The sequence below is a fragment of the Pseudomonas sp. KBW05 genome, from assembly GCF_003852405.1.
Taxonomy (GTDB): Bacteria; Pseudomonadota; Gammaproteobacteria; order Pseudomonadales; family Pseudomonadaceae; genus Aquipseudomonas.
Genome location: NZ_QAJM01000006.1, coordinates 1 through 56243 on the forward strand (window position 1 = coordinate 1; position 56243 = coordinate 56243).

The window sequence follows — 56243 nt, forward strand, 5'->3', positions numbered from 1 at the left end:
ATCTGCCGTCAACCGTTAATTTGGTTTTTCTATCAAACAAGCCAAAAAAGCCGAGCTCCCTCTATATAGAAGGACCAAACCAAGATAATTGAGCAATATATTGCTCAACCACAAACAGTTAAGCATCATAGCGCCCACTGCCTCTCTAAATATGACCTCGGACGAACACCCCAATGACCACCTCCCCCCGCAGCCTGGCCTCGGCATTGTTTCCGGTCGGCCTGCTGTTGATCGCCATGGCGTCTATTCAATCCGGCGCCTCACTGGCCAAAAGCATGTTTCCTATAGTCGGAGCACAGGGCACCACAACCCTGCGTCTGGTTTTCGCCAGCGTGATCATGCTGCTTCTATTGCGGCCATGGCGCGCCAAGCTGACGGCAAAGTCGCTGCGTACCGTGGTCATCTACGGCATCGCGTTGGGCGGCATGAACTTTCTCTTCTATATGTCGCTGCGCACAGTCCCGCTGGGCATCGCCGTAGCGCTAGAATTCACCGGGCCGCTCGCCGTAGCCATCTACGCATCGCGACGAGCCGTCGACTTCCTGTGGATTGGCCTGGCAATCATCGGCCTGCTGCTGTTGATCCCCATGGGAGAGGCCAGCCACGGCATCGACTTGATCGGCGCCGCCTACGCACTGGGCGCCGGCGTCTGCTGGGCACTCTATATCCTGTTCGGGCAAAAAGCCGGCAACGACAACGGCGTCCAGACCGCCGCATTGGGTGTGATGATCGCCGCCTTGTTTATCGCGCCAATCGGTATCGTCCATGCCGGCGCCGCACTGCTCACTCCCGCCCTGATCCCCGTCGCCATCGGCGTTGCCATTCTGTCCACGGCCTTGCCCTACACCCTCGAGATGGTTGCACTGACGCGCCTCCCCGCCCGCACCTTCGGCACCCTCATGAGTATTGAACCCGCATTCGGCGCACTCTCTGGCCTGTTATTCCTGCAAGAACACCTGTCCCTGGCACAATGGCTGGCCATCACCTGCATCATTCTGGCCTCCGTCGGTGCCACGCTAACAATGCGTAACGAATCAAAGCCACTGGTTGCGGCAGATTGAGGCATCTTTGCAGGTAGCTCTGGTATTTGCCGCTCATTTAGGCCATGTTTAAGCCGTAAACGAATGTCATTCATGGAGATTTTCGACAGGGACAGCGCGAACGCTACACTCGAGAGCGAGTAGAGCCAGCTTCAAGCATCGCGAAGCGGCTATTAAGGATAGGAATGAAGCGAATTTTGATACTGTTGATGGTCGTGGCCATTGCTGGCTGTGCCGCGACCACTAAAACAGAAGTAAAACGGGGCAAAAAAGGGCTGCACATCAACTGTTCCGGCCTATCGTCTTCTTGGGACCAGTGCTACACCAGCGCTACCAACTCCTGCGGTGCCAAAGGCTACCGGGTTATCGCCAAGTCCGGTGACAACTCCGAGGAACCAGGGGACTATCCCTTCGGCCTCAACCCTGCCGGCTACACCAGTCGCAGCATGATTGTCATCTGCAAATAATCGCCCGAGCAGTCACCCTCCGACTGCTCAGATTTAATTCCTGCGACAAACCCAGCCCTTCGCGGCGCTGCGTCTAGACTCCTGCTCGACTATCGAGCCAACGGAGTTCCCATGACGCACAACAAGAAAATCGTATTGGTAGTGGGCGCCGGTGACGCCACCGGCGGCGCCATTGCCAAGCGCTTCGCCCGCGAAGGCTATGTCGCCTGTGTCACCCGCCGCAGCGCGGACAAATTGCAGCCTCTGGTGGACAGCATCCGATCCGCAGGCGGCGAAGCCCATGGCTTTGCCTGCGATGCGCGTAAGGAAGATGACGTGATCGCATTGGTCGAACAGATCGAAAGCGCGCTGGGCCCCATTGAAGCGTTCGTCTTCAACATCGGCGCCAACGTCCCCTGCAGCATCCTCGAAGAAACCGCACGCAAGTACTTCAAGATCTGGGAGATGGCTTGCTTCTCCGGGTTCCTCAATGCGCGCGAAGTCGCCAAGCGCATGGTCACCCGCAACCGAGGCACCATCCTGTTCACCGGCGCTACCGCAGGATTACGGGGCGGCGCTGGCTTTGCCGCATTCGCCGGGGCCAAGCACGGCATTCGCGCGCTTGCACAGAGCATGGCGAGGGAACTGGGCCCGAGGAATATCCACGTCGCCCATGTGGTGGTCGATGGTGCCATCGACACCGACTTCATTCGCGACAATTTCCCGCAGAAATACGCCCTCAAGGACCAGGACGGCATTCTCAACCCCGAGCACATTGCCGACAACTATTGGTACCTGCACAGCCAGCCACGTGACGCCTGGACGTTCGAACTGGATCTGCGCCCCTGGAATGAACCCTGGTAAGCCCCCATAACAATAAGCAGAGAGCATCAGCCATGCGTAAAACCCTGGAGTTCTTCTTCGACCTCGGCAGCCCCGCCACCTATCTGGCGTATACCCAACTGCCGGCACTGTGCGCCGAAACCGCAGCCCAACTGGTGTACCAGCCAATGTTGTTGGGCGGAGTCTTCAAGGCCACCGGCAATGCGTCCCCCATCAGCGTCCCTGCAAAGGGCCGCTACATGTTTGACGATCTGGCGCGTTACGCCCAGCGCTATCAGGTCACGCTCAAGTTCAACCCGCACTTCCCGATCAACACCCTGATGTTGATGCGTGCTGTCACCGGTATCCAAATGCGTCAGCCTGAACGTTTCGACGATTTTGTCGATTGCCTGTTCCGCGCCCTCTGGGTAGACGGCCTTGACCTGGGCGATCCCGCCGTCATAACCAAAGTACTCACCGAGCACGGCTTTGATCCGGGCGAAGTCCTGGCCCTCGCCAATGATGAAAGCGTAAAAACCGCCCTCAAGGACAAGACCGAACAAGCCGTGCAACGCGGCGTGTTCGGCGCACCCAGCCTGTTTGTAGGCAATCAGCTGTTCTTCGGTCAGGACCGTCTGGAGTTTGTGCGCGAAGCCTTGCTCAAATAGCCGCCGTACGCACCTGCAACCACTCAAGCGCAGCGCCACTGAGCAACGGGCTCAGGCGCTCGCGCACTTCGGCGTGGTAAGCGTTGAACCACTCGCGCTCGTCCGCCGTCAGCAGCGACGGCTCCAGGCAGCGTGTGTCGATCGGGCACAAGGTCAGGGTTTCAAACTTGAGGAACTCACCAAACTCGGTCTTGCCCGCTTCGCGGTTCAAGACCAGGTTCTCGATACGCACGCCCCAACGTCCCGGGCGATAAGTACCCGGCTCGATCGACGTGATCATGCCCGGCTGCATCGCCGTTTGCGGCGCGGCCACGGCCTGGTAGGCGATTACCTGTGGGCCTTCATGGACATTGAGGAAATAACCTACACCGTGGCCTGTACCGTGGCCGTAGTCCACACCCTCGGCCCAGATCGGCGCGCGGGCGATGGCGTCCAGCAATGGTGACAGGATGCCCTTGGGGAAATGCGCACGGGACAGGGCAATCACCCCCTTGAGCACCCGCGTGCAATCGCGCTTCTGCTCGTCACTCGGCGTACCGATCGGCACCATCCGCGTGATGTCCGTGGTACCGCCCAGGTACTGGCCACCCGAGTCGATCAGCAACAACCCATCACCTTCGATCAGCGCATGCTCTTCTTCGGTGGCGTGGTAGTGCGGCATCGCCCCGTTGGCGTTGTACGCAGCGATGGTATTGAAACTCAGCGACACATAACCCGGACGACGGGTACGCGCGGCGGTCAGGTGCTCATCGATGGTCAGCTCGGTGATGCGTTCGCGGCCCAACGCACTGTCCAGCCAGGTAAAAAACTCACACAACGCCGCGCCGTCCTGCTCCATGGCCTGACGGATATGTTCCGCGTCCGCCAGGCTTTTGCGCGATTTGGCCAGAGTGGTCGGGTTCAGCCCTTCCAGGAGCTTGACGCCGGTATCAAGGTTCTCCAGCAAGCCCGCCGTGACGCGCGCCGGATCGATCTGCACACTGGCTCCCGCTGGCACCGCGCGCAATGCATCGGCCACTTCGTTGTAATCACGCAGGGTGACGCCGTCCTGCTCCAGCACCGCGCGCAACGCTGCATCGACTTTGCTCAGTGCCACAAACAACGTGGCCTGCTCTTGATTGATCAACGCAAAGGACACAAACACCGGGTTGAACGACACATCGGCGCCACGCAGGTTGAACAGCCACGCGATGTCATCCAGGGTGGCGATAAAGTGCCAGTCGGCGCCCTTCTCTTTCAAGCTGGCGCGCAGTGCGGCGAGCTTCTCGCCACGGCTGACAGTGGCCTGCGGCGGCAGGTGTTGATAGATCGGCTGGTTCGGTAACGTCGGGCGGTCTTGCCAGACCTCGTTCAGCAGGTCGATATCGGTACGCAGGCGTGCGCCACGTTCCCCGAGTTTGCCACCGAGCGTACGCGCTGAAGCCACGGCCATTACCGCGCCATCCACTGCCACCACACCACCTTCCGGTGTTTGCTCGGCCAGCCATTCCAGCGGCCCAGGTTGGCCCGGCTGCAGCTTCACCAACTCGATACCGCTGCCCTTGAGTTCCTTGGTTGCCTGTTCCCAATAGCGGCTATCTGCCCATACCCCGGCGAAATCTGCAGTGACAATCAGCGTACCCACCGAACCATGAAACCCCGACAACCATTGCCGCCCCTGCCAGTAGCCCGGCAAATACTCGGACAAGTGCGGGTCGGCTGACGGTACCAGCAAGGCATGAATGCCCTCGCGGCGCATCAGTTCGCGGGTCTGCGCCAGGCGCTGGGGAACCGTTCCATGGGTCAAGGGCTGCGTACTCATTGTGTCTCCTGCTAACCACGAATAATTATTATGTGTTGCGAAAAATGGATCAGACCGCCCAGAACGCCGGTGCGCTGGCCAGTGCCGCCTTGATCAACTGCGCGGCCTGGTCGATATCCTGCTCGGTGGTAAACCGGCCCAGGCTCAAGCGAATGGTACGGCCGGCGCTACGCGCGTCATGCCCCAACGCCAGCAGCACGTGGGACGGTGCATTGCTTGCCGAATTACACGCCGAGGTCGCCGAAAACGCCAGACCTGCGCTCAACGCCGCGGCATTGAATTCGCCCTCACCGAAAGTGAGGCTCAGAGTATGGGGAATCCGCTGTGTCGCGCTGCCATTGAGGCGCACACCCGCAACGCCTTCCAATTGATCCAGCAGGCGCTGGCGCAAGGCCACGATGACAGCCTTCTCTTCAGCGAATGACGCCGCCGCCAAGGCGAACGCCGTACCCATGCCGGCAATCTGATGGGTCGCCAGGGTACCGGAGCGCAAACCGCCTTCGTGACCGCCGCCGTGGATCTGCGCCAACACCTTCTGCTGCGCCCGCGGCCCGACGTACAACGCGCCAATGCCCTTGGGGCCGTACAGTTTGTGCGCGGAAAACGACATCAAATCCACCGGCCATTGCGCCAGGTCGATTGCCACCTTGCCGGCCCCTTGCGCTGCATCCACATGCAACAACGCGCCATGCTCACGCACCCGCGCGCCAATGCCCGGAATGTCGTTGAGGGTGCCCAACTCGTTGTTCACCAGCATCAACGACACCAGGAAGGTGTCTTCACGCAACGCTTCGCTCACCGCGTCGGCAGTGATCAGCCCATCGGCGTCCGGCACCAGGTAAGTCACGGCTACGCCGGCTTCCTGCAGTTGCCGCGCGGTGTCCAGCGTGGCCTTGTGCTCGATCTGGCTGGTGATGATATGCCCACCCGCCACGCCACGCGCCTGGGCCACGCCCTTGATGGCAAGGTTGTTGGATTCGGTGGCGCCGGACGTCCAGACGATCTGCTCAGCCTGGGCGCCCACCAGCTCGGCCACCTGGCGGCGCGCCTGTTCAACCGTTTGCCGGGCCGCTTGGCCGAACGCGTGGGAACTGGACGCAGGGTTGCCGAAATTGGCGTTGAAACCCAGACACTCAACCATGACGTGGATGACCCGCTCATCCACCGGCGTGGTGGCGGCGTAGTCGAAATACAACGGACGTTTATTCATGACGTTAAAGACTCGCAGAGCAGGTTCCCGAGAGCAGCGTCTCAGGGGCATCGACCGGGACAGAGGTCGTCAGGTTTAACCGATCGAATGCCATTAAAAAAGGACCACTTTAGGTAAATGTGCGTAGGAACGCTCCTGAAATTCAGCTTAACAGGCTGAAGTCGCGCCATGGAAAACAAAAAGCCCGAGGTTTCTTAAAGAAATCCTCGGGCTCTTCACTGCCACCACCGCACTCAACTAGGCCGACCATGCAGGGTCACGCTGCGTTCGGCGTTCATCTCGCCCCTGCGATCAAAGCCGAACGGCTTCTGTGGCTGGCCAGTCAGCGCGGCGCGCTGCTGTTGGTATTCATCAAATGACAAACCACGACGGCTCAACGCTTCCAGCGCCAACTGTTTGCTTTCCTCTGCCGAGTACGGGCGCAACTCGGGGGACGGATGGGTCGCACATCCAGTGAGGACGGCAGTGACAAGCAACAAGCAAACAGCAAGGAATCGGTTCATGGCGGCGGCTCTGCGAAGTGGGTTTCAGTCAATGAACACAGGCTACTCCCGCGCCTTCGCAGTGAAAAATCACCTCCCGTGATAGTCGCTATCAGCCATCGAGGCACCTTCAATCGTCGGCCCTTTATATTTCTTTATGATCTATAAATATGGAAATACGTTCATTTACGGAATAAACCTAACCCTCTATAAATGGCCACACACCAAACCGGAACTGTTCGCCACGCAACTGTTGCCCAGGCAACAGCCATTCAACAATTCATCAGGCAGGCAACACCCGCTGGTTTCAGCTACGAGCCCACAGCCCACGCCAATCAAGGCCCGCAGCCATTGGTACAGCTCTTGCTCAACACGTTGCACCTACTTGCTACGAACCCCTGTTGAAAAAGGAACTGTTCATGACCCGTCCCCTGAATGTCGTTGCCCTCTCCGGCGGAACCTGGCGCCCGTCCCGGACCCTCGTATTGACCCAAGCGGTGCTGGCTGAACTGGCCACCTTGCTACCGATCCAGACCACCTTGATCGAACTGGGCGACATTGCCCGGCCATTAGGCGGCGCCCTTTCCCGCGAGGAATTACCCGCCGACGTCGAAACGCAACTGTTGGCCATCGAACAGGCCGACCTGCTGATCGTCGCCGCGCCGGTCTATCGCGGTTCCTATCCTGGGCTGCTCAAGCATCTGTTCGACCTGGTCGGCCTCAACGCACTGATCAACACCCCGGTGCTGTTGGCTGCGACCGGCGGTAGCGAACGCCACGCTTTGGTCCTCGATCACCAACTGCGCCCACTGTTCAGCTTCTTCCAGGCACTGACCTTGCCGATCGGCGTGTATGCCACCGAAGCCGATTTCACCGATTACCACATAACCAGTGAGCCTTTGAAGGGCCGTATCCGCCTTGCGGCAGAACGCGCTGCACCGTTGTTTACAGCGCACTCCCCCTCTCTGCTGAAAATCGCCTAAGGATTTGTCATGGATGTTTTCTGGTTTCTGCCGACCCACGGCGACGGTCATTACCTGGGCACCACACAGGGTGCACGGCCGGTCACCCTCAACTACCTGAAGCAAGTCGCGCAAGCCGCTGACAGCCTCGGTTACTACGGCGTGCTGATTCCTACCGGACGCTCGTGCGAAGACTCCTGGGTCATCGCCTCGGCGCTGGTGCCGCTCACCGAACGCCTGCGCTACCTGGTGGCGATCCGTCCGGGCATCATTTCGCCGACCGTCTCGGCACGCATGGCCGCGACCCTGGACCGCCTGTCCAACGGTCGCCTGCTGATCAACGTGGTCACCGGCGGCGACCCCGACGAAAACCGTGGCGACGGCAGTTTCCTCGACCACAGCGAACGCTACGAAGTCTCCGACGAATTCCTCAAGATCTGGCGCCGCGTGTTGCAGGGCGAATCGGTAGATTTCGAAGGCAAACACCTGCGGGTGCAGAACGCCAAGGCCCTTTACCCACCGGTGCAGAAGCCGTATCCGCCGCTGTACTTCGGCGGTTCCTCAGACGCCGCCCACGACCTCGCCGCCGAACAGGTGGATGTGTACCTGACCTGGGGCGAGCCGCCCGCCGCCGTCGCAGAAAAACTCGCCGATGTGCGTGAGCGCGCCGCCCGCCATGGCCGCACCGTTAAGTTCGGCATTCGCCTGCACGTGATCGTGCGCGAGACCGAGGAAGACGCCTGGAAAGCCGCCGACAAACTGATCGAACACATCAGCGATGAAACCATCGCCGCCGCGCAAAAGTCCTTCTCGCGTTTTGACTCCGAAGGCCAGCGCCGCATGGCCGCGCTGCATGACGGGCGCCGCGACAACCTGGAGATCGCCCCCAACCTGTGGGCCGGTGTCGGCCTGGTGCGCGGCGGCGCCGGCACCGCGCTGGTGGGCAACCCGCAGCAAGTGGCCGCGCGCATCAAGGAATACGCGGACCTGGGGATCGAGAGCTTCATTTTCTCCGGCTACCCGCACCTGGAAGAGGCCTATCGCTTTGCCGAGTTGGTGTTCCCACTGTTGCCGGAGCCGTACGCCAGCCTGGCCGGGCGCGGTATCACCAACCTCACCGGGCCGTTTGGCGAAATGATTGCCAACGATGTGTTGCCCACGACAAAGGCCTGAGTGCAATGAGATCGGCTTTATGTGGGAGCGGGCTTGCTCGCGAAGGCGTTGTGTCAGTCAAAGATATATTCACTGATCCACCGCATTCGCGAGCAAGCCCGCTCCCACATTTGCCCTTCATTGCCAGATAAAAAATGAGGAACACCGCGTGACAGCCAAACCCCACAGCGTCCTGCCCTCCCCGTTGCAGACCGCCAAACTGCTGGCCGCAGAATTCGCCCTCAGCGCCGTCGAACGCGACGAGCGCGGCGGCACGCCCAAAGCCGAACGTGATGCCTTGCGTCACAGCGGCCTGCTGGCGCTGAGCATTCCCACCCAATACGGCGGCCTCGGCGCACGCTGGAGCGACACCCTCGGCATCGTGCGCGAATTCGCCAAGGTCGACAGTTCCATCGCCCACGTCTTCGGCTTTCACCACCTGATGCTGGCCACCGTGCGCCTGTTTTCGCGCCCGGACCAATGGCAACCCTGGTTCGAACAGACCGCGCGCAAGAACTGGTTCTGGGGCAACGCCCTCAACCCACTGGACACGCGCACGGTGGTCAAGGACTTCGGTGGCTGGCGCGAATTCTCCGGCAAAAAGAGCTTCTGCTCCGGCGCCAGCGACTCGGAAATGCTCATCGCCTCGGCGGTGGATGAAAGCGCCGGCGGCAAGCTGCTGATCGCCGCCATCCCCAGTGGGCGCAGCGGCATCACCTTGCACAATGACTGGAACAACATCGGCCAGCGCCAGACCGACAGTGGCAGCGCCAGCTTCGAGCGGGTGCGCGTCGAAGAATCCGAGCTGCTGCTCGACCCGGGCCCGCTGAGCACGCCGTTTGCCTGCCTGCGCCCGTTGATCGCCCAGTTGACCTTCACGCACATGTTTCTCGGCATTGCCGAAGGCGCCTTTGAAGAAGCACGCAACTACACCCTCACCGAAACTCGCGCCTGGCATAAATCCTCCGCCATCGACGTACGCAACGACCCGTACGTGTTGCATCACTACGGCGAGTTCTGGGTGGCGCTGGAAGGCGTGCGTCTGTTGGTGGAGCGCGCCGCCGAGTTGCTCGACCAGGCGTGGGCCAAGGGCCCCAACCTCAGCGAACACGAGCGCGGCCAACTGGCGATTGCCATCGCCACCGCCAAAGTCGCCGCCACCCGCCAGGGCCTGGAGTTGTGCAGCCGGCTGTTCGAAGTCACCGGCGCGCGCTCCACCCACGCGTCGCTACGCCTGGACCGGCACTGGCGCAACCTGCGCACCCAGAGCCTGCACGACCCGCTGGACTACAAGCTCCACGAACTGGGGGACTGGGCGTTGAACCACTCCCTGCCCATTCCGACGTTCTACTCCTGAGAAGAGGTGCCCATGCAGCTATTAACCCTACCGCCCTCGCCCGCCCTTGCGACCTCGATCCGCGCCACCGCCCAGGTCTTCGAAGACCCCAAATCCCAGGCGCTGCTCGACCACATCCAGCAAGTGGCGCCCAGCGAAGCCAGCGTGTTGATCATCGGCGAGACCGGCACCGGTAAAGAGTTGGTGGCGCGGCACATCCACAACCTCAGCGCGCGACGCAACCGGCCATTCGTGGCGGTGAACTGCGGGGCGTTCTCCGAATCCCTGGTGGAAGCCGAACTGTTCGGGCATGAAAAAGGCGCCTTCACCGGCGCCCTCAGCGCCAAGGCCGGCTGGTTCGAAGAGGCGGACGGCGGCACCTTGTTCCTCGATGAAATCGGCGACTTGCCGATGGCGATCCAGGTCAAACTGCTGCGTGTCCTACAGGAGCGCGAAGTCGTACGCCTGGGTTCACGCAAGAGCATTCCGATTGATGTGCGCGTACTCGCCGCAACCAACGTGCAATTGGAGAAAGCGATCAATGCCGGGCATTTCCGCGAAGACCTGTACTACCGCCTCGACGTCGTCAGCCTGGAGCTCAGCCCGCTGCGCGAGCGCCCCGGCGATATCCTGCCGCTGACCCGGCATTTTATCGAAGCCTACAGCCAGCGCCTCGGCTACGGCCCGATCACCATCAGCCGCGAGGCCGAACACAAGCTGAAAAGCTACAGCTGGCCGGGCAATATCCGCGAGCTGGAAAACGTGATTCACCACACCCTGCTGATCTGCCGTAACGGCGTGATAGAGAGGGACGACCTGCGCCTGTCGAACATGCGCATCGAGCGCCAGGACGACAGCGGGCACGGCACCGACAACAGCGCCGCAGCGTTACTGGAGCGCGCCTTCCAGAAGCTCTTCGAAGAACAGGCCGGCGCCCTGCATGAAAAAGTCGAAGACGCGCTGCTGCGTGCCGCCTACCGCTTCAGCCATTACAACCAGGTGCACACCGCCAACCTGCTGGGCCTGAGCCGCAATGTCACCCGTACGCGGCTGATCAAGATTGGCGAGTTGGCCGTGAACAAGCGTCGCCCCGGCGAAAACCTGCAAGGCGAACGCATGTTGCACTTATCCATCTAGGCGGCAGTGCAAGGCGTTGTCATGGCTGCGCTCGAAACTGCGCAGCACCTGAAACGAACCGAAGGTCACGGCCGTGGCCTGGTGGGCGCGGATCAGCGTCCAGAAATCTTCCTCGCCATGCTCAAAGCATTTGAACGCCGCCTCGCCGTCCTCACGGGAGCGCCATTGCAGATAATTGAGCACCCGCCGCCCATCGTCGCTGACCTGCACACTGGCATTGATAAAACCGCCATGGCCTTGCGCCAGGCGCTCGCTTTGGGTGCTCAACGCGGCCACCAGGGCGAATTGCTGGCGGGGCTCGATCTGAAATTCGATCAATTGAGTGAAGCTGCGATTCTTCTCTGATACCTGCATGAACACTCCCCTTTCTCTGTAGGCAGAATCTTGCGATCCGATGCCACGCAGGGTAAAACCTCTAGTTAAGTCAAGGTCAAGCACTGTCAGGGGTTTTTGCATGATCCACAAGGAACTCACTGTCGGCCAACTGGCGGCGCGCAGCGGTGTAGCGGTGACGGCACTGCATTTCTACGAGAACAAGGGGCTAATCAAAAGCAACCGCAACGCGGGTAATCAGCGACGTTACCCGCGAGATGTGTTGCGCCGCGTGGTGGTAATCAAGATCGCCCAGCGCCTGGGAATTCCCTTGGCGACGATTGGCGAGGCGCTGCAAACACTGCCGGATGGCCGCACGCCGACGGCCAAGGATTGGGAACGCCTGTCGGCGCTGTGGCGCGAGGACCTGGATGAGCGCATCAACAAGTTGTTGCTGCTGCGCGACAAGCTCAATGGCTGTATTGGCTGTGGCTGTCTGTCGTTGGAGGCGTGCCCGTTGCGCAATCAGGGTGATCAGTTGGGTGAGCGTGGGCCAGGGGCACAGTTGCTGGAGCCCGCCACACATCCCTGAAGGGTGGCTGCCTTGGAGGCGTGACCTATAGTGAAAAAGCCGTCCCTCCAAAACCACCACCTAAGGAGAACGAAATGAGCGTCAAATCAATCCCCGAGGGCTTTCATAGCATTACGCCATATCTCGGCGTTAAAAAAGCCGCCGAAGCTATCGAGTTCTACAAGAATGCCTTCGGCGCCACGCAAGTCATGCGCCTGGACATGCCCGACGGCAGCGTCGGCCACGCCGAACTGCGCATCGGTGATTCGCCGATCATGCTCGGCTCACCCTGCGATGAAAGTGCCTTCGGTAGCCCGCGCGACGGGCATACCAGTGTCGGCATCCATCTCTATGTGGATGATGTAGACGCGCAGTACAAACGAGCCATCGCCGCGGGTGGCACCGTGATCTCGGAACCCAAGGATCAGTTCTACGGTGACCGCTCCGGCACGCTGAAAGACCCGTTTGGCCATGTGTGGTTCCTGGCCACCCACCAAGAGGACCTGACCGAAGCGCAGATTCGCCAGCGGGCCATGGAAATGTTCCAGCAAGGCTGAGGACTAGCACAAAACCAATGTGGGAGCGGGCTTGCTCGCGAAAGCGGTGGATCAGTTAAATGACCTGTGACTGACACACCGCCTTCGCGAGCAAGCCCGCTCCCACACAAGCTCGTTCCCATGTTGGATCTTCATTGATTGAAAGACCTTTCCTACACACTTCATGAACACCCCCTCCACGCTTTGCCCCTTGCCTCCTACACCGGGTAATTCCACGATGCAGACCATTCTCACAAGGGGTCATTCCATGTTCGCCGGTTTCCAGAAAGACCGCTGCCACGTCAATGGCGTCGATATCAGCTACCGCAAAGGCGGCACGGGCCCCGGCCTGCTTCTGCTGCACGGGCACCCGCAAACCCACGTGATCTGGCACAAAGTTGCCGAGCAGTTGGCCCGACACTTCACCGTGGTCGCCGCCGACCTGCGGGGTTATGGCGACAGCAGCAAGCCGCCTGCCGATGACCAACACGCCAACTACTCGAAACGGGAAATGGCCCGGGACAGCGTCGAACTGATGCGCGCCCTAGGCTTTGACACCTTTTCGGTATTGGCCCACGACCGTGGCGCCCGCGTCGCCCATCGCCTGGCCCTGGACCACCCAGGCACCGTGCAACGCCTGGTGCTGCTGGATATCGCACCCACGCTGGCGATGTACGCGCAAACCAACGAAGCCTTCGCCCGCGCCTACTGGCACTGGTTCTTCCTGATCCGCCCAGCGCCGTTGCCGGAAGCCTTGATCGAGAGCAACCCCGAACTGTATTTGCGCAGTGTGATGGGCAGTCGCAGCGCCGGGCTCAAGCCATTCACCGAGGAGGCCTTCGCCGAGTACCTGCGCTGCATCAAACTGCCGGGCGCCGCCAACGGCATCTGCGAAGACTATCGCGCATCGGCGGGCATTGACCTTGAACACGACCAAGCGGATATCGACGCGGGCAATCACCTCAACCTGCCGTTGCTGGTGCTGTGGGGCGCCGAAGGCACAGTCGGGCGCTGTTTCGAGCCGCTCAAGGAGTGGCAGCAAGTCGCCACTAATGTGCGCGGCAAAGCCCTGCCCGCCGGTCACTACCTCGCCGAGGAAGCCCCCGAGTTGTTACTGGACGAAGTCCTGGCCTTCCTGCACTGAGTGCTATTCTGGCGGCTCATGCCGCCACGTCTGCTTGTGATGATCAATAAGAAAGATACCGTGCCCCTGCCCGAAGACCTGCGGGTGTTCCTCACTGTGATCCGCAAGGCCGGCTTCGCGGCCGCCGCCGATGAGCTGGGGCTGTCGCCGGCGTATGTGAGCAAGCGCATCCAGATCCTCGAAACCACCCTGGCTACCCGCCTGTTACACCGCACCAGCCGGCGCATTGCCGTGACCGAAGACGGCGAACGGGTACAGCGCTGGGCGGTACGCATCCTCGAAGACTTCCAGCAACTGTCCGATGAGCTGTCCGACGCCCACGACAGCCCGCGCGGGCGCCTGCACCTGTGCAGCAGTTTCGGCTTTGGCCGCAACCATGTGGCCCCCGCTGTGTCCTTGCTGGCGCAACAGTACCCGGACCTGGAAATCCGCCTGGACCTGTTCGACCGCGTGGTGGATATCGTCAACGAAGGTTTCGACCTGGAGATCCGCGTCGGCGACGACATTCCCGGCCAGCATATCGGCCGGCATCTGGTAAGCAATCGACGGGTGCTGTGTGCCGCACCCGCTTATTTAGAGCATCGAGGCACGCCTCAGCAGTTGAGTGATTTGGAGCAGCATGACTGCCTGGTGATCAAGGAACGCGACAACGCGTTTGGCATCTGGAATCTGGCGTGCGGCGGCGCACCGGCCAGCGTGCGTGTGCGTGGGCCGTTGTCGTCGAACAATGGCGAGATCGTGTTGCAGTGGGCCCTGGATGGACGCGGCGTGTTGCTGCGCTCGCTGTGGGATGTGCAGCCGTTGCTGGAGCAAGGCAGGCTGGTGCAGGTGCTGCACGACTATTCCCAGAGTGCCAACGTGTGGGCGGTGTACCCGACACGGTTGGCGCACTCCGGGAAGTTGCGAGCGTGTGTGGAGTTTTTGCAGGAGCACTTCAAACAGCTCTCTAAATGACCAGGCTCCCGACTTGGAATGAGTACTCATGTGGGAGCTGGCTTGCCTGCGATAGCGGTGTGTCAGTGACAGATGAGCAAGCTGACCCACCGCTATCGCAGGCAAGCCAGCTCCCACAGTTTGAACTGAGGTGGGTCAGTTGAGCCAAGGGTTGGCTTTCAAATGCTGGTGCTCGAAGGCCTTGATCTGTTCACTGCGCTGCAAAGTGCTGCCAATCGCATCCAGCCCCAGCAACAAAGCAGTCTTGCGCAACGCATCAATCTGGAACGGGATCACCTGGCCATCGACCAAGCGAATCTCCTGGGCTTCAAGATCTACACTGATCTGCGCCCGATCCGCCCGGCTGACCGTCTGCCCCAGCCCCTGTAACACCGCCTCCTCCAACGTAATCAACAACACCCCATTACGCTGACAGTTGTCATAAAAAATCCCGGCAAAACTGCTGCCGATCAGCGCCCGAATCCCCATCTGTTGCAAGCCCCACACCGCATGCTCGCGGCTGGAGCCACAGCCGAAGTTCGGCCCCACCACCATAAAGCTCGCCCCTTGCCAGCCCGGTTGGTTCAGCACGAACCCCGGGTTCAGCTCGCCGCTGGCCAAAAAGCGTAAATCGAAGAACAACCCGCGATCCAACCCGCTACGGTCAATACCCTTGAGAAACTGCTTGGGCATGATGACGTCGGTGTCGATATTCGCCGCCAGCATCGGCGCGGCCTTGCCGGTAACGCGGGTAAAGGGTTGCAGGCTCATGAACGGTCTCCAAAATGGCGGATGTCGGTAAGGCGGCCGGTGATGGCGGCAGCGGCGACCATCGCCGGGCTCATCAAGTGGGTACGGGCGCCCGCGCCCTGGCGGCCTTCGAAGTTGCGGTTGGTGCTGGAGGCGCAGCGGTCGCCAGGGGCCAGCACGTCGTCGTTCATCGCCAGGCACATCGAGCAGCCCGACTGGCGCCATTCAAAACCGGCGTCGATAAAGATCGCCGCCAGCCCTTCGGCCTCGGCCTGGTCGCGCACTTCGGTGGAGCCGGGCACGATCATCGCCCGCACATGCGCGGCCACGTGTTTGCCGCGCACTACACGAGCGGCGTCGCGCAGGTCTTCGATGCGCGCGTTGGTGCAGGAGCCGATAAACGCATGGCTGATAACGATGTCACTCAGCGGCATACCAGCCTCCAGCCCCATATAGTTGAGGGCGCGGCGCATGTCCTGGCGCAGGATCAGGTCACTGACCGCCTGCGGGTCCGGCACGCGGGCGCCGATGGGCGCGGCCTGGTCGGGGCTGGTGCCCCAGGTGACCATGGGTTGCAGAGTGGTGGCGTCAAGGTGCACTTCGCGGTCGAACACCGCGTCGGCGTCCGAATGCAGTTGGCGCCAGCCCACCAGCGCCTGCTCCCACAATTCGCCCTGCGGCGCACGCGGCTTGCCCTTGAGGTAGGCGAAGACCTTTTCATCCGGCGCCATGAACGCGCCCCGCGCACCGGCCTCCACCGCCATATTGCAGATGGTCATGCGCGCTTCGACGCTCAGCGCATCAATGGTCGAGCCACGGAACTCGATGGCGTAACCCGTGGCACCGGACGCGCCGATCTGGCCGATCAGTGCCATGATCACATCCTTGGACGTCAGGCCCGGCGCCAGCGCGCCATCCACCGTCACGCGCATCGCCCTCAACCGCTTGTAGACCAGCGTCTGCGAGGCCAGCAGGTGCTCGATTTCGGAGGTGCCGATGCCAAAACCGAAGGCCCCGAGGGCGCCATAGGTGGTGGTGTGGCTGTCACCGGCAGCGATCACCATGCCCGGCAGGATAAAGCCCTGTTCCGGGGCGATCACATGTTCGATGCCTTGGCGCTTGTCGAGGATGTCCAGCAGTTCGATGCCAAAGTCCCGACAATTCTCCGCCAGGTATGACACCTGCCGCGCACCGCCCGCGTCGGGCATCGCCGCAATGCGTGTAGGCGTGGTGGGGTTTACATGGTCAACCACCGCCAGCGCCGTGCCAGGGCGCCACACCTTGCGCCCGGCCTCACGCAAACCACTGAACGCCTGGGGGCTGGTGTATTCGTTGATCACCTGGCGGTCTATATAAAGCAGCACATGGCCCTGGTCATCTAGGGCGCACACCGTGTGGGCGTCGATATGTTTGTCGTAGAGGGTTCTGGCGGTCATTTTTCTTCGGGCTCACGCAACGGTATGCGCCCATCCTACGTAGCCCGGCGCCCCTATCAACGGCACCTGGGTGAAGGCTGGGAACATGTTTCGTGTTCGATCGGGCGCCACAGAAACATTTACTTTCATTTCCGGGTTAGGGATTTCCGATTCTCATCCGTCTTAACTTAGATACAGCCCGTCGCGTCAGCAAAAGCTACGACCGGCCTTTTCCGGGCCTCCATCGCCCCCTCCGCTCAAGACCCCCATCCCCATGTCGAAGAAGTCACGTTCAAAACTCTGGTTTCTCGTACATAGCTGGCTGGCATTGCCCATCTGGTTTTTTGTACTGATCGTCTGCGTCACCGGCACCTTGGCGGTGGTCAGCCAGGAGATCGTCTGGCTGGCCAACCCGGACATCCGCGCAAGCAAGCCGTCGGATGATGCCGAGCCGCTGAGCTATGACCAGGTGATCGCCGCCATCAAGCGCGATGAGCCTGCGGTGTTCGTGCAGTCGATCAGCCGCCCTGACGAATCCCATTTCGCCCTCAGCGTCGACCTCAGCTACCCCGACGGGCGCTCGGTCGAGGTGTACGTCAACCCGTACACCGGGGCCATCCAGGGCATCAGCCCGTCGTTCAACTTCCAGGCCTTTACCCGCGCCCTGCATGGTTGGTGGCTGGTGCCGTTCACCAATGGCTATAGCTGGGGCTGGTACCTGGTGTCGGCGCTGGGCATTCCGCTGCTGGCATCACTGGTGACCGGGCTGGTGGTGTACAAGAAATTCTGGAAAGGCTTCCTGCGCCCCACCCTGCGGGTGCGCCACGGCGCGCGGATCTTCTGGGGCGACTTCCACCGCCTCAGCGGTATCTGGTCGATCTGGTTCATCCTGGTGATCGCCGTCACCGGCATCTGGTTCCTGATCCGCGCGATCCTGGGGGACAACCAGATTTCCATCTCCACCGAGCCGGTGATCCCGGTGATCGCCCGGGAGAAGGTGCCGATGTCCGAACCCGGCGTGCCGGCGCCGATGATTCCAGTGGACGAGGCAATCAAGATTGCCACCCAGCGCATCCCGGGGCTGGAGGCGAGTTTCGTCAGCCTGCCGCTCAATGCCTACAGCCACCTGCAGATTGGTGGCCGCGGCTGGTACCCGCTGATGTACCAGACCGCACAGATCAACCCCTACGACGGTGAAGTCGCGGCTGCGCACTTGCTCTCCGACCGTTCGAAGCTGGAGTTCGTCACCGAGTCCATGCGCCCGCTGCACACCGGCGACTTTGGCGGCCTGTGGATCAAGCTGATCTGGGCCTTCTTCGGCCTGATCATGAGCATGATGGTGCTGAGCGGCCTGCTGATCTGGACCAAACGCACCGCCCTGGCCACCCTCAATGCCCTCAAGCGCGAAGCCAAGACGCAACGCGCACCGGCGGCCACCCCGGCCATGCAGGCTGAAACCTCGGAGGCCCACCCATGAGCAAGGTCGTTGCTGCACCGCCTTCGCCACTGCGGGCCTTTTGGCTGAAATGGCGCTTTCACATCAATGTCCTGCTGTTGCTGGTGCCCCTGGGTTTCATGCCCAAGTACTTTGCCGACGCCGCGTTGTTCCGTGGCGACACCGGCATCGGCGAACGGGTCGCCGGTGAGGTGCAGGTCGGGCCCTGGAGCCTGACCCTCGCCGAGTTTCGCAATGAAGGCCCGCGCCCCGACCCGGCCGGGCCGATGAAATTCTTCAACGCCGCCCTGTGCGACACCTGTGCCGAGCAGGTCAAAGCCACCTACCTGCGCATCGGCAAACCCCGCAGCCTGCGCGCCGCCGGGGTGATCTTCTTTGGCACGCCGTACCGCATGGGCGCCGCCCTGCCGATACCGGAACGCACCCCGGCCGACGCCGAAGTGTGGGTCACCATGGAAGGCTGGGACGGCAGCATGCACCAGGGTTCCATCCCGCTGAGCCAGGCCTCGCCTGCCACTATTGCCTGGCTGAACAAGCAAGGAGTTAAACCATGAAGTCGATGCGTCTGACGCGCGCCTGCGCGGCCCTGTTGATCGGTGCCGGTTTCAGCACCCTGGCCCTGGCCCACAACCCGATGTGCGAATGCAAGGAAATCCCCGGCGAGCAGATCCAGTGCACCGGCGGCTTTTCCGACGGCAGCGGCGCCCCCGGCGTGACCCTGGATGTGATCGGCTACGACGAGACCATCCTGGTGCCTGGCAAGCTCGGCCAAGACTCGACCCTGACCTTCAAGAAGCCGTCCGCCGAGTTCTATGTGCTGTTTGATGCGGGCCCTGGCCACGTGGTGGAAATCGACCAAGCGGATATCCAGCCGCAATGAGTACCACACAGGTTGTACGCCCCGCTGGGGCCGGCCACGAAACCCTCTACGTCCTGCTGCTGTGCCTGATCATCCTGGCCGTGGCCGGTTCGGTCATCGCGCTGCATGGCGAAACCCAGGAAGTCGCCGCCGTGCCCAGCCATCAGTTGGATGCGCGCCGCGACCTGAGCGCCGCCGAGCAAGGGATCTACGCCGACCTGCGGGTGACCCTGGATGAAATCCAGTTGTTGCAGCAGGAACAAAGCAGCCTGCCGACCCCGGCGCAGCTGGCCGAAGAAGGCTTCGCGCCCTTCGCCCAGGACGCCAGTTCGGTCAGCCGTGGCGACCATCGCTGGCAAGTGCTGGAGCCTTCGTCCTACCTGGGCCTGAGCCAGGTGCCGAGCACCGCCGGCTCGCTGCTGATGCGCGTGCACGGTGCCGAGCCGGACGTGTGGCTCAACCGCAGCGCCAACCTGAGCGCCCCCGCCGACCTCACTGACCAGGCGCTGATCGCAGCCGGCTGGCAACAAGTGGTCACGCAATTCGATGCCGGCGTGACGCGCCAGCACCGTCACTGAACGAGAAGACCGATTGCCCATGTCTATTTCATCTCCCCTGTTGCGTCTGTTGCTGGTCGGCCTGTGCAGCCTGATGCTCGCCCCGTTGGCGAATGCCGAAGCGGCTAAACGCTTGCGTATCGGCATCACCTTGCATCCGTACTACAGCTATGTGAGCAATATCGTCGGCGACAAGGCCGAGGTTGTGCCGTTGATTCCCGCCGGTTTCAACCCCCACGCCTACGAGCCCCGTGCCGATGACATCAAGCGCATCGGCAGCCTCGACGTGATCGTGCTCAATGGCGTCGGCCACGACGATTTCGCCGACCGCATGATCGCCACCAGCGAGCGCCCGGACATCCCGGTGATCGAAGCCAACGCCAACGTGCCGCTGCTCGCCGCCACCGGCAATGCGGCGCGCGGCGCGGGCAAGGTGGTCAACCCGCACACCTTCCTGTCGATCAGCGCGTCGATTGCCCAGGTCAACAACATTGCCCGCGAACTGGGCAAGCTCGACCCGGACAACGCCAAGACCTACACCCAGAACGCCCGCGCCTACGGCAAACGCCTGCGCCAGATGCGCGCCGACGCCCTGGCCAAGCTGACCAGCGCGCCCAACCCGGACCTGCGCGTGGCCACCGTACACGCGGCCTACGACTACCTGCTGCGCGAGTTCGGCCTGGAAGTCACTGCCGTGGTCGAGCCGGCCCACGGCATCGAGCCAAGCCCGAGCCAGTTGAAAAAGACCATCGATGAGCTGCGCGCCCTGGACGTGAAGGTGATCTTCTCGGAGATGGATTTCCCGTCCACCTACGTCGAGACCATCCAACGTGAATCCGGGGTCAAGCTGTACCCGCTGTCGCATATTTCCTACGGCGAATACACGCCCGAGAAGTACGAAGTGGAAATGACCGGCAACCTCAATACCGTGGTGCGGGCGATCCAGGAGTCGGGGGCATGACGGCGGCTGAACAACTGAAAGTAGCTAGCGTCGGCCCGACGATCGAGTTCGACAAGGTGTCCCTGACCCTGGGCCGCACAGTGATCCTCGATGGCGTGAGTTTCCAGGTGCAACCGGGCAGCATCCACGCGCTGGTCGGCCCCAACGGCGGCGGCAAAAGCTCGCTGATCAAGACGCTGCTGGGGCAAACGCCGCACCAGGGGCAGTTGCGCCTGCACTGGCCGAACAGCGTGGGCACGGTGGGTTATGTGCCCCAGGCCTTGGAGTTCGACCGCGGCTTGCCGATGACCGTGGATGATTTCATGGCCGCCATGTGCCAGCGCCGCCCGGCGTTTCTTGGCCTGTCCAAGCATTACGCCGGCGCGATTGGCGATGCGCTGGAACGCGTCGGCATGCAGGACAAGCGCAAGCGTCGCATGGGCGCGCTGTCCGGTGGTGAACGCCAGCGCGTGCTGCTGGCCCAGGGCCTGATCCCGGCCCCGCAATTGCTGGTGCTGGATGAACCGATGTCAGCCCTCGACGAAGCCGGTATCCAGGTGTTCGAACGCCTGCTCAATGACTGGCGCCTGGCCGGCATCACCGTGCTGTGGATCGAGCACGACCTGGAAGCCGTGGGCCGCCTGGCCGACCGTGTCACCGGCCTGAACCGCCGTGTGCTGTTCGACGCCACGCCCAAAGAGGCGCTCACTCCGGACCGCCTGCTGACCCTGTTCTCCACCCACCCTAGGAGCTCGGCGCAATGAGTTATGAAGCCTTTCGCTTGATGGTCCAGGGCTGGGCCTCTTCCGGGTACCTGCCGGAAGCGCTGGCCTATGGCTTTGTCGTCAATGCCTTGCTCGCCGGTTTGCTGATCGGCCCGGTATTGGGCGGCCTGGGCACGCTGGTGGTGGTCAAGCGCTTTGCGTTTTTCTCCGAAGCCGTCGGCCATGCCGCGCTGACCGGCGTGGCCGTGGGCATTTTGCTCGGCGAACCCTACACCGGGCCGTACGGCGCGCTGTTTGGCTACTGCCTGCTGTTCGGCATCCTGCTCAACTACTTGCGCAACCGCACCGGCCTGGCGCCGGACACCTTGATCGGCGTGTTCCTCTCGGTGTCCCTGGCATTGGGCGCGAGCCTTCTGCTGATCCTGGCGGGCAAGATCAACGTACACATCCTCGAAAACGTGCTGTTTGGCTCAGTGTTGACGGTCAACGGTAACGACCTGCTGGTGCTGGCGATTGTCGGTTCACTGGTAATGGCCCTGGCGTTGCCGCTGTACAACCGCATCATGCTCGCCAGCTTCAACCCGCAACTGGCGGCCGTGCGTGGCGTGGCGGTGAAGACCCTGGATTATCTGTTCGTGATCCTGGTGACCCTGATCACCGTGGCGGCGGTCAAGGTGATCGGCGCAATACTGGTGGGCGCACTGCTGGTGATTCCGGCCGCAGCGGCGCGCCTGTTGAGCCAGTCGCTCAAGGGGTTCTTCTGGATTTCGGTACTGATCGCCACCGTCAGCACCCTGTGCGGCATCCTGCTGCCGATCATCTTCGACCTGCCGATCCCGTCCGGTGCCGCGATCATCCTGATGGCCGGTATCGCCTTCGCCCTCGCCGCCATCGCGCGCGGCATCGTGCCCAGCCTCAAAGGGAATCTTGGATAATGCGCCCTGTCTTTCGCCCACTGGCCTTGGCCATCGCTTGCTTGATCAGCACCTCGGCGTTGGCCGTGGATGGTTTCGCGGCCAATGATTTCAAAACCAATCATGGCCTCGGCCACGCCGCGCTGAGCAAGGCCAAGTCGATCAAACCGGTCAAAGTGCTGGCTTCGTTGCCGATCACCTATGGCTTGGCCGAGGTGTTGCTCAAAGGCACCGACGTGCAACTCGAACGCGCCGCACCGGCGAACCTGCCCGGTTCGCGGCAGGTGTCCTACTTCACCGGCCGTGGCGCGCCGGCGCTGAGCAAACTGGCCGAAGACGCCGACGCCGCCATCGGCCTGCGCTCGCTGTGGGCAGACGACCCGCTGTACCCGGTGGCGCGGCGCAGCAACATCCGCATCGTCGAAGTGGACGCCGCCCGCCCGGTGGACGGCGGCCTGCCGGGCATCGCCGTGCAACCCGGCGTGGCCGATGGGTTGAACAGCCAACCGTGGCAATCGAGCAACAACCTGGGGCGCATGGCCGATGTGCTGGCCGCCGACCTCAGCCGCCTGGCGCCAAGCGCCAAACCGCAGATCGACGCCAACCTCGCGGCCCTCAAGCAACGCCTGCTCAAGCTCACCGCCGAGAGCGAGGCGCAGCTGGCCAAGGCCGACAACCTCAGTGTGGTCAGCCTGAGCGATCACTTTGCGTACCTGGTCAGCAGCTTGAACCTGGAAGTCGTCAGCACCGATGCGCGGCCGGACGCCGAGTGGACGCCCGAAGCCTTGCAGAAACTCAGTGCCGAGTTGAAGGACAACGACGTGGCGGTGGTGCTGCATCATCGCCAGCCGAGCGAGGCGGTGAAAGCTGCGATCAGCGCAGGCGGCTCAAAGTTGCTGGTATTGAACGTCGATGGCGCAGATCCGGTGGCGGAGCTGGAAACCAATGTGGATCAGGTGATCAAGGCACTCACACCACAGGCTTAAACCACATCCACACCCACGTGGATCGCATCATGCCGCCAGAACTCCAGGTCGCAGTCGATCAAGCGCTGGTGCTGGTCATAATTGACCCGGGCGATGCGCAAGCCCGGGCTGCCCACCGACACGCGCAACGTCGCGGCCGCTTCCACCGGCAGTGACGTCGGCACGATCTCAAAGCGCACCCGCCCGTAGTGCAGGTCGTACTTGCGGGCATACAGCTCGGTCATCGACTGGTTCAGGTCGCAGTCCAGAATCCCCGGAAAATACTGCGGGTTCAGGTAGTGCTCCACATACAACACCAGGCGCCCATCGATCCGCCGGCCCCGGCAGATCTGGATCACACTGGACAACGCCGGCAACTGCAACCACGCACACACCGCCGCCGACGCCGGCTGCAAGCGCGCCGAGATCACTTCGGTGGACGCCACGCGCCCCTGGTCGCTGACCATCGCGTGAAAGTGGCTACGCTGCATCAGGTTGTAGGCCAGCCGTGGCGGCGAGACAAACCAGCCACGGCGTTCCTCGCGATAGATCTGGCCCTGGGCCTCCAGTTGTAACAAGGCTTCCCGCACGGTAATCCGGGTGGTACCAAACAACTCGCTGAGCTTGCGCTCGGCCGGGAGTTTGCTGGCGGGCGGCAACAGGCCATGGTCGATCTGCTCTTGCAGCGCCAGGCCGATGGATGTCACCGCCTTGATTGCCTCATCACGCATCAACGTTACCTATCTGGACTAGACCAGCACCGTTCGGGTGCATAAACCGCGCTGTATTTGGGCTGCTGCGGTTGCCTGCCAGCCTAGGCATTGCAGATGACCGACAGATGACAGTCCGTGTCTGCCCCACGCAGAACACCCTGCAATACATCGGCCAAGTCCAATCAATGCGGGCACTTGAGCATGGTCTACGCTCACTCTGAGCTGAGCGACATCAGCGATTTAAAAACGACATCGACATGAAACTGTCATCCACCGGGCCTAGATTGGCTCAGGTATTGCTGACCTAGACCAACACCACCGCAAACGTCGACAAAAACGCAGCGTTGAAAACGCCCAAAGGAGCTTCGGATGAAACAGCTTTTCCTGGCATCACTGTTAGGCTCGACCATTGCCATGTGCACCGCCGCCATGGCCGCTGATACCGATCTAAAAACCTTGGAAGCCGCCGCGAAAGCGGAAGGCGCCGTCAACAGCGTCGGCATGCCCGATGACTGGGCCAACTGGAAAGGCACCTGGGAAGACCTGGCCAAGACCTACGGCCTCAAGCACATCGACACCGACATGAGCTCGGCCCAGGAAATCGCCAAGTTCAAGGCTGAAAAAGACAACGCCAGCGCCGACATCGGCGACGTCGGCGCGGCCTTCGGCCCGATTGCGGTGAAACAGGACGTGACCCAGCCGTACAAACCGTCCACCTGGGCCCAAGTGCCGGATTGGGCAAAAGACAAAGACGGTCACTGGGCCCTGGCCTACACCGGCACCATCGCCTTCATCATCAACAAGAAACTGCTGCACGGCTCCGAAGTGCCCACCAGCTGGGCTGACCTGCAAACCGGCAAGTACAAAGTCTCCATCGGTGATGTAAGCACCGCGGCCCAGGCGGCCAACGGTGTACTGGCTGCGGCCATCGCCAACAAAGGCGACGAAAAGAACATCGCACCTGGCCTGCAGTTCTTCACCAAGATTGCCCAGCAAGGTCGCCTCGGCCTGTCCAACCCGACCATCGCCACCCTGGAAAAAGGCGAAATCGAAGTAGGCGTGGTCTGGGACTTCAACGGCCTCAGCTACAAGGCCAAGATGGCCAACCCGGATGACTACGTGGTGCTGATCCCGTCGGATGGCTCGGTGAAATCCGGCTACACCACCATCATCAACAAACACGCCAAGCACCCGAACGCCGCCAAGCTGACCCGCGAATACATCTTCAGCGATGCCGGCCAGCTCAACCTGGCGAAGGGCAATGCACGCCCGATCCGTGCGGAAACCGACCTGAAACTGCCGGCTGATATCGCCAAGAACCTGATCCCGGGCGAGCAGTACACCAAGGCCAACCCGCAACCGATCAAGGATGCCGATGCCTGGGAAGCGACAGCCAAGAAGCTGCCTCAGTTGTGGAATGAGCAAGTCATCGTAGAGATGAAGTAACAGGGTCACCCACATTGGAACTCCACTGGAGATCCAATGTGGGAGCGGGCTTGCTCGCGAATGCGGTGTATCAGACAGCACATCAGTCACTGACAGACCGCATTCGCGAGCAAGCCCGCTCCCACATTTTTGATCCCGTTTCTTTAGGAAAATTGAACCAAGTCCATCTGTTGCGGAGCGCCTCCCCCCATGAAGCACAATGTCATCCTTGTCGTGCTCGACGGCCTGAATTTCGAGGTTGCCCGGCACGCCATGGGGCACTTGCAGGCCTATGTCGGCGCAGGACGCGCAGCCCTCTACAAGCTGGAATGTGAACTGCCCGCCCTGTCCCGCCCGCTGTATGAATGCATCCTCACCGGCGTGCCACCGATCCACAGCGGCATCGTGCACAACAATGTCTCGCGCCTGTCCAACCAGCGCAGCATTTTCCATTACGCCACCGACGCCGGCCTCACCACGGCGGCGGCGGCTTACCACTGGGTCAGCGAGTTGTATAACCGCACGCCCTTCCTCGCCGCCCGTGACCGTCATACCGACGACAAGGCCCTGGCGATCCAGCACGGGCATTTCTACTGGAATGACCACTACCCGGACTCCCACCTGTTTGCCGACGCCGAAAGCCTGCGCCGCAAACACACGCCGAACTTCCTGGTGGTGCACCCGATGAACATCGACGACGCCGGCCACAAGCACGGCCTCGACACCGCGCAATACCGCAACAGCGCGCGCTCGGCCGACATCATCCTGGCCGACTACCTGCAAGCCTGGCTCGACGCCGGCTACCAGGTGCTGGTCACCGCCGACCACGGCATGAACAACGACCGTTCCCACAACGGCCTGTTGCCGGAGGAACGCGAAGTACCGCTGTTTGTCCTCGGCGATGGGTTCAGCCTGGACGCCAACGCCGCGCCGAAACAGACCGAACTGTGCGGCACTGTCTGCGAATTGCTGGGCGTGCCCCACGACAAACCTGTGTGCCGGGAGCTGTTGAAATGATCCGTGGCAAATGGCTGGCGCTGTTGTGCCTAGTGCCTTTCGCGCTGTTCTTTATCGTGTTTGAAATCGCCCCACTGGTGTGGGTGCTGATCAACAGCCTGCAAACCGAAGAGGCCGGCTGGGGCGTGGAAAACTTCGTGCGCATCTTCAGCTCGAAGTTCTACCTGCAAGCGATCCAGTTCAGCCTGGAGATCAGTTTCTACTCCAGCATCTTCGGCATCATCATCGCCACGCTCGGCAGTTACTCGCTGCGCCGGGTGGATTCGCCGCTGCGCAACTTCGTTACCGCGTTCGCCAACATGACCAGCAACTTTGCCGGCGTGCCCCTGGCCTTCGCATTCATCATCCTGCTGGGTTTCAACGGCAGCATCACCCTGATGCTCAAGCAGGCCGGGATCATTCAGGACTTCAACCTGTACTCCAAGACCGGGTTGATCATCCTCTATACCTACTTCCAGATTCCGCTGGGCGTGCTGTTGCTCTATCCGGCCTTTGACGCGCTGCGCGAAGACTGGCGGGAGTCGGCCGCGCTGCTCGGCGCGAATGGCTGGCAGTTCTGGCGGCATATCGGCTTGCCGGTGCTCACGCCGGCCTTGCTCGGCACCTTCGTGATCCTGTTGGCCAATGCCCTCGGTGCCTACGCCACGGTGTACGCGTTGACCACCGGCAACTTCAACGTACTGCCGATCCGCATTGCGGGCCTGGTCTCCGGCGATGTGTCCCTCGACCCGAACATGGCCAGCGCCCTGGCCGTGGTGCTGGTGGCGCTGATGACCGTGGTCACCGTGGTCCATCAACTGCTGCTCAAGAGGAGCTACCATGTCTCGCGCTGAAGCCGGCCCGGCCGCCCTCTACCATCGGGTGGTGGTGTGGCTGTTGTTTGCAATCCTCGTGCTGCCATTGGTGGGCACCTTCGTTTACTCCATCGCCAGCAGTTGGTCGGCGACCATCCTGCCCGCCGGCTTTACGGTGAAATGGTACGTGCAACTGTGGAGCGACCCGCGCTTCCTGATGGCCTTCGGGCAGTCGTTGCTGGTGTGCGTGGGTGCGCTGATCCTGTCGGTGGTGCTGATCCTGCCGCTGCTGTTTGTGGTGCATTACCACTTCCCCAAGCTTGACGCGCTGATGAACATCCTGATCCTGCTGCCCTTCGCGGTGCCGCCGGTGGTGTCGTCGGTGGGCCTGTTGCAACTGTACGGTTCCGGGCCGTTGGCAATGGTGGGCACGCCGTGGATCCTGATCGGTTGCTACTTCACCGTGGCGTTGCCGTTCATGTACCGGGCGATCACCAACAACCTGCAAGCCATCAACCTGCGCGACCTGATGGATGCCTCCCAACTGCTCGGCGCCAGCACCTGGCAGGCGGCGATTTTCGTCGTGCTGCCAAACCTGCGCAAAGGCCTGATGGTGGCGCTGCTGCTGTCGTTTTCGTTCCTGTTCGGTGAGTTCGTGTTTGCCAACATCCTGGTGGGCACCCGCTACGAAACCCTGCAGGTGTACCTCAACAACATGCGCAACAGCAGCGGCCACTTCACCAGCGCCGTCGTGATTTCCTACTTCTTCTTTGTGCTGGTGCTGACCTGGGCCGCCAATATCTTGAACAAGGACAAAAGCCAATGAGCTTCGTCAGCGTCCAACACCTGCAAAAAGGCTACGCCGGCACCCCGGTGTTCAGTGATATCAACTGCGAGATCGCCAAGGGCGAGTTCGTCACCCTGCTCGGTCCATCCGGTTGCGGCAAGTCCACGCTGCTGCGTTGCATCGCCGGGCTGACCTCGGTAGACAGTGGGAAAATTCTGCTGGATGGCCAGGACATCGTCCCACTGAGCCCGCAGAAACGTCACATCGGCATGGTGTTCCAGAGCTATGCACTGTTCCCCAACATGACCGTGGAACAAAACGTCGCCTTCGGCCTGCGCATGCAAAAGGTCAACGCCGACGATAGCCACCAGCGTGTGCAGGAAGTGCTGCAACTGGTGGAACTCAAGGACCTCGCCAGCCGCTACCCGCACCAGATGTCCGGTGGCCAGTGCCAGCGCGTGGCCCTCGCCCGCTCCCTGGTGACCCGCCCGCGCCTGCTGTTGCTGGATGAGCCACTGTCGGCGCTGGATGCGCGGATCCGCAAGCACCTGCGTGAACAGATCCGCCAGATCCAGCGCGAGCTGGGGCTGACCACGATCTTCGTGACCCATGACCAGGAAGAAGCCCTGACCATGTCCGACCGCATCTTCCTGATGAACCAGGGCAAGATCGTGCAGAGCGGCGATGCCGAGACGTTGTATACCGCGCCGGTGGATGTGTTCGCGGCCGGCTTTATCGGCAACTACAACCTGCTGGACGCCGACAAGGCCAGCCTGCTGCTGCAACGCCCGATCAACAGCCGTATCGCGATCCGCCCGGAAGCCATCGAACTGAGCCGCAACGGCGAACTGGACGCGCTGGTGCGCAGCCACAGCCTGCTGGGCAACGTGATCCGCTACCGCATCGAAGCGCGTGGTGTGGAACTGGTGGTGGACGTGCTCAACCGCTCGGCCGACGACCTGCACCCGGATGGGCAACGCCTGGCACTTTCCATCGACCCAAGCGCCCTGTGTGAAGTAGCCTGACGCAACGTTTTATTTCAGAGAGCATGACGGATGGCATTGGTAATTTTCGATCTGGACGACACCCTTATCCACGGCGACTGCGCCACCCTGTGGAGCGAGCAGATGGGCCGCCTGGGCTGGGTAGACCCGGAGTCGTTCATGCGCAAGAACCATGAGCTGATGGCCGCCTACAGCCGGGGCGAACTCAAGATGGAAGACTTCATGGATTTCAGCCTGGAGCCGATGATCGGCCGCACACCGGCGGAAATCGAACACCTGGTGGAACCGTGGGTCGAGGACGTGATCGAGCCGCTGATCTACAGCGACGCCACCAAGACCATCGCCCGCCATCGGGCCAATGGCGATCGGATCCTGGTGATCTCGGCGTCCGGCGTCCACCTGGTCAAGCCGATCGCGGCGCGGATCGGCATTGATGAAGTGTTGGGGATCGAGCTGGACGTCAGCCATGGCGTGTACAGCGGGCGTACCGTGGGTGTGCTGACTTACCGTGAGGGCAAGATCACGCGCTTGCTGGAATGGTTGGAGCAGGAAGGTGAGACGTTGGAGGGGGCGTATTTCTATTCGGATTCGCGCAATGATCTGCCGTTGTTGTTGAAGGTGGATCATCCGCAGGTGGTGAACCCCGATCCAGTGTTACGTGCCCATGCGGAACAAGCTGGCTGGCCAATCCACCACTGGGTCTGATCACCCCTCCTCTGAATTGAAAACCCAATCAACTGTGGGAGCTGGCTTGCCTGCGATAGCGGTACATCAGTGAAGAATTCTTCATCTGACACACCGCTATCGCAGGCAAGCCAGCTCCCACATTGACCGCATTTCAAGCTGGAATCAGGTCAGGCTTTCATCGATCACCAACACAAGCTTCCCGGAAATCTGATTGGTCGCCAGCTCGGCAAACGCCGCCTCGGCATCCTTGATCGGGAACGTCTTGGCCAATTGCGGGCTCAGGCGTCCTTCAACAAACAACGGCCACACATGCTGGCTCAAGTCACTGAGCAGGTCCGCCTTGAACTGATCACTGCGGCTGCGCAAGGTCGAGCCCAGCAACTGCACGCGCTTGCCGAGCACCTGCGCCAGGTCCAGCTTGGCCTCGCGACCACCCATCAAACCGATCAACACCCAACGGCCGTCCAGGGCCAGCAGCTTGAGGTCCAGCGCCGCATAGTCGCCACCCACCGGGTCGAGGATCACATCGAACGGCCCGAAATCCCGCAGCCCTTCAATCCCATCGGTACGCACCACCCCACCCTGTGCGCCCAGGGCCTCGCAGTAGGCCAGGCGCTCGACCGAGCCCACGCTGACCCAGCACGGGCTGCCAAACGCCTTGCACAGCTGGATCGCCGCCGAGCCCACGCCACTGGCGCCGGCATGCAGCAACACTTTCTCACCGGGCTTGAGGGCCGCGAGCTGGAACAGATTCAGCCACGCCGTGCTGTATACCTCAGGCAACGCCGCCGCTTCGACCAGCGACAAGCCTTCCGGCACCGGCAGCACATGGCGCGCGTCCACCACCACCTCTTCGGCCATGCCGCCGCCGGCCAGCAACGCGCAGACGCGGTCGCCGACTTGCCAGGACGAGCCCGCGCCCACTTCGCTGATCACCCCGGAACACTCCAGGCCCAACACGGCGCTGGCACCCGGAGGTGGCGGATAGAGCCCCGCACGCTGTAATAAATCGGCGCGATTCAGGCCCGCTGCCGCCACACGAATGCGAACTTGGCCTACATCGCAGGTAGGACTGGCTTCTTCCAACCACGCCACGTGACCGTCAACGCCTTGCAATGCTTTCACAGTGCCTCCATAGTGAGTCTGGACTGAGCCCGTAGCTGTATCGCCGGGCTTTTTGCATTATGCGACCGGACCATATGGAACCGGCTCCCTCAAAGACGGCCTAATATGCGTTATCAATTGCCCCCGCGTCGAATCAGCATGAAGCATTTGTTCCCCAGCACCGCACTCGCTCTTTTCATTGGTCTCGGCTTCGCGTCGATGTCGACCAATACGTTCGCAGCCAACAGCTGGGACAACCTTCAGCCGGATCGCGATGAGGTGATTGCCAGCCTTAACGTTGTCGAGTTGCTCAAGCGCCATCACTACAGCAAGCCGCCGCTCGACGACGCACGCTCAGTGATCATCTACGACAGCTACCTCAAGCTGCTGGACCCGTCGCGCAGCTACTTCCTGGCCAGCGATATCGCTGAGTTCGACAAGTGGAAGACGCAGTTCGACGACTTCCTCAAGAGCGGCGACCTGCAGCCCGGCTTCACCATCTACAAGCGTTACCTGGACCGCGTCAAAGCGCGTCTGGACTTCGCCTTGGCCGAGCTGAACAAAGGCGTCGACAAGCTCGACTTCACCGAGAAGGAAACCCTTCTGGTGGACCGCAAGGACGCCCCTTGGCTGACCAGCACCGCCGCCCTCGACGACCTGTGGCGCAAACGCGTCAAGGACGAGGTGCTGCGCCTGAAGATCGCCGGCAAAGAGCCCAAGGCGATCCAGGAACTGCTGACCAAGCGCTACAAGAATCAACTGGCACGCCTGGACCAGACCCGTGCCGAAGATATCTTCCAGGCTTACATCAACACCTTTGCGATGTCCTACGATCCGCACACCAATTATCTGTCGCCAGATAACGCGGAAAATTTCGATATCAATATGAGTCTGTCCCTGGAAGGCATCGGTGCCGTCCTGCAAAGCGACAATGACCAGGTGAAGATCGTGCGCCTGGTGCCGGCAGGTCCGGCGGACAAGACCAAGCAGGTCGCCCCGGCTGACAAGATCATCGGTGTGGCCCAGGCCGACAAAGAGATGGTCGATGTGGTCGGCTGGCGCCTGGACGAAGTGGTCAAGCTGATCCGTGGACCGAAAGGCAGCGTGGTGCGCCTGGAAGTGATTCCGCACACCAATGCGCCCAACGACCAGACCAGCAAGATCGTGTCCATCACCCGTGAAGCGGTGAAGCTCGAAGACCAGGCCGTGCAGAAGAAAGTCCTCAACCTCAAGCAGGATGGCAAGGACTACAAGCTGGGCGTGATTGAGATCCCGGCCTTCTACCTGGACTTCAAGGCCTTCCGCGCTGGCGACCCGGACTACAAGTCCACCACCCGCGACGTGAAGAAAATCCTCACAGAGCTGCAGAAGGAAAAAGTCGACGGCGTGGTCATCGACCTGCGCAACAACGGCGGCGGGTCCCTGCAGGAAGCCACCGAGCTGACCAGCCTGTTTATCGACAAAGGTCCGACCGTGTTGGTACGCAACGCTGACGGCCGTGTCGACGTGCTGGAAGACGAGAACCCAGGCGCCTTCTACAAGGGGCCGATGGCGTTGCTGGTCAACCGCCTCTCGGCGTCGGCTTCGGAGATTTTCGCCGGTGCCATGCAGGACTATCACCGCGCGCTGATCATCGGCGGCCAGACCTTCGGCAAAGGCACCGTGCAGACCATCCAGCCGCTGAACCATGGCGAACTGAAGCTGACACTGGCCAAGTTCTACCGGGTTTCCGGGCAGAGCACCCAGCATCAGGGCGTACTGCCGGACATCGATTTCCCATCGATCATCGACACCAAGGAAATCGGCGAAAGCGCCCTGCCGGAAGCCATGCCGTGGGACACCATCCGCCCGGCAATCAAACCGGCCTCGGACCCGTTCAAACCGTTCCTGGCGCAATTGAAAGCTGACCACGAGACACGCTCCGCCAAGGATGCCGAGTTCGTGTTTATCCGCGACAAGCTGGCCCTGGCCAAGAAGCTGATGGAAGAAAAATCCGTCAGCCTCAACGAAGTGGATCGTCGCAAGCAGCATGCCGACATCGAAAATCAACAGCTGGTGCTGGAAAACGCTCGCCGCAAGGCCAAGGGCGAAGACCCGCTCAAAGAGCTGAAGAAAGAAGATGAAGATGCGCTGCCAACCGAGGCGGACAAAACCAAGCCGGAAGACGACGCCTACATGGCTGAGACTGGCCGGATCCTGCTGGACTACCTGAAAATCACCAAACAGGTGGCCAAGCAGTAAATGATGGCAATTTAATGTGACCGCTCCCCGAGCTGTCATCATATAGACATCATTCTGTCGTGAAATAAAGGACCGCTGGCTTACCGCCCGCGGTCCTTTTTTTTCGATCGAGATCGCCATGACCATGACCGAACAGCTGAATGCATTGGGCTCAATCCTGGCTCAAGGCAGTTTGCACAGCCTGTTCCAACCGATCATCTGCCTGTCCGAACGGCGCATCCTCGGCTATGAAGCCCTCAGCCGCGGCCCGTCCAACAGCCCGCTGCACTCCCCCGTCGCGCTGTTCTCGGTGGCCAGCCAGGCGGGGCGCCTCAGCGAACTGGAAATGGCCTGTCGCGAAAGCGCGTGCCGGCGCTTCAACGAACAGAAGCTGCCGGGCATGCTGTTCCTCAATGTCTCGCCGGAATCCTTGATGGAGACCGCGCACCAGCCGGGGCGCACCCTGCAATTGCTGCGCGACTACGGCATTGCGCCAAGCCAGGTAGTGATCGAACTCACCGAACAAACCCCTACCGACGATTTCGACCTGCTGCAAACCGCGTTGCATCACTACCGCAACATGGGTTTTTCGATTGCCCTGGATGACCTCGGCGCCGGTTATTCCAGCCTGCGCTTGTGGTCGGAGCTGCGCCCGGATTACGTAAAGATTGACCGGCACTTTATCGACGGCATTCATCAGGATGCACTCAAGCGCGAGTTTGTCGGCTCGATCCTGCAAATCGCCAAGGCCTCACGCGCCCAGGTGATTGCCGAAGGTATCGAGTTGCCGGAGGAACTGGCGGTGTTGACCGAGATGGGCGTGGACCTGGTGCAAGGCTATCTGCTCTGTCGTCCCCAGGAACATCCGCCGCAGGAAGCGCGCTTGATGCTGCCCAAGCCCGACAGTGCCAACGTCGCCCTGAACGACGAAGGCAGCGACCTCAGCGCCCTGCTCAACGAACAACCGGCGGTAGACCAGGACACCGCCACCGCCCAGGTCCTGGAAGCGTTCCGCCGCCAGGCCAACCTCAACTCCCTGGCGGTGCTGGACGGGCGCGGCCACCCGGTGGGCATCGTCCACCGGCATTCGCTGTCGGATGCGCTGCTCAAGCCGTTCGCCACCGACCTGTTTGCGCGCAAGCCCATCAGCCGATTGATGAGCAATGATTTTCTCGCGGTAGAGTTGAGCCAGTCGCTGCAACAGGTCAGCCGCCTGCTCACCAGCCGCGCGCGGCAACGTATCGAAGAAGACTTCATCATCACCCTCAATGGCGACTACCTGGGCCTTGGCCGGGTGATCGACGTACTCAAGCTGATCACTGAGCTGAAAATCCAGCAGGCGCGCTACGCCAACCCGCTGACCTTGCTGCCCGGTAACGTGCCGATCCAGCAGTGCCTGACGCGGCTGCTGCAACAGCAGCGGGAATCGGTGATTTGCTACGTGGATATCGACAGCTTCAAGCCATTCAACGATATCTACGGCTACGGGCGTGGGGATGAGGTGTTGTTGTGCCTGGCACAGTGCCTGAACGATCGGGTTGATCCCAGCCGCGACTTTGTCGGGCATATCGGTGGCGATGATTTTTTGCTGGTGTTGGGGCCGCAGGATTGGCGCAAGCGCCTCAATCAGCTGCTGGATGACTTCCACACCCAATGTCGGCGTTTCTACCGCGCCGAGCACCTTGACGCTGGCTGCTTCGTGGCATTGAACCGCCAGGGCGTGCGCCAGGAGTTTGCGTTGCTGTCACTCTCCATCGGCGTCGTGCATTTGTATCCACAAGCCTGTGGACAACTCGATGCCAGCCAGTTGGCAGAGTTGGCGTCGCAGGCCAAGCACCATGCCAAGGACGTGGCCGGCTACAGCATCCACGTAATCGACAGCATGGAGGCAGTGCCGCAGGTTTAGGCCTCGGCCGATTCCGGGTACTCGTACTCGAACACCCGCACCACCTCCGACGCGTGCCAGGACGCGGCGGCCACGCCGTCGGACGGCCCGCTGAAGCGCCCCAGGCGCTCCACGCATTCAAAAAAGCCGGTGCGCGGCAGGCGGCTGGCGCCCTGGCTGATCACCAGGGAACTGCGCAACGGCTGCTCGGCCTTGGCGTCCAGCGCCGCGAGGTGTTCCAGCGCGGCGGCCAGGGTTTGCATGGCCGGCGTGGGGAACTGCAAGCGCTCCAGCAACGCGCGGTACGTCAGCAGATGGCGCTGGCGGCGCGCCTGGTCCAGCTCGTTGAGCAACCCATCCCAATGTTGACGGCTGATACGTAGGCTCAAGACTCATCCCTCCAACCTGCAACGCCCAATTCCCAGGCCAGGCTGCGGCGGATCGCGGCATCCGGCTGGCGTTCACCACTTTCGATCAATCCAAGGTACGACGGGCTGATGCCCACGGTGCGGGCCAGCGTCTCAATCGCCAGGCCCTTGGCTTCGCGCAAGCCGCGCAGGTCTGCGAGCGGGCGCAAGTCCTGGGCCGGTGCGGCTTGGGCAGGAGAAACAGGAGAAGGTGTTGCGGGCTGTTGCTGACCGGCAGCTTTTAGCAGCGCCTGGTACTGATCCCATGGCAACACCGCGTATTCGGGTGCGCCATCGCGTGAAATTATCTGAATATCCATGACTGCCCCGTAGGATAACTGCACTTACTTAGTAAGCTCTTTCCTTAGGAGTGTAATCCTAACAGTCACAAAGGTCGTAGGGGGATATAACCATCATTGGTTTTTTTGCGGGTTTTCCCTGGCCAGCAGCGCAGGCGTCGCAGGCAGTCGCTCAACCACCGCGAGCTTTTCCGGGCGCTGCGCCTCACGCCAGGCACGAAAGGCGCTCAGTTCGCCGTCCAGGGTCTTCATGACCCATGCCAGCACGGCGATGTCGTCAAGCATGCCAAACATCGGGATAAAGTCCGGGATCGCATCGATCGGACTGAGAAAATACATCAGCCCCGCCACCACCGAGATCAGCGCCTTCGGGCTGATGGCCCGGTATTCGCCGCGCCAGTAAGCCAGGCACAGGGCCTGGAGTAACTTGAGATCATCCTTGAGCTTGCCCAGACGGTTGCCCTGGCTTGAGCCCTTGGCGGCGACCGCGAAGAGCAGCGTAGGCAAACGCCCACGGCCCAGCAGACGTGCGGCCATGGGCAGGAAGCGGGTGAAATTGAAGGGTGGTTTCATCGGTCACTCCAGTTCCAGGCGAACAGAAATGTTATCCACACAAATTGTGGATAACCTTGTGAACAGAGCCTGTTTTGCAGGCTGAAACGCCCGTACTACAAGGCTTTCAGTCAGATCGGGCATTTTTTGCGCACATAAAAAAAACCCAATATTTCATTGACTTGGTGTTGCTGTACGACTACCCACACCGGGACGTTATATCAGACTGTTGCCCGCTACAGACGTTCGCTCGGATCTGTGGGAGCTGGCTTGCCTGCTTCCACACATACAACTCTGCAAGGTCCACAAACAACAACGCCCCGTCGAGACGGGGCGTTGTGTGTTCAGGCGCCGATTACTTCTTGGCGGCTGGTGCCTCAGGAGCTTCAGGGGCTTCAGCCTTGGCTGGGTCCTTGATGGCCAGCAGTTCCAGGTCGAAAACCAGCACGGAGTTGGCTGGAATCGCCGGGCTCGGGCTCTGCTCGCCGTAGGCCAGGTCGGAAGGAATGTACAGCTCGACCTTCTCGCCCACGTGCATCAGTTGCAGACCTTCGACCCAACCCGGGATCACACCGCTGACCGGCAGGTCGATCGGGCTACCGCGATCCACGGAGCTGTCAAAGGTGGTGCCGTTGGTGAGCTTGCCGGTGTAGTGAACAGTCACCACGTCAGTCGGCTTAGGCTGTGCGCCGTCGGCTTTCTTGGTGATCTTGTACTGCAGACCGGAAGCGGTGGTGACGACGCCGTCTTTCTTGGCGTTGTCTTCGAGGAACTTCTTGCCGGCGGTTGCCGACTCCTGGCTCATCTTGGTCATGCGTTCTTCAGCACGCTTTTGCAGTGCGGCGAACGCTTCAACCAGTTCGTCGTCTTTGAGCTTCTGCTCTTTCTTGCCGACGGCGTCTTCGATGCCTTGGGCTACTGCCTTGGAGTCCAGGTCATCCATGCCTTCTTGGGCAAGGCTCTTGCCCATGTTCAGGCCGATGCCGTAGGAAGCTTTCTGCGCCGGGGTTTTCAGCTCTACGCTGGTCTGCGAATCACAACCCGCAAGTACCAGGCTAACCAGGGCCACCGCCGCCGCCAACCGATGCTGTTTCATGCTATTTCCTTGTTCATGCGCCAAAAGGGCATTCGAATAAAGTCGCGAGCTTATCAGGCGGCCACGACCAATGGCTACCGGCATGTGAGCCACAAACTTACGATAAGTTCACGTGTTTAAACGCATTTTCATTCATGATAAGGGCCCGCGAAGGATCGCGGGACCGCCTGTTCCGGGCTCATGGCCACTTGCCGCACCTGTGGCGTAGTGGCATAACAACGCGACAACTCGACAAGGATAGTTATCTTGCGCATTTTTTCCCGTGTTTTACTGCTGATTCTCGCGGCACTGGGGCTGGTCCTGGCCGTGGTGCTCTATTACATCGTCAACCCCAAGCTGCCGGACTACGTGGCCGTGCAGCAGGTGCACTATGGCGATCAATGGAGTGCCGCCGACCGCCAGACTTATTACTTCACCCCCCAGGGCACCCAGGTCAAAGGCCTGCACTACGACTGGTTCACCGCCCTCGAACTGCCGTTTTCCGAGCAGCGTTTCGCCACGCCCGAGTACCTGGCGCGCTTCGGCTTCCTGGTGGACCCCAAGCAAGTCGCCACCGCGCAAAACCCCGGCAACCTGCCAGTGGGTTTCGCCCGCCACAAGAACGCTGGCAACAGTGCCGAATACCTGGACATCACCTGCGCCGCCTGCCACACCGGCGAGCTGCATTTCAAAGGCCAGGCCCTGCGCATCGATGGCGGTTCGGCCCAGCATGTGCTGCCGTCCAGCGTACCGACCCTGCGCGGTGGCAGCTTCGGCCAGGCCCTCGTCGCCAGCCTTACCGCCACCTATTACAACCCGTGGAAATTCGAGCGCTTCGCCCGCCAGGTCTTGGGCGAGCGCTACGACGCCGAGCACAGCCAACTGCGCCAGGACTTCAAGCAGTCGCTGAACACCTTCCTCAAAGTCGCCTGGAACGACACCCACCGCGGCCTCTACCCCACCCAGGAAGGCCCCGGCCGTACCGACGCGTTCGGCCGCATCGCCAACGCCAGCTTCGGCGACGCGATTTCCCCGGATAACTATCGCATCGCCAACGCACCGGTGGACTACCCACAACTGTGGGATATCTGGACCTTCGACTGGGTGCAATGGAACGGTTCAGCCCAGCAACCCATGGCACGAAATATCGGCGAAGCCCTCGGCGTCGGTGCCACCCTGAGCTTCTTCGACAGCGCCGGCCAACCCCTGCAAGGCGATGCGCGCTACCCGTCCAGCGTACGCGTGCGCGACCTCAACCTGATCGAAGAAACCCTGCAACGCCTCAAGCCACCGGCTTGGCCCGAAGACCTGTTCGGCGCGGTGGACAAGCCCCTCGCTGCCCAAGGCCGCGCACTCTTCACCGAAAACTGCGCCGGCTGCCACGTCCCCGCCGTCACCCAGGAAAACGGCCGCCCGGTGCAGCAACTGAAAATGCTCCCGGTGGACTACATCGGCACCGACCCCGGCACCGCCAACAACATCGCCGACCAACGCTACGACCTCAGCGCCCTGCAATGGGACCCGGCCGAACTGGCCCAGCTGAATGTGCAACTGCACCCCACGCCGACCGAACCCCTGGACCTGAAAAAAATGTCCGTGGCCAAGGGCCTGGCCTACGTCACCGCATTCGTCGAAGAGCACGCCTACCGCGCTGCCGGCGTCACTCCGGCGGAACGCCCACGCCTGGACGGCTACGGTCTGCCCATCGGCGTACGCGAACTGCGTGCCTACAAGGCCCGACCGCTGGCCGGCGTGTGGGCCACGCCGCCGTTCCTGCACAACGGTTCGGTGCCGACGATCTACCAATTGCTATCGCCCCAGGACGAACGCAGCACCACCTTCTTTAAAGGCACCTTCGACTACGACCCGCGCCACCTGGGCTTTCAGACCGGCGCGTTCAAGAACGCCTTCCTGTTCGATACCAAAATCACCGGCAACCACAACAGCGGCCACGAATTCCGTGCCGGCCAACGTGGCAATGGCGTTATCGGCCGTGGCTTGCAGCCACAGGAACGCTGGGCGCTGCTGGAATACCTCAAAGTGCTGGGCGGCCCGCTGGAGCAACAACTGCCATGATGATTCGATCCCCCTACGACCGCCCTTCCCTGCTCGCGCGCCTGTGGCTGCGCATCGGCGCGTTTCTCGGCAAGACGCTCCTGTGGCTGGTGGGCCTCGGCCTGCTCGGCTGGCTCGGCGCCACCGCCTGGTACGCCTGGCAACACAGTGGCCCGGTGTCGCCGGATGAACAGATTCCGGCAGGCGAAGCCGCCATGACCCAAGGCATCATCCAGACCGCCGTGCGCATCGTTGACCAGCACCGTGAAGGCACGCGCTACCTGCGCGATGCCCACGCCAAGGCCCATGGCTGCGTAAAGGCCGAAGTCAGCGTGCTGACGGACCTCGACCCGACGCTGCGCCAAGGTGTGTTCGCCGAGCCGGGCAAAACCTGGCAGGCGACGATGCGCTTGTCCAACGGCAACGCCTACCCGCAGTTCGACAGCATTCGCGATGCGCGCGGCATGGCCCTCAAGCTGCTGGATGTGCCGGGCAAGCAACTGCTGGCCGACCAGCAAAGCCGCAGCGAACAGGACTTCGTGATGTTCAGCCACCCGAACTTTTTCGTCAGCGATGTAGCCGAGTACGCGCAGAACATCGGCGCCCAGGCGGATGGCAAAAAGGTGCTGGCGTTCTTCCCCAAGGTCGACCCGCGCAGTTGGCAAGTGCGGCACCTGTTTATCGCCCTGGCCACCCTGGCGCCGGCTCCGGCCAGCCCGACGCAGACCACGTACTTTTCCGTCTCGCCCTACAAGTTCGGCGCGGCGAATGCCAAGTTCCGTGTCGCACCCGATCCGCAGAACTGCCCGCAATACGTGCTGCCGAAACAGAACCAGGACCTGCCGAACTTCCTGCGCAGCGCGTTGAATCAGCAACTGTCCACCGACCGCGTCGCGGCCTGTTTTGTGTTGCAGATCCAGCGGCAGAACCCGCAGAAATTCATGCCGATCGAAGACACCAGCATCGAGTGGAAAGAGAGCGATGCGCCCTACGAAACCGTGGCGAAAATTCGCATCCCGGCGCAGGACTTCGACACCCCCGAGCAGAACCTGGCGTGTGACAACCAGTCCTTCAACCCGTGGTTCGGCATTGCGCAGCACCGCCCCATCGGCGGTATCAACCGGTTGCGCAAAGCGGTGTACGAGGCTGTCAGCGATTACCGCCACAGCCGCAACGCACCTTAATTCGAGGGGAACAGGCGCTCGGCAATAAAGTCCACGAACACGCGGATTTTCGGCGACAGGTGACGGCTGGACGGCCACAACGCCCAGAACTGTCCCTGATCGCTGCACTGCTCATCCAACACGCTGTGCAGGCGCCCCTGGGCCAAGGCCTCACGGGCGAGAAAGTCCGGGACAAAGGCAATGCCGTGCCCATCGACGGCGGCCATGAGCATGGCTTCCATATTGTTCAGGGTCATTGCGGTGGGCAGGCTTAGCCCGGTGAATGCGGGGTCGGCGGCCAGGGTCCAGTCCATGATTTTGCCGGTGGTGGCAAACCGGTAACGCAGGCAGGCGTGGTGTTCCAGATCCTTCACCACCAACGGCCGGCCATGGCGCTGGAAATACGCCGGCGACGCACATAGCAAAAACCTGAACGGCCCCAACCGGCGCGCCATCAACTTCGAATCCGCCAGGCCGCCGCTGCGGATCGCCACATCGATGCCCTCCTCGATCACATCCACCAGTAGGTCGTTGAAATCCAGCTCCAGCTCAACCTCCGGGTAAGCGCTGCGGAACGCCGCCATGTGCGGCATAAGGAAGCGATAACCAATGGTGGGCAAACTCACCCGCAGCTTGCCACGGGGTTGCTGGACCACATGGGAGAGCATGGCCTGCGCGTCCTGCAAGTCGTCGAGGATTTTGCGACAGCGCTCGTAAAACAATTGCCCCTCCGCCGTCAGGCTGACTTTGCGCGTGCTGCGCTGCAGCAACCGCACATTCAGCGACGCTTCCAGCTTGGCGACGTTTTTACCGACTGCCGACGCGGAAATCCCCAGGCTCCGCGCCGCCGCGACAAAACTGAGGGCCTCTGCCGTTTTAACGAAGGAAATCACACCACCCAGGCTGTCCATTGATCCATTACGTCCTTTTTGTCCGCTATCAGTGGAAGGTAAGCCTGTTTATCTACGATTGCATCCTGAATAGATTAATCAGGACTTCAACTGGACGATAAAGGACGGATGCCATGCACCCCCATCGCTACACCATCCTCGCGGCGATTTGCCTCGCCGCACTGGTCTTGCCGATGAGTTTTACCGGCGGCGCCGTGGCCACGCCGTTCATTGGCCGGGCCTTTGACGCCACACCCACTGAACTGACGTGGATCACCAATGCGTTCATGCTCAGTTTCGGCAGCCTGCTGATGGCCGCAGGCACCCTCGCCGACCGCTATGGGCGCAAGCGTTTGTTCATTGGAGGCATAGGCTTGTTTGCCGGCGTCTCCCTGTTGCTGGCGGTAGCGCCCAGCGTCTTCTGGCTGGACCTGCTGCGCGGCGCCCAAGGCATCGCCGCTGCTGCCGCCTTGGCCGGCGGCACGGCCGCGCTGGCGCAGGAGTTCGACGGCCATGCGCGCACGCGGGCGTTCAGCCTGCTGGGCACCACGTTTGGCGTCGGCCTGGCGTTCGGGCCGCTGCTGGCGGGCGTGTTGATCGAATGGATGGGCTGGCGCGGGATCTTTCTGTTTACCGCGCTGCTGGCGCTGGTGTCCCTGGTGTTTGCCGTGCCGAACCTGCGCGAAAGCCGCAATCCGCACGCCCAGCATCTGGATATACCCGGTGTACTGGCGTTCTCGGCTTTGTTGATCGCTTTCACCAGCGCCGTGATCCTCGCCCCGGGGCGCGGCTGGAACGCGCCGTTGATCCAGGCATTGCTCGTTGTGTCGGTGGCGCTCGCCGGGGTGTTTGCCTGGGTAGAAACACGCGCCAAACAGCCGATGCTGGAGCTGCGGTTGTTGCGTTTTCCGCGCTTTGTCGGCGTGCAGATCCTGCCAATCGGCACCTGCTACTGCTTTATCGTGTTGGTGGTGCTGCTGCCGATCCGCTTTATCGGCGTCGAAGGCCTCAATGCGTTCGACGCGGGGCTGCGCATGCTTGCCCTGTCAGCCCCCATGCTGCTGGTACCGATGCTGGCGGCGTCGTTGACCCGCTGGGTGTCGGCCGGTCGCCTGTGCACCGTAGGATTTTTGCTCGCCGCCGCTGGCCTTTATCGGTTGAGCACCCTCCCCGCCGACGCACACGGTCAACTGATCGCCGCCCTGCTGCTGATCGGCTTGGGCACGGCGGTGCCGTGGGGCTTGATGGATGGCCTGTCGATCAGCGTGGTACCCAAGGAACAAGCGGGCATGGCGGCGGGGATTTTCAACACCACCCGCGTGGCCGGCGAAGGCGTGGCGCTGGCGATTACCGTGGCGGTATTGAGCACACTGGTGGCCCATCACTTGAGCCTCGACAGCAGCCTGGCGCCGGAAGCACTGTCACGGGTGGCGCAACATCTGGTCATGGGTGATCTGCAACAGACGGGGCAAATTCCCACAGCGACACTGCGCGCAGCCTACACCGCCGGGTTCAATACCTTGCTGCAAGTGCTGGCCGTGTTCACCGCGCTGACGGCAGTGATCGTCTATCTCTTCCTCGGACGCCAACAGCCTGAACCGCGTAAAGACTGCGTAACAATGAACCCGGCGCCGTAAGGATTGCGTCGCCTCTATTGAGGCGCTTTCATCGCACCTCTACGGTGAACACCTACTCCATCACGTAGGAATTCACCGTGGAAAGTTCAACCCTCGGCATGCTCGTACTGACCCTGATCGCCGTCTTCGGCACCGCCGCCTTTTGCTTCGAGCACCTGGCCACGCGCCAGCCGCGCAAGAAAAAAGCCAAGTAGCCGTCAGGCTTTGGTATCGGGCACCGGTTCGCTGATCACCAGTTCCTCGGGGATCTCATCCACCCGTGGGTCCAGCACGGCCCCCATCGGATGTTCAGGCATGGCCACGTGATGTAACGGCGCGCCTTCGACGAGGTATTCGCCGGTGACTTTTTTCGGCTGCACCCGCCAGATCAATAGCAGCGCGCAGGCCGAGAACAGCATGTAGAACGCGCCATGGCCGTAGCTGTTCATCAACGCACCGCTGAGCATTGGCCCCAGGCTGGCACCGATGCCATGGGTGGCGAGCATCATCGCGCTCAACGGCACACGCCGCGGTTGTTCGACGTTGTCATTGGCCAGCGCCACCGCCAACGGGTAGAGGGTGAACAGCAGCAAGCCGCTGAGAAAACCGAACACCAGCAGCAGTGCATAGGGCAGTTGCACCAGGCCCCAGAGTGGAATCACCACCAATCCCAAGGCCAGGGCGCAAGCGCGAATCAAGCGCGAGCGATCAATGCGGTCCGACAGCCAGCCGATGGGCCACTGGCCGCACAGCCCGGCAAAAATCGACACCGCGACAAAGGTACTCGCCTCAGCGGTGCTCAAGCCGTTGCGCGTGGCGAACACCGGGGCCAGCGCATAGAACGCGCCGACCATCAGGCCAGTGACAAACACCGTGGTCAGCGCCTGGGGTACCCGTCGCCAGAAAAACCCCACTTCCAGCGGCGCCGCCACCAGCTTGGCCGGGTGCAGGCGCTTGGTCATGGTCACCGGCAACAGGCACGCGGCGAAGCAGATTGCGACGATGATCAGCGGCTTGAAATCCAGCTCCGGGCGCCAGATCAACACGCCCTGCCCCAGCATCAGGCCCAGCGACACCGCCACCATGTAACCGGCGAACACCGCGCCGCGCTGGTTGTTTTCCGCCTGCTCGTTGAGCCAGCTTTCGATGACCATGTACTGGTTCATCATCACCAGGCCCATGACAAAACGCAGGGCCAGCCAGAATTCCAGCTGTTCGAACAACACATGCAGCAACACGATGATGGTGGCGACGCCGGCGCACGCCACATACGAACGCACATGCCCGACCCCGGCAATCATGCGGTGGCCAAACTTGGCGCCACACACCATGCCGCCGTAATACGCCGCCGTAAGCGCACCGATCCAGACCTCGTTGATGCCCTCGCTGCTCAGGCGCAGGCCGATAAAGCTGAAAAACAGGCCGTTGCCGGTGAGCATCAGAATGGTCGCGCTGTACAGCGCGGGAAAGGTCAGGAAAGTCAGGTTCATGATGGCTCAGAGAGGGTTGTTCAGGCGGCTGGCATGGGCCAGCAACCATTGGCGAAAACTGCGCGCCGCCGAGGGCGGGTTGCGGTGATGGGGTTGCATCAGGTGCAGGCGGCCACGGCTGTGCATGGTGTGGGGCAAGGCCATTTGCAGGCGCCCAGCGTCCAACTCGCCGGCGAGCAGGCTCTTCCAGCCGAGGGCCACGCCGTGGCCCATCACCGCCGACTGCATCAAGAGTTGATAGCTGTTGGTACGCAGCGCATGACGCGGGGTGTGATAGTGGGCGTCGGCGTCGGCGAACCAGTCGGTCCAGGTCAGCCAGTCGTGGTAGTGGTCTTCCACAATCAGCAATGTGTGGCCGTGCAGCAGGTGTTGCACGTCGTGAATCGGGCCGTGGCGCTCTATATAAGCCGGGCTGCACACGGTGATGACCTGTTCGTTGTCGAACACCGGCGACAGCTCCAGGCCGTGGGGCGCGGGCAGTTCGTCGAGGTGGTAGAACAGGCCCAGGTCATATTCGCTGACATCCAGGTGGCTAGGGCTTTCGCTGCACAGGATGCGGATGTCCAGGTCCGGGTGTTCGCGCTGGAACGCCGGCAACAAGCCGGCCAGCCAGATTGAGCTGATGGTCGGCGTGCTGGCCAGGGTCAACTGGCGGTCGGCACCGCGCCGGCGCAACTCGGCGGATTCACGGTCGAGTTCGCGCAACAGGCGCTGGATCGTACGGAAGTAACGCACCCCGGCCGGCGTGAGGCTAAGGCCCTGGGCCAGGCGATAAAACAGCGGGCGGGCGAGGTCTTCTTCCAGGCGTTTGACCTGGCGGCTGACCGCGCTTTGGGTCAGGTTCAGTTCATGGGCGGCCTGGGTAAAGCTCAAATGCCGGGCGGCCGCTTCGAAGGTCTGCAAGCAATTGAGCGGAGGAAGATCGACGTTTCGGCGCGACATGAAAGATTCCAATGGCAGAGTCAGGCCCGGGTTGCCCCGGGCCCGCAGAGATCACGTGGGCAAGCATCCTGCCAGTTGCCCACTCACAGCGCGACCCTGGCCACGCGTTTGCTCCACTGGCGGCGGTGTTCCAACTGGCCATTTTCCCAGGCGGTCTGCTCGGCTTCGACGTAGAACCACTCGGCATCGGCGCTCACGCTCAGGCGGCTTTCCACCTCAACGGCCCATTCATCACGACCCACCCGGTAGTGCCACTCGATATCGGCGCGGGTGGACAACGGGTCCCAGGGCAAGGTGCGGTATTGCTCGGTGCAACGCTGGTCGACCGCCAGGCCGTGGTCGGTAAAACGCACCGAACCCAGGTCGTCTTCGATCTTCACGCAGACCTCGCCACTGCCCACGTCTTCGATCAAGGTGCGCTTCGGTGCGGCGGCGCGCAGCACTTCCAAATTGGCAGGCGGAGCGGCTTGCGGCGCTTCGAACGGGCACGCCACCGCTTCGCCGGTAAACACCGGCAGTTGCAGGCGTTGCAGGCCAGGCAACAAGGTCAGGGTGGTCAGTTCGCGACTCGGCCACAGCAACGGAAAACTCGCGGTGCTCAGGGCCAGGCGCAAACGGTGGCCGGCCGGGATGCGCATGCCGATGTGGTCGAGGTTTAACTGCACGTCCATCGGTGCACCCGGGACTACGGGCGATACGTGGGAAAAGTCTTCGCGAAGCGTGAGATTGAGCACGCCGTAACTGATCTGCGTGACCTGCCCGTCCGGTGCGATGGCGTTCAGGCGTGCGACCAGTTGCCCACAAGCGGTGTCACTGGCCAGGCGCAAGGTGAGGCGCGCATCGCCGAGCAACGCGAGGGGTTCGCTCAGTGGCTGGGAGTCGAAACACAGCGAATTCGCATCATCACGGCGCTGATCCGTAGGGCCGTCGGGGCCAAACCAGATGGCGCAGTACTCGCCCTGGTGCAGGCCGGTGGTCAACGGCGAGCAGATGCTGCGCGCGGCGGCCAAGGGCGCTGTGCCGGGGTTGAGGCCGCCGCCACCCAGGCTGAAATCGGTCCACTGCACCTGCGCATCAGGCCAGCCCGCCGTCTGCACCCAGATGCCCGGGCGCTCGGCGTAGCTGCCCTGGGGCGGCAGAAGATCCTGTAGGTAAAAGGTGCAGACTGCGTCATCCATCACCCCATTATCGATGCCCTTCAGCCAGTGATCCCACCAGCGCTTGGCCTCTTGCAAGAAGCCGATGGCCGGATTCGGCACGGCGAAGTGTGGGTATTTGTGAATCCACGGGCCGATCATGGCTTTCTTCGGCCCCGGCAGGTGTTCCATCAGCCGTGAGACCGTGTTGCGGTAGGCATCGCCCCAACCGCCCACCGCATACACCGCCGCCTTGATCTGCGAATAGTCCTCGCACACTGAACCGTGGCGCCAGTAATCATCGCGGGTCTGGTGTTGCAACCAGGTTTCGGCGAGCAGCGGCATGGCGTCCAGGCGTTGCTGCCAGAGGGTTTTCCATTCATCGCCGACCAGCAAGGGATCGGGCACGGCGGCGCTGAAGTTGAGCATGGTCGCGGCCCAGCCGAAGTTCTCCATCAGCAGGTTGCCGCCCTTGTAATGGATGTCGTCGGCGAAGCGGTCATCGGTGGAACACAGGGTGATGATCGCCTTCAGCGCCTCGGGCTGGCGCGCCGCGACTTGCAGGCCGTTAAAGCCGCCCCAGGAGATACCCATCATGCCGACGTTGCCGTCGCACCAAGGCTGCTGGCACAGCCAGTCGATCACTTCGAGGGCGTCGTCCTGTTCCTGCAACAGGTATTCGTCGGCCATCAGCCCTTGGGATTCGCCGTTGCCGCGCATGTCCACACGCACGCACACATAGCCTTGCCCGGCCATCCACGGGTGGGTCAGCGCATCGCGCACAGCGGTGCCGTCGCGCTTGCGGTACGGCAAGTATTCAAGGATCGCCGGAAAGGTTTGCAGGCCGGCGACTTCCGGCAGCCAGATGCGCGCGGCCAGTTGGGTGCCGTCCTTCAGGGGGATCAGGCAGTGTTCGATTTCACGGACCTTGTAGGCAAATTCGGTAACGATTTCCATCGGTAACTCCAAACTTTTATTGCGAACAAACGGCTCCCCCGCGCTCTCTGGGGAGCGCGTGAGGAGACACACAGGTTTCAGGATTTAGCGGGCGAACTCGGCGGCGGGGCTGGCGCCGCGCAGCTCGGAATCGGTGGCCGGCTTGAGGTTTTTCACATCGAGCAGCGCCGGGTTTTTCAGCCAGAAGATCAGCGAGGTACTGGCCAGCAGCACCAGGATCATCCCCGGCAAACCGCCGAGATTGGAGAGCATCTTCACCCCGTCGATGCCGATAAACGACACCATCACCCACGACACCGTGCCGATGATCACGCCCCAGACAATCTTCAGCATCGGGTTGCCGTCGAGGTCGGAATCGGCGGTCACGCCCTTGCTGCACAGGTTGGCGATCACGTCGGTGCTGGAGTCCGCCGCAGTGACAAACGAGATGAAAGCGACAAACAGCAGGAACGCGATCATCAACCCGCTGGCCGGCAGTTGCTGGAACATCTGGTACAGCACGTGCTCCACGCCCTGCTCGTTGAGCACGCGGTTGAGGCTGCCATCGCCGAGCGCATCGAAGTACAGGCTGGTGCCGGAGAAGATGCAGATCCACACCGCCGTGAACAGCGCCGGGAACAGCATGTTGATATGGATGAACTCACGCACGGTGTAGCCACGGCCGATCTTGCCAAGGAACAGCGCACTCACCGGCGCCCAGGCAAACCACACAGACCAGTAGAACACCGTCCAGCTCTGCGGCCAGGTGTCGCCACTGGCGGCGCCGGTGAACAGGCTGCGGCTGAAGAAGGTGTCGAGGTACACGCCGAGGGATTCAACACCGAGGCTGAACATGTACAGGGTTGGCCCGCACAACAGCACGAACAGCCCCAGGGCCAGCATGATCCAGGTGTTGAACGAGGACAGCATCACGATGCCTTTTTGCAGGCCGCTGGCGGCCGAGGCGACAAAGGTGATGACGATGATTGCGATGATGATCGCCAAACGGAACGGCGTGGTTTCGCCGCCGATGTATTGGCTCAGGCCACCGGCCAGGGTCAGTGCACCCGTGCCCAGGGACGAGGCCATGCCGGCGACCAGAGCGAACATCGCCAAGGTGTCGATCAGCCCGGCGTAACGCTTGACCCGCGCCGCGCCCAGCAAGGGTTCGAGCATCGCGCCAATCGAGAAATTGCTGCGGCGGTTGTAGAACACCAGCGCAAACACCAGGGACGGCACCAGGTAGATGGCGTAGGGGGTGATGGTCCAGTGCAGGAACATCGTCGACATCGCAAAGCTTTTCGCCGCCGAACTGCCCGCTTCAATCGGCAGGCTGGTGGGCGGACCGTACAGGTGGTAGAGCGGTTCGGCGGTGGTCCAGAACAACACACCGACGGCCAGCGTGGTGCACAGCGCCACCATGAACCAGCGCCACTTGCTCAGTAGCGGCTGGGCGTCTTCACCGCCGATACGCACTTTGCCCAGTGCCGAGAAGTAGACAATCGCGGTCAGCACCACCATGGCAAACGAGCCGGCGCTGAACAGCCAGGAGAAGTTTTTCAGGATCAGGTTATTGAGCTGTTTGCTCACCGCAAGGAACGCATTCAGGTCGATATAGCTGGCGATCACCGCCGCCAGCAGAATCAGGAAAGTTGGCCAGAACACCAACGGACGTAGTGGATATTTCATGGAGTGCCGTTCCCCTTGCAGACTATTTTTTTATCGCCTTGAAAGGCCATTGTTAGAGAGCGGGCACCGCAGCGTCCTGCTGCCGGTAGCTCGCCTGGAAGTCTTCGCGTGGCTATAGATAACCGTTTAAGCGGCAAGGGGCGCAATCGACCAATGTGCATGGGGGTATTCCCTCAGGTCATGACGCACCAGCACAGTTCAGCGGGTGTAGGCAGTGCACAACGGCAAGGCGTACGCGGGTAAACATTCAGGGGAGAGCCTTGCGAGCAAGGCGTAGCCACCGATAGAATGAGATGAATTCTCACTTGCATCCCTTTGGTCAACAACAAGCCCATGCCCCTTCCAACCAGTCCTTACCAGAATATCGGCGACCTCTATCGCGACCATCGCGGCTGGTTGGTGGGCTGGTTGCGCCAGCGCCTGGGCAACAGCGCCGACGCGGCGGACTTGACGCAAGATACCTTCATCCGCCTGCTGGGCGCCAAGCCACGTACCCTCGACAGCCCGCGCGCCTACCTGGCCACCGTCGCCAATCGCTTGCTGATCAGCCTGTACCGCCGGCGTTCGTTGGAGCAGGCGTGGCTGGAAACCCTGGCCCACCTGCCTGAGCAGAACACCCCCTCGCTGGAGAGCCAGGCGCTGATTCTCGAGGCGCTGCATGAGGTCGACCAGGTGCTTTCGTGCCTGCCGGCCAGGACGCGTCAGGCCTTTCTGATGGCTCAACTTGAGGGTTACAGCCAAGAGGAAATCGCCAGCTGCCTGGGTATCCATGTGCGCTCGGTGCAACGCCATCTGGCGCGCGCCTATGAGGAATGCATCATCCTGGCCACGACCCCAGCATGAGTGCCCAGCCGATTGACCGGCGCATTGCGCGCCAGGCGGCCCGCTGGTTCGTGCGCCTGCAAGGCAACGCCAGCCCGCGTGATCGGGAAGCCTGCGACCACTGGCGCGCCAGCCATGCCGACCACGAGCGCGCCTGGCAATTGGCCGTAGGGTTCCACGCACGTTTCGACGCAATCCCGGCGGATATCGGCATGCCCGCGCTGGGCCGCCCGGCGAACCTTGATCGGCGCCACACCCTGAAACTGCTGACCGCCCTGATCATCGCTGCGCCGCTGGGCACACTCGCCTACCAGGCACTGCCCTGGCGGGAGTGGAGTGCAGACCAACGCACCGTGGCCGGCGAGCGTCGCGAATGCGTGCTGCCGGACGGCACCCGGGTGATGCTCAACACCGCCAGCGCCATGGACATCCGCTTTGACGGCCAGCAGCGCCTGCTGCGCCTGTACGCCGGCGAGATTCTGGTCAGCACCGCCGCCGATCCGCTCAACCGCCCACTCGTGGTGGAAACCGCCGAAGGCCGTTTGCGCCCGGTTGGCACGCGTTTCGACGTGCGCCAGCTCGACGGCAAAACCCGTATCGCAGTGCTGGAGGGGGCCGTGCAGGTCTATCCCGCTCACACCAAGGATTTCCTGCGCCTGGAAGCAGGCCAGCAGACCGAGTTCAGTCGCGCCCTGATTGCGCCCGTGGCCACGCTGCAACGCAGCAGCAGCGATTGGGCCCAAGGCGTACTGCGCGCGGAGAAAATGCGCCTGGCCGACTTTGCCCTCGAGCTCGGCCGCTATCGGCCCGGCCTGCTGCGCTGCGATCCGGCAGTGGAAGACTGGCAGATCTCCGGCACATTTCAGTTACAAGACACCGACCTGGCACTGGCCGCCCTGGCCCGCACCCTGCCGGTAGACATCCACACCCGCAGCCGCTACTGGGTGACCATCGCCGCCCGGGAAAGCTGAGTTTCCCGCGTGTGTCGTGTTTTTCAGCCGCCATGCGTCCTCCTCGTAAAACAGCCAACACTCTTCGACGGGGAACACTCAATGCGGCAACCACAGCGGTACGTCCTACCCTTCCACTCCTTGGCCCTGGCAGTACGCGGGGCGACCTTGGGCCTGCTGGTTGCAGGCTCGGTGGTGGCCAGCCCACCCCTGCTGGCCGAACCTATCGGCCAGCAGCAAGTGCGCCATTACACGATTCCCGCCGGCGCCTTGAGCACGGCACTGGCCGAGTTCGCCAGCCAGGCCGGTATCACCCTGCCGATCGACCCGGCACTGGTGGAAGGCAAGCGCAGTGCCGGGCTGAATGCCAACACCGGCATCGATGAGGGACTGCGCAGCCTGCTGCGCGGTAGCGGGCTAAATGCGGTCGCCTCCGGGGACGGCTCCTACACGCTGTATCCATTGGGAGATGGGTCAAGCATTGAGCTGGGGGCCACCAGCATCACCGGCCAACAACTGGGCCAGACCACCGAAAACTCCGGTTCCTACACCACGGGCAGCACCAGCACGGCGACCAAATTGCCCATGTCCCTGCGCGAGACTCCCCAGTCGGTGACCGTCATCACCCGCCAACACATGAATGACCAGGGCCTGGGTTCCATCGCCGAAGTCCTCGGGCAAACCCCTGGCGTGACGGTGATGCACGACGACAGTGAGCGTTACAACTTCTACTCCCGCGGTTTTGCCCTGGACAGTTTTCAGTACGACGGTGTGCCGACGTCAGACTTCACCACCAATACCAACGGCCTCGGCGTGCGCGACATGGCCATCTACGACCGCGTCGAAGTGGTACGCGGCGCGACGGGGTTGATGAGTGGCGTCGGCAGCCCGGCGGGGGTGGTCAACCTGGTCCGCAAACGTCCGACCAAAGACTTCCAGGGCTATGTCTCCGGCAGTGGTGGCACCTGGGATCGCTACCGTACGGAAATGGACCTGTCCGGGCCGTTGTCCGAAAACGGCGCGCTGCGTGGGCGCGTGGTGGCAGCCCATCAGGACAACCATTCATTCATTGATTACTACGCGCAGAAAAAGGACGTGTTCTACGCCATCGGCGAGGCCGATATCACGCCAGACACCACGCTGTACGCCGGCATCGACTATCAGAAAATCGACGCCGACGGCTCCAGTTTTGGCCAGCTGCCGCTGTACAACGCCGATGGCAACCGCGCCAACTTCAAACGCTCGACCAACCCAGCGGCCAAATGGACGTATGCCGACAGCCAAAGCACCAAATACTTCGCCGGCATCGAGCAGCGCTTCGACAATGACTGGCTGTTGCGCGTAGAAGCCAGCCACTGGAAAGGCACCACCGATCAGTTGCAAGGCAACATCGTCGGCTGGGGGCCGTTCCCCGACGAGACGACCCACATTGCCGAACTGCAGCGCAGCCGCGTGACCTACACGATCAACGCCGACTCCGTGGATGCCTACGCGACGGGGCCTTTTTCGCTGCTGGGGCGTACCCATGAGTTGGTGGTGGGCTTGAATGCGAGTAACCGCCGCTCGGACTATCAGTCACTGGACGGTGGCAGCCTCAACGTGAACTACGAGACCTGGGGCAACAACCCGCCTCAGCCGGATGCGTTCACCTTCCAACAGAGCCAGGGCTACAAGATCAAGGAGTCCGGTGGGTACGCGGCATTGCGCCTGAACCCGCTGGACGACTGGCACGTCATCCTCGGCAGCCGGGTCGTCAACTATGAGCGTGAAGGCACTCTGACCTACGGTTGGAAGCCCAATGATCCGTCGGACGACAGCGCCAAGAAAACCGGCAAGCTGGTGCCTTATGCAGGCATCGTCTACGACCTCAATGACATCCACTCGCTCTACGTCAGCTACACCGACATCTTCACGCCGCAGTCGTTGTTCGACAAAAACGACAAGGCGCTGGAACCGCTGACGGGGCAAAGCTATGAAGCGGGCCTGAAGTCGGAATTTTTCGACGGTGCGCTCAACACCAGTTTCGCCGTGTTCACCATCAAGCAGGACAACCTGGGGGTGGACGACGGCGTTCGCACGGGAGGCCTTACGGCCTACAAGGCCGTCAGCGGCACCACCACCAAAGGCTTTGAAATGCAGCTGTCCGGCCAACTGACACCGGGTTGGCAGATGCTTGCCGGCTTCACCTACGCCCAGCCCCGGGACAAGGACGGCAACCGCATCAACACCAACCTGCCGGAGCGCCAGTTCAAACTGTCCACGGCCTATAAGCTCGAAGGTGCCCTACGTGACCTGACGGTGGGCGGCAATGTGACGTGGCAGAGTTCAACCTATTCCGCCATCACCTACCCGATGGATGCGCGCGCCGACGAAGGCAGTTTCGCCGTGGTGGGGTTGATGGCGCGCTATGACGTGAGCAAGAACCTCAGCGCGTCGCTGAACCTGAACAACCTCTTCGACCGCGAGTACTACGCCGGCTACGGTCTGTATAGCAGCGCATTCTACGGTGACCCGCGCAATATGACGGTGGGCCTCAAGTACCAGTTCTGAACCTGATACTTGCGAGTTGATCGTTCCCACGCTCTGCGTGGGAACGCATCTTGGGACGCTCCGCGTCCCGCCAGACAGCGCCCACTCAAGCCCTGCGCAATGGTGACGCAGAGCGTCACAAGGGGCATTCCCACGCAGAGCGTGGGAACGGTCATAAATCGCAGACGAAAAAAAGCCCGCTCAATGAGCGGGCTTTCTTGTGGTGGCCTGGCGTTCAGTGTTCCAGGTTACCGAATATGGCGCAGCGGACGGGACTCGAACCCGCGACCCCCGGCGTGACAGGCCGGTATTCTAACCGACTGAACTACCGCTGCGCGTAACACTTGAAGCGAATGGTGGGTGATGACGGGATCGAACCGCCGACCCTCTGCTTGTAAGGCAGATGCTCTCCCAGCTGAGCTAATCACCCTTCGTTTCGGTGTGGGCGCATCTTACACCAAAAATCCGCAATGTCTTGTTTTATATGCAATTTATTTGAAATATTTTTCGGCAGGCGGCGCAAACCCCGTAAATACGGGCTTTTCGCCCCACAAACGCGAGTCTATTGCGTTTACCCGACACTTGGCCGCACAATTAAAAACCATTCTCAATAACGCTTGAGCCACGCCTATGTCTGTGGGTGAACCGCCCTTCCAACGGGAAATAACCGCGCTCTACAGCGAGCATCACGGCTGGCTGCTGGCGTGGCTGCGGCGCAAATTGGGCTGCCGGCAGAACGCGGCGGACCTGGCGCAGGACACGTTCGCCCGTATTCTCAACGCCCGCGAATCGGTGGCAAGCATTCGCGAACCGCGGGCGTACTTGAGTACCACGGCGCGGCGCCTGCTCATCGACCAGGCCCGGCGCAAGCAGATCGAAAGCGCCTACCTGCAAGAGTTGGCGCTGACGGTGGACGCCCTTGAAGGGTTCCAGTCGCCGGAACAGATCCACACCACCCTCGAAGCCCTGGAACAGATCGCGTTTATCCTCGAAGGCATGCACGCCTATTCGCGCCAGGCTTTCGTGCTGTATTACCTCGAAGAACTGACCCAACAACAGATCGCCCGCCAGCTCAAGCTGTCGGAACGCACCGTGCGCAAGTACCTGATCCAGGCGCTCGTGCATTGCGGCCACAGCCTGGACACCTGAGCGCACATGCACGACGCCCGCCAACAGATCGAAGAACAAGCCGCCGAATGGCTGCTGCGCCTGCACGAAGGTGAGCTGAGCGAAGCCCAGCGCCTGGCGTTCGAATGCTGGAAGCAACAAGGCCCGCACTACGCCGCAGCCGCCGCGCGCATGGAAGAGGTGATAACGCGCATGCAGGCCCTGCGCGGTAAAAAAGCACCGGCGCGGGCCGCCTTGAACGCCGCCTTTGCCCAGCAGAAATCCCACCGTCGCAAGCGCGCCGTACGCGCCCTGCTGCTGGCGTGCAGCCTGGCGGTTCCGGCCGCAGCGCTGCTCATCAGCCCGTATCCGCAACAATGGATGGCCGATGTGCGCAATGGCCCTGGCCAGTGGCAAACCCTGCAATTGGCGGACGGCTCGACATTGACCCTCAATGGCATCAGCGCGGCAAACCTGCATTTCGACAGCAGGCAGCGCCGCATCGACTTGCTGCAGGGCGAGATCCTCGTGGAGGTGGCCCACGACAGCACGCGGCCGTTTATCGTGCAGACCGCCCAAGGCACCTTGCGCGCACTGGGCACGCGATTTGTGGTCAAGCGTGAAGGCGATGTCACCGTGCTGAGCATGTTGCAATCGCGCGTGGCGGCACAGAGCGCGAATGCCCAGCAGACCCTGGAAGTCGATGCCGGCTCTCGGGCGCTGGTCAGCACCCATGGCGTGCAACTGGCCGGCAGCATCGACCCCGCCAGCATCAACGAAGCCTGGCGCCGCCATCAGTTGGTGGTGGAAAACCGGCCATTGCCCGATGTGCTGGATGAGATCGCCCGCCACCGCAGCGGTCGTGTGCAATTCGATCGCACGGCACTGCAAAGCCTGCGCGTATCGGCGGTCATTCCCTTGGACGACAGCGATCACGCCCTACAGCTACTCGCGCAAACCTTACCGATCAAGGTCAGAAGTTTTACACCCTGGCTGATCCTCGTGGACCCAGACGACAGCGCCAATAAATAATTATTCGCATTTGCTTCCGGTTTTCTCGCAGTTGCCCGTCAAGAGAGGTAATTCGACACGTAAAGGATTGCCTTCACCATGCACACCCCTTCCTACCCGCGTGGGCGCTTTGGCCTACTGAAACTCGCGCCACTGTCCCTGGCCATGCTCACCGCCACAGCGCTGAGCATCAGCCCGGCGTACGCGGACAGCGTCAACGTCGCCGCCCAGGCCTACGACATCCCGGCCGGGCCGCTGGGCAGCTCGCTCAATCGCTTTGCGCAACAAGCCGGCGTGGCCATCGTGTTCCAGTCCCACGAACTGGAAGGTCTCAACGGCCCTGGCCTCAAGGGCAGTTACGGCATCCAGGACGGTTTCGACCGGCTGTTGCTGGGCAGCGGGTATCGCGCGGTAAAGGGTGACCAGGTCTACGCCCTGCAACCGGCGCCCATCGCCAGCGATGGCACCATGGAACTGAGCCCGACCCAAGTCAGCGCCACCCAACTGGGCAATATCACCGAAGGCACGGGTTCCTACACCCCTGGCACGCTCGCGACCTCGACCCGCCTGGTGCTGACGCCCAAGGAAACCCCGCAGTCAGTCTCCGTGGTCACCCGCCAGCACATGGATGATTTCGGCCTGACCAATGTGGACGACGTGATGCGCCATACGCCCGGCATCACCGTATCGGCCTTCGATACCGAGCGCAGCAACTACTACGCACGCGGCTTTTCGATCAATAACTTCCAATACGACGGCATCCCTTCCACCGCGCGCAACGTCGCCTATTCGGCGGGCAACACCC

Annotated in this window: 54 protein-coding genes and 2 tRNA genes (1 of these 56 running past the window's edge); 37 read left to right on the plus strand and 19 right to left on the minus strand. The window is 61.9% G+C overall.

Going from position 1 to position 56243, the window contains the following annotated elements; all coding sequences use genetic code 11:
- The first annotated feature begins 173 nt into the window (after positions 1-173).
- The 4 genes from rhtA to DBR46_RS04835 all read left to right on the plus strand — a co-directional run bounded on the left by rhtA (position 174) and on the right by DBR46_RS04835 (position 2976).
- The gene (rhtA, locus tag DBR46_RS04820; RefSeq protein WP_017734844.1) at positions 174-1061 is read left to right on the plus strand and encodes a threonine/homoserine exporter RhtA; all 888 of its coding nucleotides are present in this window, start codon (positions 174-176) and stop codon (positions 1059-1061) included.
- Between the two features lie 164 nt (positions 1062-1225).
- On the plus strand, positions 1226-1507 hold the full coding sequence (locus DBR46_RS04825) for a hypothetical protein (protein ID WP_027607138.1): 282 nt from the start codon (positions 1226-1228) through the stop codon (positions 1505-1507).
- Positions 1508-1618: 111 nt separating this feature from the next.
- Positions 1619-2350, plus strand: coding sequence for an SDR family oxidoreductase (locus DBR46_RS04830; RefSeq protein WP_124525229.1), 732 nt, complete (start codon positions 1619-1621; stop codon positions 2348-2350).
- Between the two features lie 32 nt (positions 2351-2382).
- Positions 2383-2976, plus strand: coding sequence for a 2-hydroxychromene-2-carboxylate isomerase (locus tag DBR46_RS04835; RefSeq protein ID WP_124525230.1), 594 nt, complete (start codon positions 2383-2385; stop codon positions 2974-2976).
- Here the strand turns inward: DBR46_RS04835 and DBR46_RS04840 are convergent.
- From DBR46_RS04840 to DBR46_RS04850, 3 genes are all read right to left on the minus strand, one after another.
- Complete coding sequence (locus DBR46_RS04840; protein ID WP_124525231.1) at positions 2969-4777, minus strand: aminopeptidase P family protein; 1809 nt, start codon at positions 4775-4777, stop codon at positions 2969-2971. The genes DBR46_RS04835 and DBR46_RS04840 overlap by 8 nt on opposite strands.
- 49 nt (positions 4778-4826) lie before the next feature.
- Positions 4827-5987, minus strand: coding sequence for a cysteine desulfurase family protein (locus tag DBR46_RS04845; RefSeq protein ID WP_124525232.1), 1161 nt, complete (start codon positions 5985-5987; stop codon positions 4827-4829).
- A gap of 233 nt (positions 5988-6220) precedes the next feature.
- The gene (locus DBR46_RS04850; protein WP_124525233.1) at positions 6221-6490 is read right to left on the minus strand and encodes a hypothetical protein; all 270 of its coding nucleotides are present in this window, start codon (positions 6488-6490) and stop codon (positions 6221-6223) included.
- Between the two features lie 398 nt (positions 6491-6888).
- Here DBR46_RS04850 and msuE point away from each other — a divergent pair, with 398 nt between their 5' ends.
- The 4 genes from msuE to DBR46_RS04875 all read left to right on the plus strand — a co-directional run bounded on the left by msuE (position 6889) and on the right by DBR46_RS04875 (position 11056).
- On the plus strand, positions 6889-7452 hold the full coding sequence (msuE, locus tag DBR46_RS04860) for an FMN reductase (protein WP_124525235.1): 564 nt from the start codon (positions 6889-6891) through the stop codon (positions 7450-7452).
- 9 nt (positions 7453-7461) lie between these two features.
- On the plus strand, positions 7462-8604 hold the full coding sequence (ssuD, locus tag DBR46_RS04865) for an FMNH2-dependent alkanesulfonate monooxygenase (RefSeq protein WP_124525236.1): 1143 nt from the start codon (positions 7462-7464) through the stop codon (positions 8602-8604).
- Between the two features lie 148 nt (positions 8605-8752).
- Entirely contained in the window at positions 8753-9940 is a 1188-nt protein-coding gene (locus DBR46_RS04870) for an acyl-CoA dehydrogenase family protein (protein ID WP_124525237.1), read from the plus strand.
- Between the two features lie 12 nt (positions 9941-9952).
- Positions 9953-11056 carry a sigma-54-dependent Fis family transcriptional regulator gene (locus DBR46_RS04875; RefSeq protein WP_124525238.1) on the plus strand — a complete coding sequence of 368 codons (1104 nt, stop codon included), beginning with the start codon at positions 9953-9955 and terminating at the stop codon, positions 11054-11056.
- On the opposite strand, the gene DBR46_RS04880 is transcribed toward DBR46_RS04875, so the two are convergent.
- Complete coding sequence (locus DBR46_RS04880; protein WP_124525239.1) at positions 11045-11410, minus strand: antibiotic biosynthesis monooxygenase; 366 nt, start codon at positions 11408-11410, stop codon at positions 11045-11047. The two genes, DBR46_RS04875 and DBR46_RS04880, sit on opposite strands and share 12 nt — an antisense overlap.
- A 100-nt stretch (positions 11411-11510) precedes the next feature.
- Between DBR46_RS04880 and soxR the strand changes: the two genes are divergently transcribed.
- From soxR to DBR46_RS04900, 4 genes are all read left to right on the plus strand, one after another.
- Positions 11511-11960 (plus strand): redox-sensitive transcriptional activator SoxR, encoded by a 450-nt coding sequence (gene soxR / locus DBR46_RS04885; protein WP_124525240.1) that lies wholly within the window; start codon positions 11511-11513, stop codon positions 11958-11960.
- A 74-nt stretch (positions 11961-12034) separates the two neighbouring features.
- Entirely contained in the window at positions 12035-12496 is a 462-nt protein-coding gene (locus DBR46_RS04890; protein ID WP_124525241.1) for a VOC family protein, read from the plus strand.
- A gap of 247 nt (positions 12497-12743) precedes the next feature.
- Positions 12744-13619, plus strand: coding sequence for an alpha/beta fold hydrolase (locus tag DBR46_RS04895; RefSeq protein WP_124525242.1), 876 nt, complete (start codon positions 12744-12746; stop codon positions 13617-13619).
- Between the two features lie 39 nt (positions 13620-13658).
- On the plus strand, positions 13659-14573 hold the full coding sequence (locus DBR46_RS04900; protein ID WP_218569322.1) for a LysR substrate-binding domain-containing protein: 915 nt from the start codon (positions 13659-13661) through the stop codon (positions 14571-14573).
- A 135-nt stretch (positions 14574-14708) separates the two neighbouring features.
- Here DBR46_RS04900 and leuD read toward each other — a convergent pair whose 3' ends face one another.
- A complete protein-coding gene (leuD, locus tag DBR46_RS04905) occupies positions 14709-15323 on the minus strand; it encodes a 3-isopropylmalate dehydratase small subunit (protein WP_124525244.1) in 615 nt (204 codons plus the stop codon).
- The gene (leuC, locus tag DBR46_RS04910) at positions 15320-16738 is read right to left on the minus strand and encodes a 3-isopropylmalate dehydratase large subunit (RefSeq protein WP_124525245.1); all 1419 of its coding nucleotides are present in this window, start codon (positions 16736-16738) and stop codon (positions 15320-15322) included. The genes leuD and leuC overlap by 4 nt, the downstream gene beginning before the upstream one ends.
- Positions 16739-16991: 253 nt before the next feature.
- Here leuC and DBR46_RS04915 point away from each other — a divergent pair, with 253 nt between their 5' ends.
- The 8 genes from DBR46_RS04915 to DBR46_RS04950 are packed head-to-tail and all read left to right on the plus strand — an operon-like array spanning position 16992 to position 23154.
- Positions 16992-18194 carry a PepSY domain-containing protein gene (locus DBR46_RS04915; RefSeq protein WP_124525246.1) on the plus strand — a complete coding sequence of 401 codons (1203 nt, stop codon included), beginning with the start codon at positions 16992-16994 and terminating at the stop codon, positions 18192-18194.
- Positions 18191-18727: a thiamine pyrophosphate-binding protein gene (locus DBR46_RS04920; RefSeq protein WP_124525247.1), complete on the plus strand. Its 537-nt coding sequence runs from the start codon at positions 18191-18193 to the stop codon at positions 18725-18727. The genes DBR46_RS04915 and DBR46_RS04920 overlap by 4 nt, the downstream gene beginning before the upstream one ends.
- Positions 18724-19053, plus strand: coding sequence for a hypothetical protein (locus tag DBR46_RS04925; RefSeq protein WP_124525248.1), 330 nt, complete (start codon positions 18724-18726; stop codon positions 19051-19053). The genes DBR46_RS04920 and DBR46_RS04925 overlap by 4 nt, the downstream gene beginning before the upstream one ends.
- Entirely contained in the window at positions 19050-19610 is a 561-nt protein-coding gene (locus tag DBR46_RS04930; RefSeq protein WP_124525249.1) for a DUF6162 family protein, read from the plus strand. Before DBR46_RS04925 ends, DBR46_RS04930 begins: the two co-directional genes overlap by 4 nt.
- 19 nt (positions 19611-19629) lie before the next feature.
- Complete coding sequence (locus DBR46_RS04935; protein ID WP_124525250.1) at positions 19630-20550, plus strand: metal ABC transporter substrate-binding protein; 921 nt, start codon at positions 19630-19632, stop codon at positions 20548-20550.
- Positions 20547-21293, plus strand: a complete 747-nt coding sequence (locus DBR46_RS04940; protein WP_124525251.1) for a metal ABC transporter ATP-binding protein — start codon at positions 20547-20549, stop codon at positions 21291-21293. Before DBR46_RS04935 ends, DBR46_RS04940 begins: the two co-directional genes overlap by 4 nt.
- Positions 21290-22189 (plus strand): metal ABC transporter permease, encoded by a 900-nt coding sequence (locus tag DBR46_RS04945; protein WP_017734821.1) that lies wholly within the window; start codon positions 21290-21292, stop codon positions 22187-22189. The genes DBR46_RS04940 and DBR46_RS04945 overlap by 4 nt, the downstream gene beginning before the upstream one ends.
- Entirely contained in the window at positions 22189-23154 is a 966-nt protein-coding gene (locus DBR46_RS04950; RefSeq protein ID WP_124525252.1) for a metal ABC transporter solute-binding protein, Zn/Mn family, read from the plus strand. Before DBR46_RS04945 ends, DBR46_RS04950 begins: the two co-directional genes overlap by 1 nt.
- Here the strand turns inward: DBR46_RS04950 and DBR46_RS04955 are convergent.
- Positions 23151-23864 carry a UTRA domain-containing protein gene (locus tag DBR46_RS04955; RefSeq protein WP_017734819.1) on the minus strand — a complete coding sequence of 238 codons (714 nt, stop codon included), beginning with the start codon at positions 23862-23864 and terminating at the stop codon, positions 23151-23153. The two genes, DBR46_RS04950 and DBR46_RS04955, sit on opposite strands and share 4 nt — an antisense overlap.
- A gap of 351 nt (positions 23865-24215) precedes the next feature.
- On the opposite strand from DBR46_RS04955, the gene DBR46_RS04960 reads away from it, so the two are divergent.
- The 6 genes from DBR46_RS04960 (at position 24216) to DBR46_RS04985 (ending at position 29578) form a co-directional block, all read left to right on the plus strand.
- Positions 24216-25292, plus strand: a complete 1077-nt coding sequence (locus DBR46_RS04960) for an ABC transporter substrate-binding protein (protein ID WP_124525253.1) — start codon at positions 24216-24218, stop codon at positions 25290-25292.
- Between the two features lie 189 nt (positions 25293-25481).
- On the plus strand, positions 25482-26288 hold the full coding sequence (locus DBR46_RS04965; RefSeq protein WP_124525254.1) for an alkaline phosphatase family protein: 807 nt from the start codon (positions 25482-25484) through the stop codon (positions 26286-26288).
- On the plus strand, positions 26285-27121 hold the full coding sequence (locus DBR46_RS04970; RefSeq protein WP_124525255.1) for an ABC transporter permease subunit: 837 nt from the start codon (positions 26285-26287) through the stop codon (positions 27119-27121). The genes DBR46_RS04965 and DBR46_RS04970 overlap by 4 nt, the downstream gene beginning before the upstream one ends.
- The gene (locus DBR46_RS04975; RefSeq protein WP_017734815.1) at positions 27108-27908 is read left to right on the plus strand and encodes an ABC transporter permease; all 801 of its coding nucleotides are present in this window, start codon (positions 27108-27110) and stop codon (positions 27906-27908) included. The genes DBR46_RS04970 and DBR46_RS04975 overlap by 14 nt, the downstream gene beginning before the upstream one ends.
- Positions 27905-28894, plus strand: coding sequence for an ABC transporter ATP-binding protein (locus tag DBR46_RS04980; RefSeq protein WP_017734814.1), 990 nt, complete (start codon positions 27905-27907; stop codon positions 28892-28894). Before DBR46_RS04975 ends, DBR46_RS04980 begins: the two co-directional genes overlap by 4 nt.
- 30 nt (positions 28895-28924) lie before the next feature.
- Positions 28925-29578, plus strand: a complete 654-nt coding sequence (locus DBR46_RS04985; RefSeq protein WP_124525256.1) for an HAD family phosphatase — start codon at positions 28925-28927, stop codon at positions 29576-29578.
- A 144-nt stretch (positions 29579-29722) separates the two neighbouring features.
- Here the strand turns inward: DBR46_RS04985 and DBR46_RS04990 are convergent, their stop codons facing one another.
- Complete coding sequence (locus tag DBR46_RS04990) at positions 29723-30685, minus strand: zinc-binding dehydrogenase (RefSeq protein ID WP_124525257.1); 963 nt, start codon at positions 30683-30685, stop codon at positions 29723-29725.
- A gap of 138 nt (positions 30686-30823) precedes the next feature.
- On the opposite strand from DBR46_RS04990, the gene DBR46_RS04995 reads away from it, so the two are divergent.
- Together DBR46_RS04995 and DBR46_RS05000 are read left to right on the plus strand one after the other, a co-directional pair.
- Entirely contained in the window at positions 30824-32905 is a 2082-nt protein-coding gene (locus tag DBR46_RS04995) for a carboxy terminal-processing peptidase (protein WP_177414000.1), read from the plus strand.
- 118 nt (positions 32906-33023) lie between these two features.
- The gene (locus DBR46_RS05000) at positions 33024-34790 is read left to right on the plus strand and encodes a bifunctional diguanylate cyclase/phosphodiesterase (RefSeq protein WP_124525259.1); all 1767 of its coding nucleotides are present in this window, start codon (positions 33024-33026) and stop codon (positions 34788-34790) included.
- Here the strand turns inward: DBR46_RS05000 and DBR46_RS05005 are convergent.
- The 4 genes from DBR46_RS05005 to DBR46_RS05020 all read right to left on the minus strand — a co-directional run bounded on the left by DBR46_RS05005 (position 34787) and on the right by DBR46_RS05020 (position 37123).
- Complete coding sequence (locus DBR46_RS05005) at positions 34787-35158, minus strand: hypothetical protein (RefSeq protein WP_005786715.1); 372 nt, start codon at positions 35156-35158, stop codon at positions 34787-34789. The two genes, DBR46_RS05000 and DBR46_RS05005, sit on opposite strands and share 4 nt — an antisense overlap.
- Positions 35155-35496: a helix-turn-helix transcriptional regulator gene (locus DBR46_RS05010; RefSeq protein ID WP_124525260.1), complete on the minus strand. Its 342-nt coding sequence runs from the start codon at positions 35494-35496 to the stop codon at positions 35155-35157. The genes DBR46_RS05005 and DBR46_RS05010 overlap by 4 nt, the downstream gene beginning before the upstream one ends.
- A gap of 93 nt (positions 35497-35589) precedes the next feature.
- Positions 35590-36048 (minus strand): YkvA family protein, encoded by a 459-nt coding sequence (locus DBR46_RS05015; protein ID WP_017734808.1) that lies wholly within the window; start codon positions 36046-36048, stop codon positions 35590-35592.
- A gap of 334 nt (positions 36049-36382) precedes the next feature.
- The gene (locus DBR46_RS05020; protein WP_124525261.1) at positions 36383-37123 is read right to left on the minus strand and encodes an FKBP-type peptidyl-prolyl cis-trans isomerase; all 741 of its coding nucleotides are present in this window, start codon (positions 37121-37123) and stop codon (positions 36383-36385) included.
- Positions 37124-37369: 246 nt separating this feature from the next.
- Between DBR46_RS05020 and DBR46_RS05025 the strand changes: the two genes are divergently transcribed.
- Both DBR46_RS05025 and DBR46_RS05030 read left to right on the plus strand, forming a co-directional pair.
- Positions 37370-39178 (plus strand): di-heme-cytochrome C peroxidase, encoded by a 1809-nt coding sequence (locus DBR46_RS05025; protein WP_124525262.1) that lies wholly within the window; start codon positions 37370-37372, stop codon positions 39176-39178.
- Positions 39175-40341 (plus strand): catalase family protein, encoded by a 1167-nt coding sequence (locus tag DBR46_RS05030; RefSeq protein WP_124525263.1) that lies wholly within the window; start codon positions 39175-39177, stop codon positions 40339-40341. The genes DBR46_RS05025 and DBR46_RS05030 overlap by 4 nt, the downstream gene beginning before the upstream one ends.
- Here DBR46_RS05030 and DBR46_RS05035 read toward each other — a convergent pair.
- Entirely contained in the window at positions 40338-41231 is an 894-nt protein-coding gene (locus DBR46_RS05035) for a LysR family transcriptional regulator (RefSeq protein WP_124525264.1), read from the minus strand. The genes DBR46_RS05030 and DBR46_RS05035 overlap by 4 nt on opposite strands.
- A 113-nt stretch (positions 41232-41344) precedes the next feature.
- Here DBR46_RS05035 and DBR46_RS05040 point away from each other — a divergent pair, with 113 nt between their 5' ends.
- Positions 41345-42847 carry an MFS transporter gene (locus DBR46_RS05040; protein WP_124525265.1) on the plus strand — a complete coding sequence of 501 codons (1503 nt, stop codon included), beginning with the start codon at positions 41345-41347 and terminating at the stop codon, positions 42845-42847.
- A 197-nt stretch (positions 42848-43044) separates the two neighbouring features.
- On the opposite strand, the gene DBR46_RS05045 is transcribed toward DBR46_RS05040, so the two are convergent.
- From DBR46_RS05045 to DBR46_RS05060, 4 genes are all read right to left on the minus strand, one after another.
- Entirely contained in the window at positions 43045-44316 is a 1272-nt protein-coding gene (locus tag DBR46_RS05045) for an MFS transporter (protein ID WP_124525266.1), read from the minus strand.
- Positions 44317-44322: 6 nt separating this feature from the next.
- On the minus strand, positions 44323-45258 hold the full coding sequence (locus tag DBR46_RS05050) for a LysR substrate-binding domain-containing protein (RefSeq protein ID WP_124525267.1): 936 nt from the start codon (positions 45256-45258) through the stop codon (positions 44323-44325).
- An 83-nt stretch (positions 45259-45341) separates the two neighbouring features.
- On the minus strand, positions 45342-47351 hold the full coding sequence (locus DBR46_RS05055) for a CocE/NonD family hydrolase (RefSeq protein ID WP_124525268.1): 2010 nt from the start codon (positions 47349-47351) through the stop codon (positions 45342-45344).
- 84 nt (positions 47352-47435) lie between these two features.
- Positions 47436-49019, minus strand: coding sequence for a BCCT family transporter (locus DBR46_RS05060; RefSeq protein ID WP_124525269.1), 1584 nt, complete (start codon positions 49017-49019; stop codon positions 47436-47438).
- A 333-nt stretch (positions 49020-49352) separates the two neighbouring features.
- Between DBR46_RS05060 and DBR46_RS05065 the strand changes: the two genes are divergently transcribed.
- From DBR46_RS05065 to DBR46_RS05075, 3 genes are all read left to right on the plus strand, one after another.
- A complete protein-coding gene (locus DBR46_RS05065; protein ID WP_124525270.1) occupies positions 49353-49862 on the plus strand; it encodes a sigma-70 family RNA polymerase sigma factor in 510 nt (169 codons plus the stop codon).
- A complete protein-coding gene (locus tag DBR46_RS05070; protein ID WP_124525271.1) occupies positions 49859-50812 on the plus strand; it encodes a FecR domain-containing protein in 954 nt (317 codons plus the stop codon). Before DBR46_RS05065 ends, DBR46_RS05070 begins: the two co-directional genes overlap by 4 nt.
- Before the next feature lie 81 nt (positions 50813-50893).
- Positions 50894-53341: a TonB-dependent siderophore receptor gene (locus DBR46_RS05075; RefSeq protein ID WP_256659225.1), complete on the plus strand. Its 2448-nt coding sequence runs from the start codon at positions 50894-50896 to the stop codon at positions 53339-53341.
- A 237-nt stretch (positions 53342-53578) separates the two neighbouring features.
- Here DBR46_RS05075 and DBR46_RS05080 read toward each other — a convergent pair.
- A tRNA-Asp gene (locus tag DBR46_RS05080) sits at positions 53579-53655 on the minus strand.
- A 19-nt stretch (positions 53656-53674) separates the two neighbouring features.
- A tRNA-Val gene (locus DBR46_RS05085) sits at positions 53675-53750 on the minus strand.
- A 200-nt stretch (positions 53751-53950) separates the two neighbouring features.
- Between DBR46_RS05085 and DBR46_RS05090 the strand changes: the two genes are divergently transcribed.
- The 3 genes from DBR46_RS05090 to DBR46_RS05100 all read left to right on the plus strand — a co-directional run.
- Positions 53951-54469 carry a sigma-70 family RNA polymerase sigma factor gene (locus DBR46_RS05090; RefSeq protein WP_124525272.1) on the plus strand — a complete coding sequence of 173 codons (519 nt, stop codon included), beginning with the start codon at positions 53951-53953 and terminating at the stop codon, positions 54467-54469.
- A 6-nt stretch (positions 54470-54475) separates the two neighbouring features.
- Positions 54476-55459: a FecR family protein gene (locus DBR46_RS05095; protein WP_124525273.1), complete on the plus strand. Its 984-nt coding sequence runs from the start codon at positions 54476-54478 to the stop codon at positions 55457-55459.
- A 78-nt stretch (positions 55460-55537) separates the two neighbouring features.
- Positions 55538-56243 carry the beginning of a TonB-dependent siderophore receptor gene (locus DBR46_RS05100; protein WP_124525274.1) on the plus strand. The gene runs 1727 nt beyond the window's last position, so 706 of the gene's 2433 nt are visible here — the first part of the coding sequence; the start codon lies at positions 55538-55540; the stop codon falls past the right edge of the window.

What these genes read in the sequence shown, in the direction of transcription:
- rhtA (WP_017734844.1), top strand. Translation starts at nt 174, where the DNA reads ATGACCACCTCCCCCCGCAGCCTGGCCTCGGCATTGTTTCCGGTCGGC.
- DBR46_RS04825 (WP_027607138.1), top strand. Translation starts at nt 1,226, where the DNA reads ATGAAGCGAATTTTGATACTGTTGATGGTCGTGGCCATTGCTGGCTGT.
- DBR46_RS04830 (WP_124525229.1), top strand. Translation starts at nt 1,619, where the DNA reads ATGACGCACAACAAGAAAATCGTATTGGTAGTGGGCGCCGGTGACGCC.
- DBR46_RS04835 (WP_124525230.1), top strand. Translation starts at nt 2,383, where the DNA reads ATGCGTAAAACCCTGGAGTTCTTCTTCGACCTCGGCAGCCCCGCCACC.
- DBR46_RS04840 (WP_124525231.1), bottom strand. Translation starts at nt 4,777, where the DNA reads ATGAGTACGCAGCCCTTGACCCATGGAACGGTTCCCCAGCGCCTGGCG.
- DBR46_RS04845 (WP_124525232.1), bottom strand. Translation starts at nt 5,987, where the DNA reads ATGAATAAACGTCCGTTGTATTTCGACTACGCCGCCACCACGCCGGTG.
- DBR46_RS04850 (WP_124525233.1), bottom strand. Translation starts at nt 6,490, where the DNA reads ATGAACCGATTCCTTGCTGTTTGCTTGTTGCTTGTCACTGCCGTCCTC.
- msuE (WP_124525235.1), top strand. Translation starts at nt 6,889, where the DNA reads ATGACCCGTCCCCTGAATGTCGTTGCCCTCTCCGGCGGAACCTGGCGC.
- ssuD (WP_124525236.1), top strand. Translation starts at nt 7,462, where the DNA reads ATGGATGTTTTCTGGTTTCTGCCGACCCACGGCGACGGTCATTACCTG.
- DBR46_RS04875 (WP_124525238.1), top strand. Translation starts at nt 9,953, where the DNA reads ATGCAGCTATTAACCCTACCGCCCTCGCCCGCCCTTGCGACCTCGATC.
- DBR46_RS04880 (WP_124525239.1), bottom strand. Translation starts at nt 11,410, where the DNA reads ATGCAGGTATCAGAGAAGAATCGCAGCTTCACTCAATTGATCGAATTT.
- soxR (WP_124525240.1), top strand. Translation starts at nt 11,511, where the DNA reads ATGATCCACAAGGAACTCACTGTCGGCCAACTGGCGGCGCGCAGCGGT.
- DBR46_RS04890 (WP_124525241.1), top strand. Translation starts at nt 12,035, where the DNA reads ATGAGCGTCAAATCAATCCCCGAGGGCTTTCATAGCATTACGCCATAT.
- DBR46_RS04895 (WP_124525242.1), top strand. Translation starts at nt 12,744, where the DNA reads ATGTTCGCCGGTTTCCAGAAAGACCGCTGCCACGTCAATGGCGTCGAT.
- DBR46_RS04900 (WP_218569322.1), top strand. Translation starts at nt 13,659, where the DNA reads ATGATCAATAAGAAAGATACCGTGCCCCTGCCCGAAGACCTGCGGGTG.
- leuD (WP_124525244.1), bottom strand. Translation starts at nt 15,323, where the DNA reads ATGAGCCTGCAACCCTTTACCCGCGTTACCGGCAAGGCCGCGCCGATG.
- leuC (WP_124525245.1), bottom strand. Translation starts at nt 16,738, where the DNA reads ATGACCGCCAGAACCCTCTACGACAAACATATCGACGCCCACACGGTG.
- DBR46_RS04915 (WP_124525246.1), top strand. Translation starts at nt 16,992, where the DNA reads ATGTCGAAGAAGTCACGTTCAAAACTCTGGTTTCTCGTACATAGCTGG.
- DBR46_RS04920 (WP_124525247.1), top strand. Translation starts at nt 18,191, where the DNA reads ATGAGCAAGGTCGTTGCTGCACCGCCTTCGCCACTGCGGGCCTTTTGG.
- DBR46_RS04925 (WP_124525248.1), top strand. Translation starts at nt 18,724, where the DNA reads ATGAAGTCGATGCGTCTGACGCGCGCCTGCGCGGCCCTGTTGATCGGT.
- DBR46_RS04930 (WP_124525249.1), top strand. Translation starts at nt 19,050, where the DNA reads ATGAGTACCACACAGGTTGTACGCCCCGCTGGGGCCGGCCACGAAACC.
- DBR46_RS04935 (WP_124525250.1), top strand. Translation starts at nt 19,630, where the DNA reads ATGTCTATTTCATCTCCCCTGTTGCGTCTGTTGCTGGTCGGCCTGTGC.
- DBR46_RS04940 (WP_124525251.1), top strand. Translation starts at nt 20,547, where the DNA reads ATGACGGCGGCTGAACAACTGAAAGTAGCTAGCGTCGGCCCGACGATC.
- DBR46_RS04945 (WP_017734821.1), top strand. Translation starts at nt 21,290, where the DNA reads ATGAGTTATGAAGCCTTTCGCTTGATGGTCCAGGGCTGGGCCTCTTCC.
- DBR46_RS04950 (WP_124525252.1), top strand. Translation starts at nt 22,189, where the DNA reads ATGCGCCCTGTCTTTCGCCCACTGGCCTTGGCCATCGCTTGCTTGATC.
- DBR46_RS04955 (WP_017734819.1), bottom strand. Translation starts at nt 23,864, where the DNA reads ATGCGTGATGAGGCAATCAAGGCGGTGACATCCATCGGCCTGGCGCTG.
- DBR46_RS04960 (WP_124525253.1), top strand. Translation starts at nt 24,216, where the DNA reads ATGAAACAGCTTTTCCTGGCATCACTGTTAGGCTCGACCATTGCCATG.
- DBR46_RS04965 (WP_124525254.1), top strand. Translation starts at nt 25,482, where the DNA reads ATGAAGCACAATGTCATCCTTGTCGTGCTCGACGGCCTGAATTTCGAG.
- DBR46_RS04970 (WP_124525255.1), top strand. Translation starts at nt 26,285, where the DNA reads ATGATCCGTGGCAAATGGCTGGCGCTGTTGTGCCTAGTGCCTTTCGCG.
- DBR46_RS04975 (WP_017734815.1), top strand. Translation starts at nt 27,108, where the DNA reads ATGTCTCGCGCTGAAGCCGGCCCGGCCGCCCTCTACCATCGGGTGGTG.
- DBR46_RS04980 (WP_017734814.1), top strand. Translation starts at nt 27,905, where the DNA reads ATGAGCTTCGTCAGCGTCCAACACCTGCAAAAAGGCTACGCCGGCACC.
- DBR46_RS04985 (WP_124525256.1), top strand. Translation starts at nt 28,925, where the DNA reads ATGGCATTGGTAATTTTCGATCTGGACGACACCCTTATCCACGGCGAC.
- DBR46_RS04995 (WP_177414000.1), top strand. Translation starts at nt 30,824, where the DNA reads ATGAAGCATTTGTTCCCCAGCACCGCACTCGCTCTTTTCATTGGTCTC.
- DBR46_RS05000 (WP_124525259.1), top strand. Translation starts at nt 33,024, where the DNA reads ATGACCATGACCGAACAGCTGAATGCATTGGGCTCAATCCTGGCTCAA.
- DBR46_RS05010 (WP_124525260.1), bottom strand. Translation starts at nt 35,496, where the DNA reads ATGGATATTCAGATAATTTCACGCGATGGCGCACCCGAATACGCGGTG.
- DBR46_RS05015 (WP_017734808.1), bottom strand. Translation starts at nt 36,048, where the DNA reads ATGAAACCACCCTTCAATTTCACCCGCTTCCTGCCCATGGCCGCACGT.
- DBR46_RS05020 (WP_124525261.1), bottom strand. Translation starts at nt 37,123, where the DNA reads ATGAAACAGCATCGGTTGGCGGCGGCGGTGGCCCTGGTTAGCCTGGTA.
- DBR46_RS05030 (WP_124525263.1), top strand. Translation starts at nt 39,175, where the DNA reads ATGATGATTCGATCCCCCTACGACCGCCCTTCCCTGCTCGCGCGCCTG.
- DBR46_RS05035 (WP_124525264.1), bottom strand. Translation starts at nt 41,231, where the DNA reads ATGGACAGCCTGGGTGGTGTGATTTCCTTCGTTAAAACGGCAGAGGCC.
- DBR46_RS05040 (WP_124525265.1), top strand. Translation starts at nt 41,345, where the DNA reads ATGCACCCCCATCGCTACACCATCCTCGCGGCGATTTGCCTCGCCGCA.
- DBR46_RS05045 (WP_124525266.1), bottom strand. Translation starts at nt 44,316, where the DNA reads ATGAACCTGACTTTCCTGACCTTTCCCGCGCTGTACAGCGCGACCATT.
- DBR46_RS05050 (WP_124525267.1), bottom strand. Translation starts at nt 45,258, where the DNA reads ATGTCGCGCCGAAACGTCGATCTTCCTCCGCTCAATTGCTTGCAGACC.
- DBR46_RS05055 (WP_124525268.1), bottom strand. Translation starts at nt 47,351, where the DNA reads ATGGAAATCGTTACCGAATTTGCCTACAAGGTCCGTGAAATCGAACAC.
- DBR46_RS05060 (WP_124525269.1), bottom strand. Translation starts at nt 49,019, where the DNA reads ATGAAATATCCACTACGTCCGTTGGTGTTCTGGCCAACTTTCCTGATT.
- DBR46_RS05065 (WP_124525270.1), top strand. Translation starts at nt 49,353, where the DNA reads ATGCCCCTTCCAACCAGTCCTTACCAGAATATCGGCGACCTCTATCGC.
- DBR46_RS05070 (WP_124525271.1), top strand. Translation starts at nt 49,859, where the DNA reads ATGAGTGCCCAGCCGATTGACCGGCGCATTGCGCGCCAGGCGGCCCGC.
- DBR46_RS05075 (WP_256659225.1), top strand. Translation starts at nt 50,894, where the DNA reads ATGCGGCAACCACAGCGGTACGTCCTACCCTTCCACTCCTTGGCCCTG.
- DBR46_RS05090 (WP_124525272.1), top strand. Translation starts at nt 53,951, where the DNA reads ATGTCTGTGGGTGAACCGCCCTTCCAACGGGAAATAACCGCGCTCTAC.
- DBR46_RS05095 (WP_124525273.1), top strand. Translation starts at nt 54,476, where the DNA reads ATGCACGACGCCCGCCAACAGATCGAAGAACAAGCCGCCGAATGGCTG.